The 57,671-nt window shown below is 55.4% G+C and carries 53 protein-coding genes and 4 tRNA genes (2 of these 57 running past the window's edge); 15 read left to right on the forward strand and 42 right to left on the reverse strand.

Translation table 11 applies throughout. The features are described from left to right. Positions 1–497 carry the 5' portion of an aspartate-semialdehyde dehydrogenase gene (asd, locus tag FAZ14_RS16565; protein WP_016942913.1) on the reverse strand. 604 nt of this gene lie to the left of the window's left edge, so only the first 497 of its 1,101 coding nucleotides appear in the window; its start codon is at positions 495–497; its stop codon lies off the left edge, out of view. A 199-nt stretch (positions 498–696) separates the two neighbouring features. Between asd and FAZ14_RS16570 the strand changes: the two genes are divergently transcribed. Beyond that, positions 697–1,290 carry a YhgN family NAAT transporter gene (locus FAZ14_RS16570; protein WP_016942912.1) on the forward strand — a complete coding sequence of 198 codons (594 nt, stop codon included), beginning with the start codon at positions 697–699 and terminating at the stop codon, positions 1,288–1,290. 99 nt (positions 1,291–1,389) lie between these two features. Here the strand turns inward: FAZ14_RS16570 and gntT are convergent, their stop codons facing one another. Further along, a complete protein-coding gene (gene gntT / locus FAZ14_RS16575) occupies positions 1,390–2,706 on the reverse strand; it encodes a gluconate transporter (RefSeq protein WP_016942911.1) in 1,317 nt (438 codons plus the stop codon). A 56-nt stretch (positions 2,707–2,762) separates the two neighbouring features. Here gntT and FAZ14_RS16580 point away from each other — a divergent pair, with 56 nt between their 5' ends. Together FAZ14_RS16580 and FAZ14_RS16585 are read left to right on the forward strand one after the other, a co-directional pair. Further along, entirely contained in the window at positions 2,763–2,906 is a 144-nt protein-coding gene (locus FAZ14_RS16580) for a hypothetical protein (protein ID WP_153508891.1), read from the forward strand. A gap of 107 nt (positions 2,907–3,013) precedes the next feature. After that, the gene (locus tag FAZ14_RS16585) at positions 3,014–3,532 is read left to right on the forward strand and encodes a gluconokinase (RefSeq protein WP_016942910.1); all 519 of its coding nucleotides are present in this window, start codon (positions 3,014–3,016) and stop codon (positions 3,530–3,532) included. Between the two features lie 8 nt (positions 3,533–3,540). On the opposite strand, the gene gntR is transcribed toward FAZ14_RS16585, so the two are convergent. Beyond that, entirely contained in the window at positions 3,541–4,539 is a 999-nt protein-coding gene (gene gntR, locus FAZ14_RS16590; protein ID WP_016942909.1) for a gluconate operon transcriptional repressor GntR, read from the reverse strand. 536 nt (positions 4,540–5,075) lie between these two features. Here gntR and FAZ14_RS16595 point away from each other — a divergent pair. After that, positions 5,076–5,498 carry a hypothetical protein gene (locus tag FAZ14_RS16595; protein ID WP_016942908.1) on the forward strand — a complete coding sequence of 141 codons (423 nt, stop codon included), beginning with the start codon at positions 5,076–5,078 and terminating at the stop codon, positions 5,496–5,498. A gap of 104 nt (positions 5,499–5,602) precedes the next feature. Here the strand turns inward: FAZ14_RS16595 and FAZ14_RS16600 are convergent, their stop codons facing one another. The 4 genes from FAZ14_RS16600 to glpA all read right to left on the reverse strand — a co-directional run bounded on the left by FAZ14_RS16600 (position 5,603) and on the right by glpA (position 10,975). Further along, the gene (locus FAZ14_RS16600) at positions 5,603–6,301 is read right to left on the reverse strand and encodes a pirin family protein (protein WP_153508892.1); all 699 of its coding nucleotides are present in this window, start codon (positions 6,299–6,301) and stop codon (positions 5,603–5,605) included. A 591-nt stretch (positions 6,302–6,892) separates the two neighbouring features. Further along, on the reverse strand, positions 6,893–8,095 hold the full coding sequence (gene glpC, locus FAZ14_RS16605; protein WP_016942906.1) for an anaerobic glycerol-3-phosphate dehydrogenase subunit GlpC: 1,203 nt from the start codon (positions 8,093–8,095) through the stop codon (positions 6,893–6,895). After that, positions 8,092–9,342, reverse strand: a complete 1,251-nt coding sequence (gene glpB, locus FAZ14_RS16610) for a glycerol-3-phosphate dehydrogenase subunit GlpB (protein WP_153508893.1) — start codon at positions 9,340–9,342, stop codon at positions 8,092–8,094. The genes glpC and glpB overlap by 4 nt, the downstream gene beginning before the upstream one ends. Beyond that, positions 9,332–10,975, reverse strand: a complete 1,644-nt coding sequence (gene glpA, locus FAZ14_RS16615) for an anaerobic glycerol-3-phosphate dehydrogenase subunit A (protein ID WP_153508894.1) — start codon at positions 10,973–10,975, stop codon at positions 9,332–9,334. Before glpA ends, glpB begins: the two co-directional genes overlap by 11 nt. 300 nt (positions 10,976–11,275) lie before the next feature. Here glpA and glpT point away from each other — a divergent pair, with 300 nt between their 5' ends. Further along, positions 11,276–12,625, forward strand: coding sequence for a glycerol-3-phosphate transporter (gene glpT / locus FAZ14_RS16620; RefSeq protein WP_038909231.1), 1,350 nt, complete (start codon positions 11,276–11,278; stop codon positions 12,623–12,625). Between the two features lie 186 nt (positions 12,626–12,811). After that, the gene (gene glpQ / locus FAZ14_RS16625) at positions 12,812–13,900 is read left to right on the forward strand and encodes a glycerophosphodiester phosphodiesterase (protein WP_038925404.1); all 1,089 of its coding nucleotides are present in this window, start codon (positions 12,812–12,814) and stop codon (positions 13,898–13,900) included. Here the strand turns inward: glpQ and yigL are convergent. After that, complete coding sequence (gene yigL, locus FAZ14_RS16630; protein WP_153508920.1) at positions 13,879–14,688, reverse strand: sugar/pyridoxal phosphate phosphatase YigL; 810 nt, start codon at positions 14,686–14,688, stop codon at positions 13,879–13,881. The genes glpQ and yigL overlap by 22 nt on opposite strands. Before the next feature lie 52 nt (positions 14,689–14,740). Next, a complete protein-coding gene (gene pldB / locus FAZ14_RS16635) occupies positions 14,741–15,733 on the reverse strand; it encodes a lysophospholipase L2 (protein ID WP_153508895.1) in 993 nt (330 codons plus the stop codon). A 113-nt stretch (positions 15,734–15,846) separates the two neighbouring features. Here pldB and rhtB point away from each other — a divergent pair, with 113 nt between their 5' ends. Then, a complete protein-coding gene (rhtB, locus tag FAZ14_RS16640) occupies positions 15,847–16,467 on the forward strand; it encodes a homoserine/homoserine lactone efflux protein (protein ID WP_038905907.1) in 621 nt (206 codons plus the stop codon). 59 nt (positions 16,468–16,526) lie between these two features. On the opposite strand, the gene rhtC is transcribed toward rhtB, so the two are convergent. From rhtC to pldA, 3 genes are all read right to left on the reverse strand, one after another. Continuing rightward, on the reverse strand, positions 16,527–17,150 hold the full coding sequence (gene rhtC, locus FAZ14_RS16645; protein ID WP_153508896.1) for a threonine export protein RhtC: 624 nt from the start codon (positions 17,148–17,150) through the stop codon (positions 16,527–16,529). 95 nt (positions 17,151–17,245) lie between these two features. Continuing rightward, on the reverse strand, positions 17,246–19,090 hold the full coding sequence (gene recQ / locus FAZ14_RS16650; protein WP_038925455.1) for an ATP-dependent DNA helicase RecQ: 1,845 nt from the start codon (positions 19,088–19,090) through the stop codon (positions 17,246–17,248). Between the two features lie 183 nt (positions 19,091–19,273). Then, positions 19,274–20,143 carry a phospholipase A gene (gene pldA, locus FAZ14_RS16655; protein ID WP_029456522.1) on the reverse strand — a complete coding sequence of 290 codons (870 nt, stop codon included), beginning with the start codon at positions 20,141–20,143 and terminating at the stop codon, positions 19,274–19,276. A gap of 224 nt (positions 20,144–20,367) precedes the next feature. On the opposite strand from pldA, the gene FAZ14_RS16660 reads away from it, so the two are divergent. Both FAZ14_RS16660 and rarD read left to right on the forward strand, forming a co-directional pair. Then, the gene (locus FAZ14_RS16660; protein ID WP_023640956.1) at positions 20,368–20,838 is read left to right on the forward strand and encodes a thioesterase family protein; all 471 of its coding nucleotides are present in this window, start codon (positions 20,368–20,370) and stop codon (positions 20,836–20,838) included. A gap of 102 nt (positions 20,839–20,940) precedes the next feature. After that, the gene (gene rarD / locus FAZ14_RS16665; RefSeq protein WP_016942894.1) at positions 20,941–21,864 is read left to right on the forward strand and encodes an EamA family transporter RarD; all 924 of its coding nucleotides are present in this window, start codon (positions 20,941–20,943) and stop codon (positions 21,862–21,864) included. Here the strand turns inward: rarD and FAZ14_RS16670 are convergent. From FAZ14_RS16670 to lptM, 8 genes are all read right to left on the reverse strand, one after another. Continuing rightward, positions 21,820–22,878 carry an AbrB family transcriptional regulator gene (locus tag FAZ14_RS16670; RefSeq protein ID WP_016942893.1) on the reverse strand — a complete coding sequence of 353 codons (1,059 nt, stop codon included), beginning with the start codon at positions 22,876–22,878 and terminating at the stop codon, positions 21,820–21,822. The genes rarD and FAZ14_RS16670 overlap by 45 nt on opposite strands. Before the next feature lie 177 nt (positions 22,879–23,055). Then, positions 23,056–24,006 carry a magnesium/cobalt transporter CorA gene (gene corA / locus FAZ14_RS16675; protein WP_016942892.1) on the reverse strand — a complete coding sequence of 317 codons (951 nt, stop codon included), beginning with the start codon at positions 24,004–24,006 and terminating at the stop codon, positions 23,056–23,058. Between the two features lie 371 nt (positions 24,007–24,377). Then, positions 24,378–26,540 carry a DNA helicase II gene (uvrD, locus tag FAZ14_RS16680; protein WP_023640959.1) on the reverse strand — a complete coding sequence of 721 codons (2,163 nt, stop codon included), beginning with the start codon at positions 26,538–26,540 and terminating at the stop codon, positions 24,378–24,380. An 86-nt stretch (positions 26,541–26,626) separates the two neighbouring features. Continuing rightward, entirely contained in the window at positions 26,627–27,343 is a 717-nt protein-coding gene (gene yigB / locus FAZ14_RS16685) for a 5-amino-6-(5-phospho-D-ribitylamino)uracil phosphatase YigB (RefSeq protein ID WP_038925400.1), read from the reverse strand. Next, positions 27,343–28,251, reverse strand: coding sequence for a tyrosine recombinase XerC (gene xerC, locus FAZ14_RS16690; protein WP_016942889.1), 909 nt, complete (start codon positions 28,249–28,251; stop codon positions 27,343–27,345). Before xerC ends, yigB begins: the two co-directional genes overlap by 1 nt. Then, on the reverse strand, positions 28,248–28,949 hold the full coding sequence (locus FAZ14_RS16695; RefSeq protein WP_153508897.1) for a DUF484 domain-containing protein: 702 nt from the start codon (positions 28,947–28,949) through the stop codon (positions 28,248–28,250). The genes xerC and FAZ14_RS16695 overlap by 4 nt, the downstream gene beginning before the upstream one ends. Next, on the reverse strand, positions 28,946–29,770 hold the full coding sequence (dapF, locus tag FAZ14_RS16700; RefSeq protein ID WP_016942887.1) for a diaminopimelate epimerase: 825 nt from the start codon (positions 29,768–29,770) through the stop codon (positions 28,946–28,948). Before dapF ends, FAZ14_RS16695 begins: the two co-directional genes overlap by 4 nt. 88 nt (positions 29,771–29,858) lie before the next feature. Beyond that, positions 29,859–30,026 carry an LPS translocon maturation chaperone LptM gene (gene lptM, locus FAZ14_RS16705; RefSeq protein WP_020477063.1) on the reverse strand — a complete coding sequence of 56 codons (168 nt, stop codon included), beginning with the start codon at positions 30,024–30,026 and terminating at the stop codon, positions 29,859–29,861. 77 nt (positions 30,027–30,103) lie between these two features. On the opposite strand from lptM, the gene cyaY reads away from it, so the two are divergent. After that, the gene (gene cyaY / locus FAZ14_RS16710) at positions 30,104–30,424 is read left to right on the forward strand and encodes an iron donor protein CyaY (RefSeq protein WP_016942886.1); all 321 of its coding nucleotides are present in this window, start codon (positions 30,104–30,106) and stop codon (positions 30,422–30,424) included. A gap of 106 nt (positions 30,425–30,530) precedes the next feature. Here cyaY and FAZ14_RS16715 read toward each other — a convergent pair whose 3' ends face one another. Beyond that, entirely contained in the window at positions 30,531–33,089 is a 2,559-nt protein-coding gene (locus FAZ14_RS16715; RefSeq protein WP_016942885.1) for a class I adenylate cyclase, read from the reverse strand. Between the two features lie 328 nt (positions 33,090–33,417). On the opposite strand from FAZ14_RS16715, the gene hemC reads away from it, so the two are divergent. From hemC to hemY, 4 genes are all read left to right on the forward strand, one after another. Further along, positions 33,418–34,356 (forward strand): hydroxymethylbilane synthase, encoded by a 939-nt coding sequence (gene hemC, locus FAZ14_RS16720; RefSeq protein ID WP_153508898.1) that lies wholly within the window; start codon positions 33,418–33,420, stop codon positions 34,354–34,356. Then, positions 34,353–35,093 (forward strand): uroporphyrinogen-III synthase, encoded by a 741-nt coding sequence (hemD, locus tag FAZ14_RS16725; RefSeq protein WP_153508899.1) that lies wholly within the window; start codon positions 34,353–34,355, stop codon positions 35,091–35,093. Before hemC ends, hemD begins: the two co-directional genes overlap by 4 nt. A 124-nt stretch (positions 35,094–35,217) precedes the next feature. Continuing rightward, positions 35,218–36,345, forward strand: a complete 1,128-nt coding sequence (gene hemX, locus FAZ14_RS16730) for a uroporphyrinogen-III C-methyltransferase (RefSeq protein ID WP_153508900.1) — start codon at positions 35,218–35,220, stop codon at positions 36,343–36,345. Positions 36,346–36,347: 2 nt separating this feature from the next. Next, positions 36,348–37,544 (forward strand): protoheme IX biogenesis protein HemY, encoded by a 1,197-nt coding sequence (gene hemY, locus FAZ14_RS16735; RefSeq protein ID WP_153508901.1) that lies wholly within the window; start codon positions 36,348–36,350, stop codon positions 37,542–37,544. A gap of 709 nt (positions 37,545–38,253) precedes the next feature. Here hemY and FAZ14_RS16740 read toward each other — a convergent pair. From FAZ14_RS16740 to FAZ14_RS16775, 8 genes are all read right to left on the reverse strand, one after another. Continuing rightward, positions 38,254–39,414 carry a M20 peptidase aminoacylase family protein gene (locus FAZ14_RS16740; protein WP_153508902.1) on the reverse strand — a complete coding sequence of 387 codons (1,161 nt, stop codon included), beginning with the start codon at positions 39,412–39,414 and terminating at the stop codon, positions 38,254–38,256. A 66-nt stretch (positions 39,415–39,480) separates the two neighbouring features. Further along, positions 39,481–40,242 carry an amino acid ABC transporter ATP-binding protein gene (locus FAZ14_RS16745; protein ID WP_016942879.1) on the reverse strand — a complete coding sequence of 254 codons (762 nt, stop codon included), beginning with the start codon at positions 40,240–40,242 and terminating at the stop codon, positions 39,481–39,483. A gap of 9 nt (positions 40,243–40,251) precedes the next feature. Then, positions 40,252–40,923 (reverse strand): amino acid ABC transporter permease, encoded by a 672-nt coding sequence (locus FAZ14_RS16750; RefSeq protein WP_016942878.1) that lies wholly within the window; start codon positions 40,921–40,923, stop codon positions 40,252–40,254. 72 nt (positions 40,924–40,995) lie between these two features. Beyond that, entirely contained in the window at positions 40,996–41,775 is a 780-nt protein-coding gene (locus FAZ14_RS16755; protein WP_016942877.1) for an amino acid ABC transporter substrate-binding protein, read from the reverse strand. Between the two features lie 13 nt (positions 41,776–41,788). Continuing rightward, positions 41,789–42,313, reverse strand: a complete 525-nt coding sequence (locus FAZ14_RS16760; protein WP_016942876.1) for a GNAT family N-acetyltransferase — start codon at positions 42,311–42,313, stop codon at positions 41,789–41,791. Positions 42,314–42,324: 11 nt separating this feature from the next. Further along, positions 42,325–43,689 carry an adenylosuccinate lyase gene (purB, locus tag FAZ14_RS16765; protein WP_016942875.1) on the reverse strand — a complete coding sequence of 455 codons (1,365 nt, stop codon included), beginning with the start codon at positions 43,687–43,689 and terminating at the stop codon, positions 42,325–42,327. Positions 43,690–44,047: 358 nt separating this feature from the next. After that, complete coding sequence (locus FAZ14_RS16770; RefSeq protein WP_038905926.1) at positions 44,048–44,386, reverse strand: nuclear transport factor 2 family protein; 339 nt, start codon at positions 44,384–44,386, stop codon at positions 44,048–44,050. Positions 44,387–44,464: 78 nt separating this feature from the next. Beyond that, positions 44,465–45,538: an iron-containing alcohol dehydrogenase family protein gene (locus tag FAZ14_RS16775; RefSeq protein WP_153508903.1), complete on the reverse strand. Its 1,074-nt coding sequence runs from the start codon at positions 45,536–45,538 to the stop codon at positions 44,465–44,467. 297 nt (positions 45,539–45,835) lie between these two features. On the opposite strand from FAZ14_RS16775, the gene FAZ14_RS16780 reads away from it, so the two are divergent. Further along, positions 45,836–46,645, forward strand: coding sequence for an amino acid ABC transporter substrate-binding protein (locus FAZ14_RS16780; RefSeq protein WP_153508904.1), 810 nt, complete (start codon positions 45,836–45,838; stop codon positions 46,643–46,645). 100 nt (positions 46,646–46,745) lie between these two features. Here FAZ14_RS16780 and FAZ14_RS16785 read toward each other — a convergent pair. The 13 genes from FAZ14_RS16785 to wecB all read right to left on the reverse strand — a co-directional run. Continuing rightward, positions 46,746–46,822, reverse strand: a tRNA-Pro gene (locus FAZ14_RS16785). A 37-nt stretch (positions 46,823–46,859) separates the two neighbouring features. After that, positions 46,860–46,945 (reverse strand) — tRNA-Leu (locus tag FAZ14_RS16790). A gap of 19 nt (positions 46,946–46,964) precedes the next feature. Beyond that, positions 46,965–47,040: transfer RNA gene (locus FAZ14_RS16795), tRNA-His, on the reverse strand. An 82-nt stretch (positions 47,041–47,122) separates the two neighbouring features. Then, positions 47,123–47,199: transfer RNA gene (locus FAZ14_RS16800), tRNA-Arg, on the reverse strand. A gap of 147 nt (positions 47,200–47,346) precedes the next feature. Next, positions 47,347–48,741: a bifunctional threonine/serine APC transporter ThrP gene (thrP, locus tag FAZ14_RS16805; RefSeq protein ID WP_153508905.1), complete on the reverse strand. Its 1,395-nt coding sequence runs from the start codon at positions 48,739–48,741 to the stop codon at positions 47,347–47,349. 288 nt (positions 48,742–49,029) lie between these two features. Then, positions 49,030–49,764 (reverse strand): lipopolysaccharide N-acetylmannosaminouronosyltransferase, encoded by a 735-nt coding sequence (gene wecG / locus FAZ14_RS16810; RefSeq protein WP_153508906.1) that lies wholly within the window; start codon positions 49,762–49,764, stop codon positions 49,030–49,032. After that, a complete protein-coding gene (gene wzyE / locus FAZ14_RS16815; RefSeq protein ID WP_153508907.1) occupies positions 49,757–51,100 on the reverse strand; it encodes an ECA oligosaccharide polymerase in 1,344 nt (447 codons plus the stop codon). Before wzyE ends, wecG begins: the two co-directional genes overlap by 8 nt. Further along, on the reverse strand, positions 51,093–52,178 hold the full coding sequence (locus FAZ14_RS16820) for a TDP-N-acetylfucosamine:lipid II N-acetylfucosaminyltransferase (RefSeq protein ID WP_153508908.1): 1,086 nt from the start codon (positions 52,176–52,178) through the stop codon (positions 51,093–51,095). Before FAZ14_RS16820 ends, wzyE begins: the two co-directional genes overlap by 8 nt. Beyond that, the gene (gene wzxE / locus FAZ14_RS16825) at positions 52,175–53,425 is read right to left on the reverse strand and encodes a lipid III flippase WzxE (protein ID WP_153508909.1); all 1,251 of its coding nucleotides are present in this window, start codon (positions 53,423–53,425) and stop codon (positions 52,175–52,177) included. The genes FAZ14_RS16820 and wzxE overlap by 4 nt, the downstream gene beginning before the upstream one ends. Then, positions 53,425–54,555 carry a dTDP-4-amino-4,6-dideoxygalactose transaminase gene (rffA, locus tag FAZ14_RS16830; RefSeq protein WP_016942866.1) on the reverse strand — a complete coding sequence of 377 codons (1,131 nt, stop codon included), beginning with the start codon at positions 54,553–54,555 and terminating at the stop codon, positions 53,425–53,427. Before rffA ends, wzxE begins: the two co-directional genes overlap by 1 nt. A 34-nt stretch (positions 54,556–54,589) precedes the next feature. Further along, a complete protein-coding gene (gene rffC, locus FAZ14_RS16835; protein WP_016942865.1) occupies positions 54,590–55,294 on the reverse strand; it encodes a dTDP-4-amino-4,6-dideoxy-D-galactose acyltransferase in 705 nt (234 codons plus the stop codon). 51 nt (positions 55,295–55,345) lie between these two features. Continuing rightward, positions 55,346–56,608, reverse strand: a complete 1,263-nt coding sequence (gene wecC / locus FAZ14_RS16840) for a UDP-N-acetyl-D-mannosamine dehydrogenase (RefSeq protein ID WP_153508910.1) — start codon at positions 56,606–56,608, stop codon at positions 55,346–55,348. Next, a protein-coding gene (gene wecB / locus FAZ14_RS16845; RefSeq protein ID WP_153508911.1) for a non-hydrolyzing UDP-N-acetylglucosamine 2-epimerase crosses the window boundary here: on the reverse strand, positions 56,605–57,671 show its 3' portion. The gene runs 64 nt beyond the window's last position; 1,067 of the gene's 1,131 nt are visible here — the last part of the coding sequence; its start codon lies beyond the right edge, outside the window; its stop codon occupies positions 56,605–56,607. Before wecB ends, wecC begins: the two co-directional genes overlap by 4 nt.

Genomic DNA, 57,671 nt, shown 5'->3' on the forward strand with positions numbered 1-57,671 from the left:
CCGGACGCCGCCTGATAGGTGGCAACAGATGCCCACTCCACCAGATCGTTGGCGAACAGGCCGCCCAACGACATCAGCATCAGGCTGACGGTACAGTTACCACCGACAAACGTTTTGATACCTTTATCCAGACCAGACTGGATAACACCGTGGTTAACCGGGTCCAGAATAATAATCGCATCATCTTTCATGCGCAGAGAAGATGCGGCGTCGATCCAGTACCCTTGCCAGCCACTTTCACGCAGCTTTGGGTAGATTTCATTGGTATAATCGCCGCCCTGACAGGTGATGATAATATCCAGCGCGCGCAGCGCGTCGAGATTGTAGGCATCCTGCAGGACACCCTGCTGGCCGCCCAACGCCGGTGCTGGCTGACCGTGCTGTGACGTAGAAAAGAATACCGGGCGGATTAAATCAAAATCGCGTTCTTCCACCATGCGCTGCATGAGTACCGAACCGACCATTCCGCGCCAGCCAACAAAACCAACATTTTTCATGGTAACCGTCCTGCCTGGGGGTGACAAAAAGCAATCCGACTGCCATTTCAGGCAGGGAGCATAGTTTTAAGTGATGTCTGTCAACCTTACAAAATGTATCAGAAGTCGCAAGTGAATTTATTCGATGACTCAGACGTTTTCAGCAGCAGGCCTAATGTGCCTGCCAGAAGACGGGTGATGAAAGGAGCTTACCGCCACCATGACTGAAATGATCTCGGCAACCGTCCTGTTGCTGTTAATTATGGATCCACTCGGCAACCTGCCGGTGTTTATGTCTGTTCTGAAACACCTGGATCCCAAACGGCGACGTGTGGTGTTGATTCGGGAGATGATCATCGCTCTGGGGGTGATGCTGGTGTTCCTGTTCGCGGGCGAGAAGATTCTGGCCGTACTGAATCTGCGTACAGAAACCGTGTCGATTTCCGGCGGTATCGTGTTGTTTTTGATTGCCATCCGCATGATTTTCCCAACGCAGGAAGGCTTTACCAGCGGCTTGCCCGCCGGTGATGAGCCGTTTCTGGTGCCGTTGGCGATTCCGATGGTGGCCGGACCATCGATTCTGGCTGCACTGATGCTGCTCTCCCACCAGTACCCGAATCAATTGCCGCATCTGACACTGGCGCTGCTTATTGCCTGGGCCATTACGGTGGTCGTGCTGCTGTTATCGAACCTGTTCCTGCGATTGTTGGGCGACAAAGGCGTCAATGCGCTGGAACGGCTGATGGGGCTGGTACTGGTCATGCTCTCCACCCAGATGTTCCTGGACGGTATTCGGGCCTACCTGAAACTCTAGCATCGGGACGCTGTCGCCTCAGGCTGTTCTCTCAGTCTCCCACACCAGGCGGAGACTGAGAAAGAGGGGTTATCCCCGGCTCATCTTAATCACACGCAATCACACCACATAGCTCAGCAGCAGGGTGCCGACCAGGCCACACACCGCGATAATGGTTTCCAGCGCTGACCATGACTTCAGCGTTTCCGGAATGCTCAGGTTGAAATACTCCTTGAACAGCCAGAAACCGGGGTCGTTGACGTGAGAGAAAATTACGCTGCCGGAACCGACCGCAATCACCATCAATTCCGGGCTGACGCCGCTGGTGGCGATAATCGGTGCCACAATCCCGCCCGCGGTCAGCGCGGCCACGGTGGCAGACCCTAATGCCAGACGTAGCACGGCGGCGATAAGCCAACCCAGCAGCAACGGCGACACGCTACTACCGTGCATCATCCCGGCGATGTACTTGTCTACACCGCTGTCTACCAGCACCTGTTTAAACGCGCCGCCGCCGCCAAGGATCAGCAACATCATGGCGATGATTTTAATCGAGTCGGTAATGGTGCCCATCACCTCATCCATGCTGCGACCACGGTTCAGGCCGAAGGTAAAAATCGCGATCAGCACCGCAATCAGGGTCGCCATCACCGGGTCGCCGAAGAACTCGGCATACGGCAACAATGCATGTCCCTTCGGTAATATCATTTCCGCCACGGCGCGCAGCGCCATCAGGATAACCGGCACCAGTGCAGTCATTACGCTGACGGCAAAGCCCGGCATTTCCTCTTCGGTGAACTGTTTCGGGTTATACAGCCCTTCCGGGATCGGCTTATCGATCTTTTTCAGAAAACGGGCGTAAACCGGCCCCGCCAGAATCACCGTCGGGATCCCCAGCAGCGTACCATAGAGCAGGGTTTTGCCCATGTCGGCATGGAATAGCGAGGCAATCGCTGTTGGCCCTGGATGCGGCGGCAGAAAACCGTGGGTGACGGATAACGCCGCCGCCATTGGCACACCGGCATACAGCAACGGAATACGGGCGGAGGCCACAATGCTGAACACCAGCGGCAACAGCAGCACAAACCCCACTTCATAGAACAGCGCGAAACCAACGGTAAACCCGGTCAGTACAATCGCCCACTGGATATGTTTACGACCAAAGCGCTGAATCAGCGTGGTGGCAATCCGCTGTGCACCGCCGCAGTCCGCCAGCAATTTCCCCAACATAGCGCCAAATCCCATGATCAGCGCCAGGCTGCCCAGTGTACCGCCCACCCCGTTTTTGATGGAGGTCATCACTTTTTGCACCGGCATTCCCTGCATGACGCCCACAGCCAGTGCAACCAGAATCAGTGCGATAAAACCATTCAGTTTAAAGCGGATCATCAGCACCAACAGCAGTGCGACACCCACAGCGACAATCACGAGTGGCATAACTCTCTCCGGCAACCCCTGCCTGCGCGAGCCGGGCAACGACAGGGGATTTTCTTATGTTTTGCGAAGGCTCCCGGTGTGACATTGGTACCTTCGCTACAGTAGTGGTGTACCTGCGTTGTGACAGGCATGCGTCGTTGCATCCCGTCGGGAGCGCATCCACCCAATGTGATGGCTGCCATGCGGTGACTATCGCGTGACAACTATCACACTGCACGATGTTACCGGTATCATGATACCGGTAACATGTTAAAATACGAAACCTGCGCGACGCATTTAATTTACAGTTTGGGATAGAGATCAAATTATGTCAGGACAAAGTATTATTCTGATGGGGGTTTCCGGCAGCGGGAAATCCAGCGTGGGAGCCCAGTTGGCACAAGCCATTCACGCCAAGTTTATTGATGGCGACGATCTGCATCCCAAGGCCAATATCCAGAAAATGGCCAGCGGCCAGCCGCTCAATGACGATGACCGCGCCCCCTGGCTGGAGCGCCTGAACGATGCCGCCTACAGTCTGCTACATAAAAATGAAACCGGCATTATCGTCTGCTCCGCCTTGAAAAGGCGCTACCGCGATCGGCTACGGGATGGCAACGACGGCATAGTCTTTCTCTACCTGAAAGGCAGTTTTGACGTCATTTTGCAGCGCCATCAGGCACGCGCCGGCCATTTCATGCCGACGGGTCTGCTGCAAAGTCAATTTGATGCACTGGAAGAGCCGGACGAAACCGAAGCCGATGTCATCACCGTGGATATCAACGGCCCAATGGACCAGGTGGTAGCGCGGTGTGTCGAGGCATTGCGCGCTCGCCTGCCACGCTGACCCCGGCCCTAGACGCTTTCTCCCACTTGTACGGTAAAGCCGACGTCCACACGGGTCGTCGGCAAGGTTTCGCCGTGCAGGCGCGCCAGCAGCTGTGCCGCACCGATCTCGCCAATGCGCTTACGCGGTGTCAGTATGCTGGTGAGCCGTGGCACCGTGGTTTGTCCAATATCGTGGCCGTGGAAACCGGCAATCCCCATCTGTTCGGGAACGCGTAACCCCTGCCGCTGGCATTCGAACATGGCACCAATCGCCAGGTCATCATTGGTACAGAACAGGCTATCGAGCTGTGGGTATTCCGCCTGCGCACGACGCAACAGCTCGCCGCCCAGCGTATAAGACGAGGGGCTTTCACTCATCACGCTGTAGCTGGCAAGCCCGGCCTCCGCCATCGCTTGTTCGTAACCCCGCTGCTTTAATAACGTGCGTTCATCCTGACGTGCGCCGAGGTACACCACGCGGCGGCGACCACGCGCAATCATATAACGCGTCATCTGGCGTGCGGCATCCACATTATCAAACCCCACCGCCATATCGAGGCAGGGAGATACCGAGTCCATCAGCTCCACCACCGGGATCCCGGCCACCGCAATCATCTGACGGGTACGCGCCGTATGGTTGCGCTCAGCAAGAATCAGCCCGTCGATGTTATAAGCCAGCAGCGACATCAAACGCCGTTCTTCCACTTCCGGCTGGTAGCCGTAATGGGCCAGCATGGTTTGATAGCCTTGCGATTCGGCCACTTTTTCAATGCCACGCAGCACTTCGGCAAATACCTGGTTAGTGAGCGATGGTAGCAACACGCCGATGGCCCGGCTGGTAGAATTAGCGAGAATATGCGGCGTTCGGTTGGGAATGTAACCCAATTCATCCAGTACAGCGGCGATTTTGCCTCGCAACGCTTCAGAGACCTGCTCCGGGTTACGCAAATAGCGGCTGACCGTCATTTTAGTCACCCCAACCCGGTCGGCGACATCCTGCAATACCGGTCTTTTTTTCTTTATCATCCGTTGACATCCCCGCGACTCAAAACGCCGATTGTACTAAAGAAATGGTTAGCAGAATATCTATCTGAACACCGATGATAACAACTGTATGACGGTATCCCGAAACCAACTTAGTTATATTATTCCTTTATCATTAATTAATTTTGCAATAAATAGACACACCAATAAATTAATTGGTTTTTAATGAAGCAACACGGTCATAAATGATTTTTTATTATAAGCCGTTTCACATGCGACTATTGTATTCTTGCCGGAATGGCACCCATCATTACATGCCATAAAAAATGTCGGGATACAGAAATTTGGCTTTCTCTCAGTGAAAGCGAATAAACCTGAATAGATACTCTCAATAAGTCGAGTTGCAGGACAACACGCTCGCGTGTTGCACCGCGCAATGCATTGCGCCCTTGCAGGGCGAGTAATACGGCCAACGCTGCTGTAACACCAACACACCGACAACGTGAAGTATGACGGGTATTGAGGCTGATCAATCTGGCTGCCACTGGCAGCATTAATAACGCTCTGGAGACAATAATATGACTGGCATTTCTCAACTTGGAACGCACGTTCCCACCGTAGGATTAAGTCCGAAAATTACGGTCACCAAATCTGAAGAAACGGGCGGATATAATATCAATATAGATTCCATATCAGTTAACCCGGATATTACGCCTGAAAGCGGCGAGGAAGCCATGCGTAGATTTCAGGCGCATATTGAGGCACAAAAAGCAGGTACCGAGCCGCCTCAGTCTGCCCTGGTGACCATTTCAGAAGGCAAGCCCGTCACCGTGACCTACGGCGACTTGTCAAAACAAGTCACCAGTACCGATAATCCGGTCACGACCACAGCAGGTCGCGTCGTTTATACGCCAGGCACCTCCAACGAGGGCATTACCATCCAGTCGACGCCGGTGACAACCAGCAGTGAAGCGGATACTTCAACAACGCAGCCATCGTAAGTCGTGTCATCAAAACAATCACCACCTCCCGAGGAGGTGGTTTAAAGCTGACAAATAAAGGCGAGCCCAGTGGACTCGCCTTTACTGACATGCGCCGGTTACTGTTACTTTACCTTCGGCAAATCAAACAGCAGGATTTCGCTGTCTTCGCTGGCGCGCACGGTAATAGAATCCTCATCCCAGATAGCCAGCGCATCGCTGGTGGTCGCCTGCTGACCGTTGATCTCAATCGTGCCTCGCACCACCTGAATCCATAACACACGGCCCTGTTGAGTCTGGTAGGACGACGCTTCCTGCGCCTTCAGCGCCCAGCGCCACAACGTCATGTCCTGAAATACTTTCAGCGATCCGTCGCGGGCATCCGGTGACAGCACCAGTTGGCGACCTTGCGGCGCATCGAAACGGCGCTGCTCATAACGCGGCGTCAGGCCGGTTTTTTCCGGAATCACCCAAATCTGGTACAAATGCAGCAGTTTGTCCTGGCTGGCGTTGTACTCGGAGTGGCGGATCCCGGTGCCAGCGCTCATTATTTGGAACTCACCCGCCGGGATCTGTTCCTTGTTGCCCATACTGTCCTGATGTTCCACGGTGCCTTCCAGCACATAGGTGAGAATTTCCATATCCCGGTGTGGGTGGGTTCCAAAACCCTGCCCACCTTCGATATAGTCTTCATTGATCACCCGCAGTGCGGAAAACCCCATAAAATCCGGATCGTAGTAATCGGCAAACGAAAACGTGTGCCAGCTATCCAGCCAGCCGTGGTTAGCATGGCAGCGATCTTGTGCTTTGCGTAAATAAATCATGTTGCGCTCCTCGAATGTTTTTTTCAGTCTAGCGACCAGCCGGGAATAAGAAAGCCTAAAAAACTCACCGCTCTATTCAAAAAATTTCCGGGAGAAATTTTTGATATCGCAACGCGATAGCCCATAGGGTGGCGGCCAGGGATGGCAGCAACAGCGTTAACAGGAACAACATTTGGAAATCAGATTCCAAAAAATCCAGAATAAAAAAAAGCCAGCACCCGAGCTGGCTAAGTAATACTGGAAGCAATGTGAGCAATGTCGTGCCTTCACAGCAAAACCGCGATGAGTCACAGAGATGGATTCATTAGGCTTTCCCGGAACGCATGGCAATAATAATCATTATCATTTGCATCTGTAAAGCGATTTTTTGTTCAATTTAAAGAAAATGTTCGCCGGGCAGCCTGTTCCGGCTGACGTGCTGGTTATTCCTGCCAGTATCCCAAAAATTTATTTTTCAGAATCAAGTGGTTGATGTTTAACCATTGAAAAAAGAAGGGAAATAGCGCGGAGTGCCCTCCCGGAGCCAATAACCGGGAAGGCGAGGTTCGACATGAGCGCTTTGCGCGGGCAGTACTTTACGTGAGCCGTGCTTTACGCGGGCAGCGCTCTGGCCAGCAAGCTGAAGGGGTGTTCGCAGGCTTTACTGGTCGACATTTCAATCTGCCATTTGCAGGTCTCACAATCGGTAATCACCAGATCAGCACCACTGGCTTCGATCTGTCGGAACAACGGCGCGCCAATCCCCTGCGCGGTGTCATAGTTTTCCTTTTTAAAACCGTAAGTTCCGGCGATACCGCAGCACTGAGAATCCAGTACCTGCAACTCCAGCCCCGGAATGCGTCGCAGTAATTCCAGGGTATACGCTGTCCACCCCATTCGTTCCAGATGACAGGGGGTGTGATACACCACCCGCAGCGGCAACGGTTGCAACGGCAATGTTCGACCTTGATCCAGCAAGCGATAAAGGTGGCGAGTCGCCAGCTCTATGCCATCACGCACGTGATGGTTGTCCACCCCCAACAGGTGGGGGTATTCATCGCGTAGCGTAAAGGTACAACTGGACGATGTTGCAATAACCGGCAGACCGCGATTGTTGATAGCCTCATCCAGCGAAGCCAGATTGAAGTTCGCTTGCTTGCGGGCTTTATCGAGAAAACGGTTGGCGATAAGCGCCACACCGCAGCACTTCTCTTTGGTGAGCAACTGAACTCCGACGCCCATCGCGTTAAACACACGGATCAGGTCACGGCCCAGTTGTGGATGATTGTAGTTAACGTAGCACCCGTGGAAATAAGCCACTTGTTCGGCAAACTGCAACTGCTGTGCCGCCTGCTGGCGGTACCAACTGCGGAAAGTACCGTGGGAATAGCGCGGCAACTGGCGGCGATGGTCAATTTTCAGCGCTTTATCCAGCAACTGACGCATGGGTTTCAGCCCGGTCAGCGTATTCACCAGTGGCGCAAACGGCGTCGCGACAGACCCCATCAAATCCGTGTGGCTGAGGATGGCGTCACGCAACGTCGGACGATGCTGGCTATGGCTGGCTTTGGCACGCTGGATGATGTCGCCAATTTTGACATCCGATGGGCACGCCACCTCGCAGCGTTTGCAGTTGGTGCAGTACTTCAACGCCTCGTCAAATAATGCCGGGTCTTTACGCCGTAACCGCTCACCATCTGGCCCTGCCTGTTTTGGCCCGGGGTAGAACGGATTGACGCGTGCGACCGGGCAGGCAGTAGTACAAACGGTACATTTGATGCAATTCTCAAAACTGGTGTCAGACCGGCTCATCATCGGTTCTCCCTTGTGATCATCTCGGCAGCGTATAGCGCGCTCAGCAGTGAAACCCCGCCGCCACACCCCTGCCGTAACGGGTCATACCCCCGCAATACCGAGCCAATCGCATACAAACGGTGTTGGGTGTGGCCGTCGATAGCCGGGTGTAACTGCTCGTCCGCGATGACCCCAAATTGCAGATAAGGCTGAGCAGCAAACAGGTTGGACTGACTCCAGTCCTCGTGGGTCGGCAGGAAATCGACATCCAGGCCAAACACCGGCTCCACCACCCGATCGCGTTCCGCCACCAGACCGTTGCTGAAAAAACTCCCGCTTGCCAGTACCACGTGCTCGGCACGCAGCGGCACTTCGCCGTGGCTGCGGGTATACAAAGCGACTCCCGCTTCGCGCACTTGCGCTGACAACACTTTATCTCCCGGCATCAGCGTTCCGCCGGTCTGGCGAAAACGCCCCAGTAGCGCCTGATGCAAGCGCATGCCCGGCAACGAAGGGGGTAACGTTGTCAGCAGTCCGACCGGTTTACCCAATGCAGCATTCAATTGCCCCTGAGCTTCCAGCCCAAGACAGGCAGGCAATATAACGGCATCATTGCCGCTCGCCCGCGTCATCAGCTCTTCCGCCAGCGCCGCGATACCGGCCGGAGTATCCAGCACACGAGCGATAGCCAGTGAACGGAACTCACTGGCGTTCTGCCGCTGCGCATCCAGCAGCGGTAAGCGCAAATCATCGGCGCGTGCCGCAATCCCCTGTGCCTGCAATTCTCCGGCAACCAGTCGGGACTGAAAATCCATAAACCCTTCAATGCCAGCAACCAACGGCTGCCGCCACGCGGGTGACCCCGACAAGCCACGCGTAACGCTATCTGACGGGCTTAACCAGCAGGGGTGCCATTTGCCCAACGGGGTCAGGCGCTGATGGTTGCCGCCACTATCGCCGCGCAACCACAAACCACAGCGTGCCAGCAAGGCTTCGGCATCCGCGGCCAGCTGGCTGACTCGTGCTTTGCCCATCAGGGTATAAGGGTGGTAGGGTGCCTGCGCGGCCAGTTCATCCAGCGCGGTCAGCGGCTGCCCGACCGCAGTGCCGTCTGGCAATGTCGCCAGCAGATCCAGTGCGCCGGAGGCGAAGGTCAACGCACTCTGCCCGACACTGATCACAGCACAGCGCTTGCCCTGCTCTTGCAGGCGAATGCCACAGGTTAACCCCGCCAGCCCACCGCCAATGATCACCACGTCATAATGCATCGTCGTTCTCCTGCTCCGGGCGTTCGGTCAGTCCGCACAAGCCCTGATAAATCCAACTGGTAAATTCGCTTTCCCGCAACGTGTTTCCCCAGGCGATGGGCCGCATGCCCTTCCAGCGCTCGTTAAGGAACTGGCTCAATTGCGACACCGCCTGTTGCGGCGTGGATTGCCCCAGTCGGCACAACAGGCCAGCGGCGCGGCAGGCACACAACTCCCCCTGACATGTTCCCATGCCGACGCGGGTACGTCGGCGCAGGTCAGTCAGGTTGTTCACCTGTAGCGACTCAACCGCGTAACGCACCTCGCCTGCCGTCACCGCTTCACATTCGCACACCAGACTGCTATCCACCCGATGACCGGAGACCAGCGGCGCGGCACGATGCCCGTGGCGGTAAATCGCCGAACCACGCAGCGGTGCTGAAAGCGACGAGGTGGCCTGCGGTTTGTCAGGTTCCGTGGTTTCCGACCCCGGCAACGGGCGAGACGCCGTCGTACATTCGGCGCGGTGGCCGAGTTTTTCGCAGACTTTGTTGGTTACCCATTCCGCCATCAGCCGGTAGGTCATCAGCTTGCCGCCAGTGATGGTCACAAAGCCTTCCAGCCCGTCACGGCTGGCATGGTCGAGCAACACGATGCCGCGGCTGACGCTGCGCCCGGAGGGGTCGTTATCACTCGCCACCAGTGGTCGCACCCCGGCGTAAGCACGTAAAATACGGGTCTGTGCCAGTTGCGGTGCCAGCATGCTGCCTTCGCGAATCAGCGTATCCACTTCCTCTGGCGTCACCGTCATGTGGTCAATCTGGTCGTAGTCGATGCGGGTCGAGGTGGTACCAATCAGCGAGATAGTGTCACCGGGTACCAGAATGTCGGCGTCAGCCGGTGGACGGCAGCGATTAATCACCCGGTTATTGATGCGGTGCCCCAAAATCAGCAACGCGCCTTTGGCGGGGAACATACGCACATTCAGGTCGGCATATTCGGCGATACGTTGCCCCCAAATGCCGCCCGCATTCACCACCACTTGTGCATAAATTTCACTGGCCACCTGACGTTTATGGTCGAAAACGCGCACGCCAACGACACGATCGCCCTGACGGAGTAACCCAATGACCTCGTGGTAGGTCAGCACTTCCGCACCGTGTTCACAGGCATCGATCATATTGGCGGCGGTTAACCGGAAGGGGTCAACCGTACCGTCCGGCACGCGCACAGCACCGATCAATGCCGGATTCGCAGCGGGCTCCAGCCGCAAAGCTTCCTGCGGGTCGATGGCCTGCGCCCGAATACCTGCGCGCTGACAAGCGGCGATAAACCGGGTTTGATAGTCGATATCATCCTGCGGCAAGGTCAGAAACAGCCCATCGGTCGGCTCAATACAGTGACGGGCGATGCGCCGCAGAATCTGGTTTTCCTCAATACATTCACGAGCAGACTCCGCATCGGTAACCGCATAGCGCGCACCGCTGTGCAGCAATCCATGATTGCGTCCAGTGGCACCAGTGGCGATGTCATGCCGTTCCAGCAACAGACAGCGCAACCCGCGCAACGCGCAGTCGCGGGCTGTTCCCGCCCCCGTGGCACCGCCGCCGATAATCACTACATCCGTTTCTCGCTGCAAACCGTTGTTTGCCATTGCCGTTTTACCTCAGTCCGGATCATGCCTGTCTGTAGTGGGACATAAATCAACGCCACAATGATTGATAAAGAACAAAAACACTCAAAAAACGAAAATAAAACCCGGAGACAACCGCAGATATGTGATTCAAATCACCCAAAAATGGAAAATCATTATTTCATTTGTGTTACTTAAAGCTCAAAATAGCGCCCTCCGTCATAAAAGTGTAACAATTTCGTACTGACTCACATTGACGATGGCGCGCATTCGCTACGCTGACGAGCGTTATAGAAAATAACTATCGGGGATCGTTTATTTATGCTGAGTATTTTCAAGCCTGCGGCACATCGCCCGCGCGTGGCGGAACATCAGGTAGACCCGCTCTACCGCCGGTTACGCTGGCAGATTTTTCTGGGGATCTTTTTTGGCTACGCCGCCTACTATCTGGTCAGAAAGAACTTCGCGCTGGCGATGCCCTATCTGGTCGAACAGGGTTTTTCCAAAGGTGATCTCGGGTTTGCCCTGTCCGGTATCTCCATCGCCTACGGGTTTTCCAAATTTATTATGGGGTCGGTATCAGACCGCTCCAATCCGCGAGTCTTTCTGCCTGCCGGTCTGATTCTGGCTGCCGCGGTCATGCTGTTTATGGGCTTCGTGCCGTGGGCGACATCCAGCATCATGGTGATGTTTGTGCTGTTGTTCGTCTGTGGCTGGTTCCAGGGCATGGGCTGGCCGCCGTGTGGCCGTACTATGGTGCACTGGTGGTCACAGAAAGAGCGTGGCGGCATCGTGTCTATCTGGAACTGCGCCCATAACGTGGGTGGCGGCATCCCGCCGTTACTGTTCCTGCTGGGGATGGCCTGGTTCAACGACTGGAAAGCCGCACTCTATATGCCGGCCTTCGCCGCCATTCTGGTCGCGCTGTTCGCTTTCGCCATGATGCGTGACACCCCGCAATCCTGCGGTCTGCCGCCGATCGAAGAATACAAAAACGATTACCCGGTAGATTACAGCGAGAAAGATGAACAGGAGCTGACCGCGAAAGAAATCTTCATGCAGTATGTGTTCCCCAACAAACTGTTGTGGTACATCGCTTTCGCCAACGTGTTCGTCTACCTGCTGCGTTACGGCATTCTCGACTGGTCGCCAACCTACCTTAAAGAAGTAAAGCACTTCGCACTGGATAAATCGTCCATCGCTTACTTCCTGTACGAATACGCCGGTATTCCAGGCACCTTGTTGTGCGGCTGGATGTCCGACAAAGTGTTCAAGGGTAACCGTGGCGCGACCGGGGTGTTCTTCATGACACTGGTGACCATCGCCACCGTGGTGTACTGGCTGAACCCGGCCGGCAACCCCAACGTGGATATGATCTGCATGATCGTCATCGGCTTCCTGATTTACGGCCCGGTGATGCTGATTGGCCTGCACGCGCTGGAACTGGCACCGAAGAAAGCCGCCGGTACCGCCGCGGGCTTCACCGGCCTGTTCGGTTATCTGGGCGGTTCGGTCGCTGCCAGCGCCATCGTCGGCTACACCGTCGATTTCTTTGGCTGGAACGGCGGCTTCCTGGTCATGATCGGCGGTAGTGTGCTGGCGGTACTGCTGCTGGTGCTGACTATGATCAACGAGACCAAACACAAAGCAGAACTGGCGAAACGCGCCTGATTCTGTCATCACGCCATGGTTTACTCACTGAAACCTCATTGACGGTGAAACCATGAGCCTTCTCCCCGCCGGGTCGAACGGGCCCGGCGGGGGGTTATCAACACGCATTCATATGAAACAACCTGCTCATGTGAAACGCAGCAACACACACAGCTTATCTTTCTTCCACTGAAAAAGGACGCTGACATGATTCCTCTGTTCAAACCGTTATTGGCCGGTGTCGCACTGGCGATATCCCTCGGTGCACTGGCGCAAACCGGCGATAAAATCGTGATTGCTCACCGGGGGGCCAGCGGTTACCTGCCGGAACACACCTTGCCCGCCAAAGCGATGGCGTATGCACAGGGTGCGGACTATCTGGAGCAGGATCTGGTGATGACCAAAGATAATGCGCTGGTGGTGTTGCACGATCACTACCTTGACCGGGTGACCGACGTAGCCAGCCGCTTCCCCGACCGGGCTCGCGCCGACGGCCGCTACTACGCCATCGATTTTACGCTGGCAGAAATCCGCTCGCTTAAATTCACCGAAGGGTTTGACCTGAAAGACGGCAAACCGGTGCAGAGCTACCCCAACCGTTTCCCAATGGGTAAATCGGATTTTCGTGTTCACACCTTTCAGGACGAAATCGAGTTTATTCAGGGGCTGAACCACTCGACCGGCAAAAACATCGGGATTTATCCAGAGATCAAAGCACCGTGGTTTCACCGTCAGGAAGGAAAGGATATTTCACGCGCAGTACTGGAGGTGCTGAAGCAGTACGGCTACACCCAAAAAAGCGATCGGGTTTATCTGCAATGCTTTGACGCCAACGAGCTACAGCGCATCAAAACGGAACTGGAGCCCGCGCTGGGGATGAACCTGAAGCTGGTGCAACTGATCGCCGAAACGCGCTGGCAGGAAACCCAACAGCAACAACCGGACGGGCGCTGGGTCAACTATAACTACGACTGGATGCTCAAGCCGGGTGCCATGCAAAAAATCGCCCGTTATGCCGATGGCGTTGGTCCCGACTATCACATGTTGCTAAGCGGTGACACGGGCAAGGTCGCCATCAGCCCGCTGGTCAAAGAGGCGCACGCCAGCGGCATGGTGGTACATCCTTATACTGTGCGCGCCGACCGGCTGCCGAAATACGCAAGCGACGTCAACGCACTCTACGCCCTGCTTTACCGGCAAGCCGATGTCGATGGCCTGTTCACCGACTTCCCGGACAAGGCCGTCGCGTTCTTGCATAACGAGCAACCGGTGACTCAGGCTCCATCACCGAGATAAAGACGACGCAGATACCGAGGCACCGCCTGTTCGATGTTGGTGCCGATCACTTCGTTATCCGGCAGCATGTCTTTCAGTCGCTGGTGGGCATTGTTCATGATGCAGCCCTTGCCCGCCATCGACAGCATTTCATAATCATTCATGCCATCGCCGAAGGCGATACAGTCCTTGATGGTGTGACCGAGAATTTTAGCGACCTGTTCCAGCGCATGGCCTTTGGAAACGCCGCCCGCCATCACTTCCAGACAGCTCAGGGTGGAGAAACTGACATTCACCCGATCGCCCCAGCGAGCGTTAAGCGCTTCTTCCAGCGGCAGCAGTTTGTCGTGATCCTCACAGGTGAAGAACACCTTGCCGACACCGTCCGTACCCAGTGTATCCGGGTCGAACAGTTTGTAGCGGAACACCGTCTCGGTAAAAAAGCGCTCTTCCTCAGGACGAGAGCGGCACAGAAACCACTCATCATCGCGATAAACATGGGTCATGATTTCCGAGTGGTGATACACCATGCCATACAGCTCCTGGGCGATGTCGCGGTCCAGATTATGGCTGAAAATCAGCTCACCGTCGGTGTTATGCACCCGAGCGCCATTCGACGTAATCATGTAAGCGCTAATCGCCAGATTATCGCGAAGCTGCGCCACATCCATATGGTGGCGACCGGTGGCAAACACAAAATGAATCCCCTGTTCCGTCATCAGACGCAGGGTTTCCCTGGCATAGGGTGACAGGGTGTGATCGGGTGACAGTAGTGTGCCATCCAGATCGGAAGCAACAATCGGGTACATACGTTGGAATTCAACCTCCGCTGGTGCCGGGCGGCCGGGCCGCACAGACGTATTAATCATAATCGCTGAAATGTTGCAAAATCTGCCCGAAGGCATCGGCCCGCATCGCATCCTTTTCCGACAGAATGTCGTGACGGGCACCGCGAACGACGTAAGGACGGCCTCCCACACACGGGTGACCGGCTGCCGCCAGCGCCTGACAAAAGGCATCCTGGCTGCGGTTATCCACCACCTGCTCCTCTTGCGCCTGCAACAGCAGTAACGGTGTGGTGATGGCGGGTGCTTGTTGCAGTAACTGTTCTTCTACCAGTAACGCTTCCCGTACCCAATGATAGGTCGGGCCGCCGATGCGTAAATCCGGGTCATCGGCATAAAAACGGACATGACGGCGATAGCGCTCACGGCTGTGCGTTAGCTCGTTAGTCATAAACGGCAACGGCCGCCACGGACTGGTGCCAATCGCATAGTAATCCCTGATCCCCGGTCGACGTTCAGCCCACTCCAGAATGCGCCAGGCAAGCCAGCGTGGCATCGGCAACAGGATGCCGCACATCGGCGCGCACAACGCCACCGCATCAAACGCCTGTGGCTGACGCGTCAGGAACTGCGCCAGAATCGCGCCCCCCATCGAATGGGCCAGCGCAAACCGCCGGGTATACTCACCCGGCGCGACCTGTTGCTGCCACAGCGTCGCTACGTCGTCCACATAATCGCTAAAGCGGTTAACATGCCCACGATGGCCGTCTCTTAGCAACCGACCGGAACGCCCCTGACCACGGTGGTCCATCATCAGAACGTCATAGCCGCACAGGAACAGGTCATAGGCCACCTCGGCGTATTTTACATAGCTGTCGGTACGGCCGGGCAATACCACCACCAAATGGCGATGCAACGATGAGGTAAAACGCACGAAACGTACAGGCACGTCATCCACCCCGATGAACATACCCTCCTGACGCTGTCGCCAGAAATCCAGCAAGGGACCAGTAACAAATGCGGCGTACTGCCACTCTCTGGTCAGCAGGCATTCCGGATACGGATTCATCAGGCTCTCCCGAGGTCAATCATGCCGAGCAGTTTGATTTTTGTGAGCGGTAGCACAAAGACAGGCGTTAGCGTATTGTGGCATAAAAAAACGCAATCAGGGAGCATTCACCCATGACCCAAGACTGGTGGCTAACCTACCTTCTCACCACGCTTATTTTAAGTCTGTCGCCCGGTTCCGGCGCTATCAACACCATGAGCACCAGCATCAGCCACGGCTACCGGGGTGCGGTTGCCTCTATCGCCGGGCTGCAACTGGGTCTGACTATTCACATCGTGCTGGTGGGGATTGGTCTTGGGGCGCTGTTATCGCAGTCGGTACTGGCATTTGATGCCCTGAAATGGCTCGGTGCCGCTTACCTGATCTGGCTGGGTATTCAACAATGGCGTAGCGCCGGGTCGCTGGATTTGCAGACGCTGGCAAACAGTATGCCGCGCCGCCGACTGTTTAAACGGGCGATCCTGGTCAACCTGACCAACCCGAAAAGCATCGTGTTTCTGGCAGCACTGTTCCCCCAGTTTATTATTCCGCACCAGCCCCAGGCGATGCAGTATCTGGTGCTGGGCGTCACCACCGTGGTCGTGGATGTGGTCGTGATGATTGGTTATGCCACACTGGCGCGGCGCATCGCACGGTGGCTGAAAGGCCCGCGCCAGCTCAAGCAGCTCAACCGCACCTTTGGCTCACTGTTCATTCTGGTCGGCGCGCTGCTGGCTACAGCGCGTAAAGCCTGAATCCGGTATTACCCGACTCGCCGCGCATGCCGCGGCGAGTTTCGCCCCGTAAGTTCGTATCAACGCGACATAATCAGATGGATGCCAAAGCCGGTAAACAGCGCGCCCGCCAGACCATCCACCCATTTCGCCAGCCGCTGATAACCACGACGCATGACTGGCAAGGCAAACACCAGTGCTACCACGCTAAACCACAACAAGGTTTCCAGTGAAATGAGCGTGAACAGCCCCCAGCGTGCCGCCGCCCCCACATCATCACCGACAAACAGCGAAAACACACTACCGAAATAAATCAGTGCTTTAGGGTTAGACAAGTTGGTTAACAGCCCGCGCATAAAGGTCTTACCCCGCTGCGGCAATACCACCTCGACGGTGCCATCCTCCGGATGAGCACGCTGACGCAACGCCGAGCGCAGCAGTTGCCAGCCCATCCAGCACAGATACACACCGCCGCCGACGGTGACAATGCGGTGCAGCCACGCCATGCGCTCCAGTAACAGGTGCAACCCCAGCAAGGCGATAGCGGCCCACACCAGTACGCCCAGCGTAATCCCCAGCACGCCCATCAGCGCTTCGCGACGAGAACGACTCATCGCCGTCTGGGAAACAAAAAAGAAATCCGGCCCTGGGCTCATCAGTGCAATCAAATGCACCAACGCCACCGTGAGAAACAACATCAACATGAGCAATCCTTTTTTCAGAGACAGAAAACGTTCAGATGCAGAAAAAGGCGATGCCCCCGGCAAATAACGCTGCCGACAGGCAAAACCGACACATATCAGTCGTCGCCGCTATCGAGATGATCTCGAATCAACGTCATAAAGGGGGCGCCAAATCGCTCCAGTTTCCGCTGACCGACGCCATTGACCGCCAGCAACTCACTGGCGGTCACCGGCAACAGTTCAGCCATTTCCAACAGCGTGGCATCACTAAACACCACGTATGGCGGAATATTGTCTTCATCCGCAATGGATTTACGCAATTTACGCAGCTTGGCAAACAGCTTGCGGTCGTAATTGCCGCCGTAGCTCTTCTGACTGGCACGCGGTTTACTCAAGCTGGCAACACGCGGCACCGCCAGTTGCAACGGCACTTCGCCGCGCAGTACCGGCCGCGCAGACTCGGTCAGTTGCAGTGCGGAATGATGGGCAATGTTTTGCGCCAGCAAACCCAGATGAATCAACTGACGCAAAATACTGACCCACTGCTCCTGGGTTTTGTCCTTACCCAGGCCATACACCGGCAACTTGTCGTGACCGAATTCGCGGATGCGCTGATTATTGGCACCACGCAGCACTTCAGCGATGTAGCCAATCCCAAAGCGTTGCCCCACGCGGTAAACACAGGACAAGGCTTTCTGCGCGTCCACCAGTCCGTCATAACGCCGTGGCGGATCAAGGCAAATATCGCAGTTGCCGCACGGCTGCTGGCGGTTTTCGCCAAAGTAATTGAGCAGCACCAGACGACGGCAGGTTTGCGCTTCGGCAAACGCGCCCATCGCATTCAGCTTGTGCCGTTCAATATCCAGTTGCATCCCCGCCGGTTTCTCTTCCAGACAACGACGCAACCAGGCCATATCCGCCGGGTCATAAAACAGCGCCGCTTCGGCGGGCAACCCATCGCGCCCCGCTCGGCCGGTTTCCTGATAATAGGACTCGATATTACGTGGGATATCGAAATGCACCACAAAACGGACGTTCGGTTTATTGATCCCCATCCCGAATGCAACGGTCGCCACCACCACCTGCAGGTCGTCGCGCAAAAACGCCTCCTGCACTTGTGCGCGGCGCTCGTTCTCCAGCCCGGCGTGATAGGCTCCAACACTCAGCCCACGGTTTTGCAACCGGGCGCACAGGTCTTCGACTTTCGCACGACTGTTGCAATACACGATGCCGCTCTTACCGCGCTGCCCATGTATAAACAGCCACAGTTGGTCGAGCGGTTTGAATTTTTCCACCAGCGTGTAACGGATATTGGGGCGGTCAAAACTGCTGATATTGACCAGCGGATCGCGTAAATCCAGCAACCGCGCAATATCCTGACGGGTGGTGTCGTCAGCAGTCGCGGTCAGCGCCACAATCGGCAGAGTGGGGCACTGCTGCTTAATCTGCCCCAGTGCGCGGTATTCGGGGCGGAAGTCATGCCCCCACTGGGAAATACAGTGCGCTTCGTCAATGGCGATAAGTGACGTATTCCAGTGCACCAGTTGGTCCAGAAAACCGTCGGTCGAGAGGCGTTCCGGCGCAATGTACAACAGCTTCAGCTCACCACAACGACAGGCGTTAAACACCGCCTGCTGCTGTTCACGACTCTGGGTCGAATTGAGGCACGCCGCCGCCACGCCGTAAGCCTGCAATTGATCGACCTGATCTTTCATCAGGGAAATCAACGGCGATACCACCAGCGTCAGCCCATCCAGCACCAGCGCCGGGATCTGATAACACAGGGACTTCCCCCCGCCGGTCGGCATGATCACCAGGCAATCGCGCCCGTTGATGGCGGCATTGATAATGTCCTGCTGGCCCGGCCGGAATTGCTGGTAGCCGAAGGTTTCGCGCAGTACCTGCATCGCCAGCATTTCTTTACTCAATACGTCCGCATTCAATACGTCTGCCGTAGACACGCCTTCACCGTTACTCACTGCCCTGAAAAAAGTTAGTCACTGCTTTGGGAAAAACACAGGCTGGAAAACAAGCCGGGAAAAACAAACCGCCGCTATTTTCAGCGCCACCTGCTAAAACTGCAACGTTTGTTGCCGGGTTTTCTGTAACGGCCCGCAGCAATACCCGCAAGCAGAGCGCAATAACTACAACATGTCATTGAGCGTCACACCAATGCCGTAGCGGGTCTGGCGGTGGTTGTAATCGATCAGCGACTCGCCGTAACCACTGAATACCTTGGTATAAAAACGCACATGGTCGGTGATCGGATAACTCCAGCCTATCTCGCCGCTGCCGTAACCGCTGTTCCAGTTATAACGCCCTTCAGCACTAAAAACGCTATCGCCCCAGCGGTAGCCGACACGCACCCGGTAATGGCCCATGTAGCGGGTGATGTCCGGGTTATCATCTTCACTGTCGTGCAAGCGAATCCAGGGTTTCACATCAACCTGCCAGTTGCCATTTTGCGCCATCAGGCGAGCATAGACCCGGTTCCAGCTCCGCGAGGTCGGGTCGGCACGCCCATTCGACTGATGATTAAATCCCCATTCCACATCGCGCAGCGTCCAGCCGGCAAAGCGATAATCGGTCGCCCAGCCAAGAAACAATTGCGGTTCGTAGTTGGTTTCACGAAACGGAGAAGACTCACTTTTATTGGACATCTGCCACCAGGAACGCTGGGTATAGGATGCGCCCAACAGTGAGTTATCACCGGCGATGCCACGCCACAGCGGAAAACCCAGGCTTATCTGAAAGTTCACTTCATCTTTGCGGGCGTGATCAGCCCAGCTGTAACTCTCAATCGCCTGCTTATTGATATCGCTGGTGTAGGTATAAAGCAGGTAGTTGCTTTCATACGGGTAGAGAATAAACGGCGTATCATGCTGTTGCAGCAGACCAGCGATAATACTGCCCGGTACGGCTGGTGCATCATGAATTTCCTGAACGTGAGCCCCTTGCGCCTGCGCCGTCGCCGCCAGCATCAGCGCAACCGCTACCCCGCCTGATTTATACATGTACGTCATCTCCCAAAGGATCGTGATAGATAAGTGGCCCAAATAGCGAACTGAAGTCGCGGCGGATAGTGTACACAGCGCATCCGGTTTACGCAGTTATCCTGTTCTTATCACTACCACCAGTAGCAAGAAACCATAACGCCGCCTAAAATAACAACTCATTAACCAATAAAAACATAAAAATTAACCACCCTACCGGCGTTATCGTTATTAAGGACTCTCACATGCCTACTACACCGCTCACTCAGGATAGGATACGTCAGCGTGTCAGCGATATTTTTATCTATCAGATGCCGTTCAATCAGGAACTGGGCCTCACGCTGGACGCCTTTTCACCGGACTCGGTGACACTGCGTTTTAACCATCAGAACAAGCTGGTGGGTAACGCGTTGCAGCAGATCCTGCACGGTGGCGTGATCGCCGCCGGTCTGGATGTGGCTGCAGGGCTGGTGTGTGTGGGCAGCGCGTTATTGCGCCATGACACCCTGAGCGAACAGGAATTACAACATCGGCTCTCACGCATGGGAACCATCGACCTGCGGGTGGATTACCTGCGGCCTGGTCGCGGCGAACACTTTACCCTGACCAGCCATTTGCTACGTGGCGGAAACAAAATCGCCGTCGCGCGGGCCGAGCTGCACAATGAAAAACACTCGCATATCGCCAGTGCCATCGCCACCTACATCGTGGGCTAACACGCACCGTGGCAGAGGACTTATCAGCGCACGGTAACAAGACACCCGCGTTGTGCTCCGGTACACTGGATTTTTCATTCGCGGGTGACTGGTTTCTTATCAATGAGCATGCCACAACACCGCCAGGGGGTTCTGTTCGCCCTTGGTGCCTATATCCTCTGGGGGATTGCCCCCATTTATTTCAAACAACTCAGGCAAGTACCGGCTAATGAAATTCTGGGCCACCGGATTATCTGGTCATTCTTTTTCATGCTGTTGCTGCTGACCCTGTGCCGTAACTGGGGTGCGGTGCGTAATGCCTGCCGTCAGCCGCGTCAGCTATTGCTGCTGGCGATCACCGCCATACTGGTCGCCTGTAACTGGCTGACGTATATCTGGGCGGTCAACCATAACCACATGCTGGAAGCGAGTTTGGGCTATTTCATCAACCCATTGGTCAGCGTGCTACTGGGAATGCTATTTCTTGGCGAACGTTTTCGTCCGACACAATGGCTGGCGATGCTGCTGGCGGTGTGTGGGGTACTGGTACAGTTGTGGGTGCTCGGCTCACTGCCAGTGATTGCACTCACCCTGGCCTTCAGCTTCGGCGTTTACGGCTTATTGCGTAAAAAGATCGCCATCGACGGCCAGACCGGGATGCTGTTTGAAACGCTGTGGCTGTTGCCTGCGGCACTGGTTTATCTGGAATGGCTGGCCGATTCACCCACCAGCCAATTCAGTCAAAACCCGTTATCGCTCAATCTGCTGTTGATGGCGTCAGGCGTGGTGACTACGGTGCCGCTGCTGCTATTTACCGCCGCTGCCGTACGCCTGCGGTTGTCTACACTGGGCTTTTTTCAGTATCTGGCACCGACGCTGACCTTCCTGCTGGCGATACTGGTCTACGGTGAAACCATCACACCAGACAGGCTGGTCACCTTTGCGTTCATCTGGCTGGCACTCGGCGTGTTTACGCTCGATGCGCTCTATACGCAGCGGCGGCTACGCCGCACCAGCCTCCGCGTGACGCGAGATGTAACGCGATAAGATCGGGCTGAAAATCAGGGTAGTGAACAGGCGCATCGTCTGCAGCGCCATCACAAACGCGATATCCACCCGGCTGCCAGCGGCAATAATGGCGATAGAATCCAGCCCGCCGGGGCTGGTTGCCAGATAGGCGGTCAGCATATCCACCGATAGCAGATGCATCAGCATCAGCGCCATCCCACCACACAGCAACATGAGCGTGATAATCGAAAGCATCATTTTTGGCAGGGTACGCAGCGCCAGCAAAAACACTGGCCGGGTAAATGACAGCCCAACACTCCAGCCAATCAAGGCATAAGCCACCGCCAGTAACCATTCCGGTGTTTGCAATGTCATGATGCCGGAAGAATGTAATAGTGACCCGACGATCATAGGCACCAACAGTTGGCCGGAAGGAATACGCAACAATCGGCCCACCCAGGCACAACTAAACGCCATCGCCAGCGTACCGGGGAAACGCCAGTCCAGCGTGGGGAACCAAACCAGTAACGCATTATTGGCTTCGGCACCCGGCCCGAGACTGGCTCGCGCCACAAACGCCGCCGACGCGGTCACCATCAATACCCGCAGGTACTGCATGAACGCCACCAGACGAACATCCGCGCCAAAGTCACTCGCCATCGCCACCATGGCTGATGCACCACCCGGTGATGCGCCCCAGGTGCCGGTCGTTCCCGGCAGTTCGCTGTAACGCATCAACAGCCAACCGGACAAGCCGCTGGCAATCAGTGTCGATAACAGAATGAAGACCACCAACGGCCACTCTTTCATCAGCGGCGTCAGGATAGACAGGGAAAGACTTTGCGCGACCAGACAGCCCAGCACGGCATTACTGGCATAAAAGAAGGTACGGGGGATACGAATGGCCGCACCGTTCAGGCCCATGACCACACCGACCAGCATCGGCCCGAGCAACAGTGCCGCCGGAACATGATAAAACTGTAAACCCAATCCCAACACCAACGATACTGCCAGCAGCATGAACCATTGTGTCGATGCGGAAAACTTCTCCATGCACAGTACCTGTTACAGCATCAAAACAAGAGCGGTTATTTTACCCTGCCAGCCCAAGTGACGGGCATCTATCGGTGCTAAATCTGTCCGTTATCAATAATTATCAATCAAAGCGTAGCAGAGACTCGTCAGCCTTGCGGCCAACGAGTCATCTATCGGGAGAAAAGGGGAGAGGCGTTAGAGCCAGTTACGGCGTTTGAAGTACAGGTAAGGAGCCAGACCAGCCAGCAGCATCAGCACCAGTGCACCGGGATAGCCGTAGGCCCACTTCAGTTCCGGCATGAATTCGAAGTTCATCCCATAACTGGACGCGACCAGTGTTGGCGGCAGGAATACCACCGAGACCACCGAGAAGATTTTGATGATGCGGTTCTGTTCGATGTTGATAAACCCCATCGCGGCCTGCATCAGGAAGTTGACCTTCTGAAACAGCGATTCGTTATGCGGCAACAGCGACTCGATATCTCGCAGAATTTCGCGCGCCTGTTCTAATTGACCACTTGGCAGGCGGGCCCGACGCACCAAAAAGTTGAGCGCCCGCTGGGTATCCATCAGACACAGGCGCACTTTCCAGCCCACATCCTCCAGCTCCGCCAGCGTCGACAGCGCGTCGTCATATTCATCACCCTGACGACCGTCCATGATCACCCGGCTCAGAGATTCCAGGTCGCTGTAGATATTTTCAATTTCATCCGCCAGCTGTTCTATCTTGGTTTCAAACAGATCAAGCAGCAGTTCGTATGCGTTGCCATCGATCAACGTTTGCGCACGGGCGCGCATGCGGTAAAGACGGAAAGCAGGCAACTCGCGCTCACGTAACGTATACAGGCGGCCATCACGAATGGTAAACGCCACCGTGGAGTTACCGGCGTGATCGTCCGTGTCTTCAAAAAAGAAAAAGGAGTGAATATGCAGCCCATCCTCATCTTCGAAAAAACGGGCTGATGCTTCGATGTCTTCCAGTTCCGGTCGGGTCGCCAGGCTTTGTCCCAGCTGACTCTGCACGCATTCTCGCTCTTCTGCATCCGGCTCGACCAAATCCACCCATAACGAGGTAGTCAGGTCGTCGCTTTCATCCAGTTCCAGGCGAGTTAAACGGCAGTTATCGAGTTTAAATGCGCTCAGCATAAGCCATGCTCCCAAAATGTAACAAAGAGGGACAAAACGCGATTGAAACACAGAAACTGGGTGGGAAACGTCACCATCAGGTTTCAGGCCGTGAGACGGTGCTGACTCGATGCGACAAACGGTGCCGCTGATAACCTTAAAGGCTATCAGCACAGGGAAGATAGCCTTAGAAGTTATACCTAATCAGTAGGTTATTGAGCCAGTATCGACTGGGTGTGTCCAAGGCGTGGGTCCTCCGGGAATAATGATGGGCGCATGTTACGCTGAGATGAAAAAGACTGTCAACAGACAATCAGATGATTAGTCTGTGTCCACCCGCCACATCCGATGAGCACAGACTGAACACCATACGCCCTCATCCCTCGACGACGCTATACCGCCTCCAGACGGGCATAAGCAGCCACCAGCCACTTGATACCCTGGCCCACAAAAGCGACCTGGATACGGCAATGCTCACCACTGCCTTCTACATTAACAATGGTACCTTCGCCGAACTTGGCGTGGCGCACCCGCTGCCCCAGCTTATAGCCGGTGTCGCTCTGGCTGATTGGCGTCCCCAGGCGCTGATGATTGACCGGGCGCGAGACACTGGCGCGCAGCCGCACCTCTTCCACACATTCAGGCGGCAACTCGCCAATAAAGCGTGACGGACGGTGGTAGGTCTCCTTACCGTATAACCGGCGGCTTTCGGCGTAAGTCAGCGTCAGTTTCTGCATGGCCCGCGTCACGCCGACATACGCCAGCCGACGCTCTTCTTCCAGACGACCGCCTTCGTCCAATGACATCTGACTGGGGAACATCCCCTCTTCCATACCGACGACAAACACCTGCGGGAACTCCAGCCCTTTGGCAGAGTGCAATGTCATTAATTGCACCGCGTCCTGATAGGCATCCGCCTGCCCCTCGCCCGCTTCCAGCGCCGCGTGAGACAAAAACGCCTGTAGTGGCAGCAAATCCTGATCTTCATCCTGATAGCTGAATTGCCGGGTCGCCGTCACCAGTTCTTCCAGGTTCTCTACCCTCGCCTGACCTTTTTCGCCTTTCTCCTGCTCGTACATGCTCCACAAGCCGGAATCACGAATCACCCGGTCGGTCTGCACATGCAAGGGTAAGTCAGCGGTATCGCTGGCAAGCGCATCCACCAGTTCCAGAAAACGCTGTAATGCTGCCGCCGCACGCCCGGCCAGCACCTTTTCCTGTAACAACGCACGCGTGGCCTGCCACAGCGTCAACTGACGGTCGCGGGCGGTCTGGCGCACCACATCCAAAGTGCGATCGCCGATACCACGCGTCGGGGTGTTGACCACACGCTCAAAAGCGGCGTCATCGTTGCGGTTGGTCATCAAGCGCAAATAAGACAACGCGTCTTTGATTTCCTGTCGTTCGAAGAAGCGCATACCGCCATAAATCCGGTACGGCAGGCTTTGCTGCAACAACGCCTCCTCCAGTACACGGGATTGGGCGTTGCTGCGGTACAAAATAGCGCATTCGCTGAGCGCACCACCCGCTTCCTGCCACACCTTGATGCGGTTGACCACAAACCGTGCTTCATCCAGTTCGTTAAAGGCGCAGTAGAGCGAAATCGGCTCGCCTTCAATACCGTCGGTCCACAGGTTTTTACCCAGTCGATCGCCGTTGTGGGCAATCAACGCGTTGGCGGCGTTAAGAATATTGGCGGTGGAACGGTAATTCTGCTCCAGACGGATGGTCGCCACGTCGTTGAAGTCACGCAGGAAATGCTGGATGTTCTCCACCTGTGCCCCACGCCAGCCGTAGATTGACTGGTCGTCGTCGCCGACGATCATCACTTTGGCGCTATCGCCAGCCAACAGGCGGATCCAGGCATACTGGATGCGGTTGGTATCCTGAAACTCATCCACCAGAATGTTGTTAAAGCGATCGCGATAATGCTGAAGAATATGCGGTTTGTTGAGCCACAACTCATGGGCACGCAACAGCAGTTCGGCGAAATCCACCAGCCCTGCACGATCACAGGCTTCCTGATAAGCCTGATAGATGCGCAACCAGGTCTGCTCCACTGGATTGCCGTAGCTATCGATATGCTGTGGCCGCAGGCCTTCGTCTTTTTTGCCGTTGATGTACCACATCGCCTGACGGGGTGGCCATTGTTTCTCGTCCAGATTCAACGCTTTAATCAGTCGCTTGAGCAACCGCAGCTGATCTTCGCTGTCCAGAATCTGGAAATCCTGCGGTAACCCGGCATCCAGATGGTGCGCGCGCAGTAAGCGATGTGCCAGACCGTGGAAAGTACCGATCCACATTCCACCCTGGCTGGTGCCGAGCAGTTGATCGATACGGTGGCGCATTTCCGCCGCCGCCTTGTTGGTAAAGGTCACCGCCATGATCGAATACGGCGAGCAGTTCTCCACCGTCAGCAACCAGGCGATACGGTGCACCAGTACGCGGGTTTTGCCACTGCCTGCGCCAGCCAGTACCAGCATATTGCTGCGCGGCGCCGCCACGGCGTCACGCTGTTTATCATTCAGACTGTCGAGCAGGTCAGAAACGTCCATAGGCGTCGGTTATCCGTCAAAAGGGAACCCGGCCTCCGGATCGGAGACAAATTCCACTGATTATATATACAGTAAAAATAGCAGAATTATAGCAACGTGGTCAGCGATGCCAAACTGAAAATTTCCACATGCGGCAACAGTCGGGAATCGTGAATCTGCATCAGGTTGCCGTCACGCAGGTTAATCCAGCAGGATTGCACGCCGCTGCGGATCGCTCCTGCTACGTCGGTGGTCAGATCATCCCCCACATGTAGCAGGTTGTGCAACGGTAAATTCAGCCGCCCGGCGGCGAGCTGATACATATCATGGGACGGTTTGGAGCGGCCATCCGGGCCGGCACGCAGAATAAACTGAAAATAGTCGCCAAGGCCGCAGGCATGGGGATCCGCATTGCCGTTAGTGATCGCCACCAGTGGCCAACGCTGCCCCAACGCACGTAGTGTGTCGTGGGTTTCCTGCGGCACCGTAATGTCACTGCGCCAGCGGGCAAACTCCGCCATGACCTCATCCGCACCGGTTTTGGCCTCGTTTGGCGACATGCCCACCCGGGTCATCGCCAGGTGTACGGAACGCCAGCGCCAGTGGGTCACATCGTGATAAATCTCTGGCTCTTGCGCCAGCAGTTCCTGGCGCAAGAGCCGCAACCCTTCGCTGGTGAACGCCTGTAACCCGGGGTGGTAGTTCTGCAAAAACCGCAACGACTCCTGTTCCGTACGCCGGATAACGTCATGGTTATCGTACAGGGTATCGTCCAAATCGAATGTCATGGCATCAATCCGATCGAGCGGGCGATAAAAATACATCAGGATTTACCTCGTTTGGCGCGTGGGTGCGCGGCATCGTACACCGATGCCAGATGCTGAAAGTCCAGATGGGTATAGATCTGGGTGGTGGAGAGGTTAGCATGGCCCAACAATTCCTGCACAGCGCGCAGGTCACCACTGGATTCCAGCATATGGGTAGCAAATGAATGCCGCAGTTTATGCGGATGAACATGGCTGTTCACCCCCTGTTTGACGCCCCATTCGGCAAAACGTTTTTGCACGTTGCGCATCGAAATACGCTTACCCAGGCTGGAGACAAACACCGCGTCATCCTCTGGCGCATAAATCTCGCGGATAGCCAGCCAGTGTGTCAACCAGGTTACCGCCGTCGCGCCGATAGGCAATTTACGCTCTTTGCTGCCTTTTCCCATCACCCATACTTCGCCGCTCTCCAGATTGACGTGTCCGCAATCCAGCCCAACCAGCTCCGCCAGACGCAGCCCGGCACCGTACATCACTTCCAGCATGGCGCGGTCACGCACCGCCAGCGGATCATTGAGATCGATATCCAGCAGGCGGTCCATTTCATCCACATCCATGTTTTTGGGCAGATGCCGCCCGGCTTTCGGTGCGGGCACACCGCGGGCAGGGTTGGCCTTGAGCTCGCCACGGCCCACCAGCCAGTCAAGAAAGCTACGTAACGCAGACAACCGTTGTGCCAGACTGGCCGCATTCAGGCCATCACGCTTGCTGCGGGCAACCACGGCGCGGACTCCCGCCGCATCCAGCGATGACCAGTCCGTCACGCCGGATGCCGACAGCATCTCGATAATTACCTGTAACTGATGGGCGTAGCTGCGTTGTGTCAGCGGACTCAGTTGTCGTTCAACCCGCAGGTAACGCAGAAAGGCGTCTGCCGGGGCTGACAAGGGGGTATCGGGGTTCATAGGCGTTCAATCCATCGCTCCAGCAACACTGGCACGATCGTCGCCAGATGTTGCAGCAGCTCGGTACCCATGCCGTCCTGATAATGGTGGCTGTCACGGCTGCTGAAAATCAACAGCCCCAGGTCGCCCTGTTTTCCCATCAGCGACAGCGCGACCGAACCGACATGGCGCGCCTGCGGTAACAGGAGCAGCAGTTCAGGGCCGTTGAGGGTACCAAGGTAGTGATGTCGTTCGCCCAACCGCTGGATGCGCAAAGGCTCAAAAAGTGTCCGGTTAAGGGCCAGATGAGTAAAATCGGAAGGCGCGCCGATACGCCAGCGATCGGTAAACAGCCGGATAGCCGCCCCCGCTAACCCCAATTGGCGCGCCCAACGGTGCAACCGGTCTAGCAGGTCCTGCAAAGAGTCGGCAGTCGATAGTGCCATCTGCAACGCTAGCAACTGACTGAACAGTGCTTCGTTGCGGGTCGCCTGCTCCATCAGCAAGGCGATCTCCTCTTCCAGAAATTGGATGCGGTTACGCTGACGGGCCAGTTGCCACTCCACCAGCGATACGCTGCCCCGTACCGGGTGTGGAATGCGCAGGCTCTCAACCTGGTGAGCATGACGAATGAAAAAGTCAGGGTGCTGGTGCAGATGCTGTAACACCAGTTCGTCAGTCAACGCCTGACGTTCAGCCTGCTCTTCCACATTTTTCATAGATGAATAAATCCATCATAAACATGGGTTGCCGGGCCGGTCATAAACAACGGATGACCGGGGCCGTCCCAGTGAATGTCCAGTTCACCGCCAGGCAGCTGGACTTTGACATCCGCTGCCAGCAGCCCCTGTTGGATGCCGACCGCCACGGCGGCACAGGCACCGCTACCGCAGGCTTGCGTTTCCCCCGCACCGCGCTCAAAGACACGCAACCGGATAAGATGGGGATTGACCACCTGCATAAAGCCGACATTGGCGCGCTCAGGAAAACGCTCATGGTTTTCCAGCAACGGGCCTTGTTCCTCTACCGGCGCGGTATCCACATTATCCACCTGAAGTACGCAATGCGGATTACCCATCGACACCACACCGCACAACACCGTGTGTTCAGCGGCGCGCAAAATATAGGTTTTTTCCGGCTTGGTCGCCCGAAACGGCACCTGTTGCGGTTCAAAGTTGGGCTCGCCCATATTGACCCGCACCAGTTCATCTTCCGTCACCGACAGTACCATGCGACCGTTATGCGTACTGACGTTGATCTCACGTTTACTGGTCAACCCTTTCAGGCGGACAAAACGTGCAAAACAGCGCGCGCCATTACCGCACTGCGCCACTTCACTGCCATCGGCGTTGAAGATGCGATAGTGAAAATCCAGCTCAGGATCGTAAGGCGGTTCGACGATCAATAGTTGATCGAACCCCACTCCGCAATGCCGATCCGATAAACGACGGATCAGATCCGGTGAAAAGTAGACATTCTGCGTCACGGCATCGACAACCATGAAATCATTGCCCAGACCGTGCATTTTGGAGAACTGCATTTCCTGACCCCGCTGCGTTAAACGGGCGCGGCAGCCATACTGTCGCAACCCGTGAGATTACCCTCAATCACCCTGCGTATTACGGCGGCTATTGCTGCCGGGCGGATGATGCTTGCGGAGCCTGGGTGTTTTGTTGCTGCGTTTTTTTAACCGGTGCTGGCTGCTCCGGCGGAAAATAAAGCGGGCCTTTTAAACCACAACCCGCCAGCGACAACACCAGCAATGCCAGTGCGCCCTGACGAAAAAAAGTTTTCATTTCGTTAAAACCTGTCATTCGGATACCTATGCTCTCTATAATCGCAGGTGGATCATGAAAATCAATAGGAATCGAATATGAACGATAGCGAGTTTCATCAATTGGCCGACGCGCTGATGCTGAAAGTAGAAGAAACGCTGGATCAGTTTGATGGCGATGCGGATATCGATTACGAAACCAATGGTGGCGTGATGACCCTGAGTTTTGAAAACGGCAGCAAGATTGTGATTAACCGGCAAGAGCCGATGCATCAGGTCTGGCTGGCGACCAAAGGCGGCGGCTACCACTTCGATTATCAGAACAACCGTTGGATTTGCGACCGCAGTGGCAGCGATTTCATGACGTTGCTGGCGCAGGCGTGCTCAGAACAGAGCGGCGAAACGATTGATTTCGACTAACTCCGGGCAGGTCGTCACCGACACTAAAATGGGGCGCATTCGCGCCCCATTTTATTCGCTCTGTCAGTTCCCCCCGAATGCCCTACGCGGCATTGCCCACGTGGTACTACAGCATCTGCAAGCGCTGGTTCAACACCAGATTCTTCTTTTCCTCAGATGACGGCGTCACGCACAAATGCGACAAGGCGCTGCTACGGAACGGGATCACCTGTGTGCGGCCATCCAGTTGAACAATCTGGTAGAACTGCGGCAGGTTGAAATTGATGAAGCTGGAGCCGTAGGTAAAGCGATCATGTGATGAGGAATAGAAGCGGCTGACGTCACGCACCAACTCCTCTTTGCTGCCTTCACAGTGATGATAGACTTCCACCCGGTTCGACTCATCCAAAATATAGATATTGAAACCCTGGTTATCAGACTGATCTTCAAAGAAGAATTGGATAATACCTTCACTGGCGACACCATCCACCACCGGTGGCAGATGAATATGGTTGGTTTCGACCTGAACAGGCAGCCCCTGTAGCTTGTTGTTGGAAATCGCGCCGTAAAACTCCACCGCATTTTCCAGTTTCTGCGCCGACACGCTCAGGCGTTCGAAGAACAACCCCCAGGTTTCGCCCGCGACCTTGACCGCCTTGAAACGGCCCGGTTCCTGACGCGTGCTGGATAAGCGCAGTTCAATGCACTCGGACACCAGTTGCTGCACACGGGTACGGATAAGCCCGCGTAAATGCTGGCTATAACAGAAGACTTCCAGCGACTCCGGCAGCGCAGCGTCCTGATGCATTTTGCCAAGAATGGTTTTCAGCGCTTCCAGCATCGCCTGCTCACCGCTGAAGTGCAGGGTCCGCACTTCATTCCAGGAATTGCGGTACAGCAAGTCAATGCTGCCGACCAGACATTGCTGCTGCTGACCGAAGCTAAAGACATCCAACTGGCGGAAATCGAAATGCACCACCTGATTGCGGAATGTCGCCGTCGGGTCATGTTCCAGGTTGACGATAATCGCCAGATGGCGAATTTCACACGGGCTGTACAGCGCTTTCGGCGTGGGTGCCGCTACCCGCAACGGGAAATGGCTGGACACATCCGAAACCAGTTCCTGCAGCCGGGCGATGTCGCACAGTTCATGGCCTTTAATGTGCAGACGCGTAGACGATGTCAGCAGGCCGTTAAAGTACGCCCAGGCCACCAGCTTGTTGAGATAGCGGTTATATTCCAGCGGCTGATGGCTGATGATGGCGTCCATCGACGGCGCCTGATTGTACAGATACCAGCCAGAGCGATTGGCACGCCCGGCAGGCACATAAATAAAGGTCAGATTCGGTTCCGACAGGTCAGGCGAAATCTGCGGATTCACCAGTGTCACCTTACCCGGCAAGGCTTCAAACGCCGCGTACAGCTTACGGGTCAGTACGCCGATATCCTGCGGACTGGCACTGACGCTCAGGTTGTTGCGGCGGGCGAAACGGATCAGGTTGCGATAGCTTTGCATCATGGCATCGAGCAATTCGTTGTGCGCTTCGCGCACCTGCCCAATTTTCCAGTTCGCCCGGTTGTCTAACATCACCAGCCGCTCATCGCTCCATCCCCATGCCTGCACCAGCTGTGTCAGGATCTGGCGACGCCAGGCGGTACACGCGCGCTCACGGGAGAGCTTTTCGCACACTTTAAGATAGAAACAGCGACGCACCAGGTCCAGCCGGGTCTGATCATCAATCGCCGTCAGATACTGGGTCACACGCTCCAGCATCATGCAATACGGATCCAGCCCGAAAGACACGATCTCGCCGTTATGCAAACGCGATTTGATCTCGCTCGACAGCAAACGGGTATTGGGATATTCCCAGGAGTAGGCTTCCAGCAGCAGCGTTTTCAGCACCGCTTTGTAAGGCGAATCAATGCTCTTATACAACTGCCACAAGCTGGCGCCAAAGTATTCTTCCGCCGACAGTGCGCTCAGGCCGCCGAGATCCAGCCATTCGTTTGGTGCCAGCGCGCCACGGGCATACAAAGACAGCACATACTCATCGTAGTGCTCCTCTTCTTCTACCGGCACCATGTTCCACAGGATGCGCTTGCCCGCCATGCGCACCGCCGTGCGATAAAACTCATCCAACAACAAAATGTGTTGGGTAGAACCGCAGTCTTCGCCACCCAGGCTACCGCTCTCGTTGTGGCGGAAACGGTTTTCATCCATCAGGAAGAAACTGACATCCACCCCCTGACCTGCCGCCCATTTTTCCAACAACAGGCATTTTTGCTGTAACCGCTGGCGCTCTTCGCTATCCAGCCAGGATTGGTGGCACACCCAAATATCGAGATCGGAACTGCAACTCTGCCCGATGGACGAAGTGCTGCCCATCGAATAGACACCGGTGATCGGCAATTCGCCTTTGCGATCCGGCACGGACAACTCACCCCAGCGTAACTCCACGCTATCGAGGTAGTGTTGCTGTTTTTCATCGGGGAAGAAAAGACAAATGCCGTGCGGAACCTTGCCTTCCAGATAGCCAGGCATCAACGGATGATGATGATGTAATAAAACTGGCAAAAGACTGTAAACCTGCTTAAAAGCCGGTTTCATTGCTTCCAGAGCACGATCCACACGCAGTTGGTTGATCGCATCCAGTCTTTGCTTCAGTGTCTCGATGTAGAAGTACAAGACGTTTCGCCTGCTTATCCCAGTGCCTATAAAGAAGCCGTTGTTTTCCAGACTGCCCTGGATAGATATTGGAAGAATGGTGGGCAGTGTATTGCTGGAAACGTGATCAATTTAACACCTTGCTGAAAGGGCGTAAAGAAACTAAAGAAAGTCGGATTTGTTTATTGATGCTTCAGCATTGCACATATTATCGCCGCTTTTGCCACGTGCGGCTATCTCCGGCAAGGGTTTTCTCTCTCCCCACTCTCGTCATTGCGAGGGCCGGGCAACTGACACCGGCTTGCCTTCAATGGTACGATGGAAAAAAAGGATCAATACGGTATTAAGCATGGTAGACACTATTCTCAGGATCGCCACCCGACAGAGCCCGCTGGCACTATGGCAGGCCCACTTTGTGCAGCAACGGCTGGAAGCCTGTCATCCCGGTTTACGGGTGGAACTGGTTCCGATGGTCACCCGCGGCGATGTCCTGCTGGATACACCACTGGCCAAGGTGGGGGGCAAAGGATTATTCGTCAAGGAACTGGAACTGGCATTGCTGGAAAACCGTGCTGATATCGCGGTACATTCGATGAAAGATGTCCCCGTCGAGTTCCCAGAAGGGTTAGGTCTGGTGACCATTTGCGAGCGTGACGACCCGCGCGACGCCTTTGTCTCCAACCACTATGCCACGCTGGATGAGCTACCTGAAGGCGCCTGCGTCGGTACCTCCAGCCTGCGTCGTCAGTGCCAGTTGCGCGCCCATCGCCCGGATCTGGTTGTCCGCGACCTGCGTGGCAACGTCGGCACCCGGTTATCCAAGCTGGATAACGGTGACTACGATGCGATCATTCTGGCCGTCGCAGGGCTTAAACGCCTTGGTCTGGCAAACCGTATCCGTACCGCCCTCAGCCCGGAACAGTCGTTACCGGCGGTCGGTCAGGGTGCGGTAGGTGTGGAATGCCGACTGGACGACGCCCGTACCCGCGCGCTGCTGGCACCGCTTAACCATGATGATACCGCCACACGGGTGCTGGCCGAGCGCGCCATGAACACCCGGCTGGAAGGCGGATGTCAGGTGCCTATCGGCAGCTATGCCGAACTACAGGACGACACGCTGTATCTGCGAGCGTTGGTGGGAGCACCAGACGGTAGCCGCATTATTTACGCTGAACGCCGTGGCCCGCGTCAGGATGCCGAAGCGCTGGGTATCGACCTGGCAGATGAGCTGCTCGAACGCGGCGCGCGCGACATTCTGCAATCGGTTTATGGAGGAGCCTCGTCATGACGATTCTGGTTACCCGTCCCTCTCCTGCGGGTGAGCAGCTGGTAGCCCGTTTAAGAATGGCTGGCTTGCAAGCCTACCATAGCCCGTTAATTGAATTTTCTCCGGGCAGCGAATTATCACAATTGCCCACCCTGCTACAGGCGCTGCGCCCCGGCGATTTGGTTTTCGCCCTGTCGCAGCAGGTGGTGGAATACGCCGATCCAGCGCTATCCCGTGCCGGAATGGGCTGGCCTGAGTCACTTACCTACTTCGCCGTAGGGCGCTCCACCGGACTGGCGCTGCATACCGTCAGCGGCTTAGCGGTGCACTACCCGCCGGAACGCGCGACCAGCGAAACCCTATTGCAGTCCCCGGCGTTACAGCACGTCACGGGTAAGCAGGCGTTGTTACTGCGCGGCAACGGCGGACGAGAATTGTTGGGCGACACATTGCAGCAGCGCGGGGCGCACGTGCGTTACTGCGAATGTTATCAACGTAACCCGGTGGTCTACGACGGCGCAGAACAATGCCAGCGCTGGCAACGCCTGAGCATCAACACACTGGTGATCACCAGTGGAGAAATGTTGCAGCAGTTCTATACCCTGGTACCTGACTATTACCGAACGACCTGGCTGCTTGATTGTCGGGTCGTGGTAGTTAGCGAACGCCTGGCTGGCGTGGCCCATGAGTTGGGCTGGCGCGATATTCGGATCGCCGATAACGCAGATAACGATGCATTGATGCGCGCGCTACAGTGATACCGAATAGCTAGTGATACCAAATAGCTACAGCGATACCGAATAGACTGTTACGCTGCGGTCGTCACGCAGCGAAAGAAGAACCCGGACACTTACCATTACCCTGATCATAGGATGTACTCATATGACGGAACACATTACCTCCTCAACGCCCTCCGAAGAGGTGGTCGAACGGGCTGAACCCTCCTCGCCGCAAACATCGCCGAAAACGCCCGGCGCACCACGCCACGGTCTGGTGCTGGGTGCTATCGCCATCGTGGTATCGCTGGCGCTAAGCGGCGGTGTGTACTATTACACCCATCAGCAGATGGTCCGCCAGAATGTCATGCTCAGCCAACTGCAAGGCCAGATTGCGGCGCTGCAAAAACAACAATCACAAGCGCAGCAACAATGGCAGCAGACGCTGGACCAACAGGCGAAAACCCTAAGTGCCGATGAACAACGGCTGGCGACGTTGACGCGACAAGCCGGCGAAATGCAGGAAAAACTGGCGACACTCAATAACAGCGACTCGAAAACCTGGTTGCTGGCGCAGGCTGATTTCCTGGTAAAACAGGCAGGCCGTAAACTGTGGAGCGATAAAGACGTCACCACCGCCGGTGCCTTACTGAAGAGCGCGGATGCCAGCCTGGCCGACATGAACGATCCGAGTTTGCTGGAAGTACGACGCGCCATTACCCATGACATCAGCATGTTGGCGGGTGTCAGTCAGGTGGATTTCGACGGTATCATCCTGAAAGTGAATCAACTGGCCGATCAGGTAGACAACCTGCGTCTGGCGGATACCGATACCGATGAAGCGCCGATGGAAGAAAACGACTCCACCTTGTCGGCCTCAGTGAGTGAATGGCGGCAAAACCTGAGCAAGAGCTGGCACAATTTCCTGTCGGATTTCATCACCATCCGCCGCCGTGACGACAGCGCTGAACCGCTGCTGGCACCGAATCAGGATGTCTATCTGCGTGAAAATATCCGCTCTCGCCTGTTAATCGCCGCACAAGCGGTGCCGCGCCATCAGAATGAAACCTACCGTCAATCGCTCGAAACCGCCGCGACCTGGGTGCGCGCCTACTTTGACGAAAACGATCCGACCACCAAAGCGTTTCTCGACCAGTTGGATGCGCTAAGCCAACAGTCGGTAGCGATGGACGTGCCGAACGAACTGCAAAGCCAGCCACTGCTGGATAAACTGATGCAAACCCGGGTTCGCAACCTGCTGGCGCAGCCGTCCGCCACCCCACAGGAGGGCTGATTATGCTGAAGGTACTGCTGCTATTTGTGGTGCTGCTGGCGGGCATCGTGGTCGGGCCAATGCTGGCGGGTCATCAGGGTTACGTACTGATCCAAACCGACAATTACAACATTGAAACCAGCGTCACCGGGTTGGTGATTATGCTGGTCCTGTTTCTGCTGGCCTTTCTGGCGGTGGAATGGCTACTGCGGCGAGTATTCCGCACCGGGGCGCGCACACGCGGCTGGTTCATCGGACGCAAACGCACCCGGGCACGCCAGCAAACTAAAGCCGCGTTGCTGAAACTGACCGAAGGCGACTATCTGCAGGTAGAAAAACTGCTCACCCGTAACGCCGATCACGCCGAGCAACCAGTGGTGAATTACCTGCTGGCGGCAGAAGCCGCCCAGCAACGCGGCGATGAATTCCGTACCCGTCAGTATCTTGAGCGGGCGGCGGAAATCGCCGACGGCGACCAGTTGCCGGTCGATATCACCCGCGTTCGCATTCAACTGGCACGTAACGAAGACCACGCCGCTCGTCATGGCGTCGATCGTCTGCTGGAAGTGGCACCACGCCACCCGGAAGTGTTGCGTCTGGCGGAACAGGCGTTTTTGCGTACCCACGCCTACAGCGCCTTGTTGGATATTCTGCCTGCCATGCGTAAAACCCGGCTGCATGATGAACCCTCGCTGGATGAATTGCAGCAGCGCGCCACCATCGGTCTGATGGATCAGGCAATGTCGGAAGGCGGCAGCGAAGGGTTGAAACAGTGGTGGAAAAACCAGCCGCGTAAAGCCCGCCAGTCACTGGCGATGCAGGTGGCAATGGCTGAACGCCTGATCGTGTGTGATGACCCGGCGACCGCACAAGACATCATTATTGACGGGCTCAAGCAGCAGTTTGACTACCGACTGGTGCAGTTGATCCCCCGGCTCAATAGTGGTCAACCGGAGCCACTGGAGAAACTACTGCGTCAGCGTCTGAAACAGCACAATAACGATGCATTGTTACACAGCACGCTGGGGCAATTGCTGATGAAGCATGGCGAATGGCAACAGGCCAGCGATGCTTTCTCCGCCGCACTGGCACTGCGACCAGACGCTTATGACTACGCCTGGTGTGCTGATGCCTTTGACCGACTCAAACGCCCTGAAGACGCTGCCCGCATGCGGCGCGACGGCCTGCTGCTGACGTTACAGACATCTCACGACGCCTGAAGCCCCCCACACCGGCGCGACCCCGCGCCGGTTTCGTTTCGCCTATTTTCTTCCACTCGGCTTTCTTCCCCACTTTTCTGATAACCGATTGATTTAGCAAAATAACGGCGAAAAAAAACGCTTGCCGACCAGCGACAAGCGTGCAATAAAAATCAGGTCTGAAAGACAACTTTAAGGTGCCCCACTCAACATTACGTCCAACCGCGATGAAACAGCACTTCATCAATAACCGGACGTCAGGCACCGTAAATGGCTCTGCGTCATTCCCAGGTTTATGAAGCCGAAGCAAACATAGAAGGTGGAATGAGCATCTACGCCTCTAATTAAGCATGAATGATGCCAACTTTTCAAATCTCACCAGATAAAAATCATTACTCATTGATAAATAAAACATTAAAAGTAGTGAGCCACCAAACACCAAAATGATTAACGTGCTGAAAAATCAAGCATTCTGGATCAGAACTGTCGTTAAACAGAGACACCACAAGCACTGACTTTTATACTCTTTAAAATTCAAATGGTTACATGTCTCTCATTGGCGACACCGCAACCCCCATTCTGTCGCTAAAAAACCACAACCGATACCGGACAGGGATAGCCCAAAAACAATCACCACCTCCCGAGGAGGTGGTTTAACACTGACAACAAAACGGCCACGGTAACCGTGGCCGCTGTCATCAATAAGGATAAGACGGGAATAACGACGGAATCAGGCTGTCTGCGACAACTGTTCCAGACTCTGCTTCGCCAGTTGATACAGATAGTGTGCGGTAGGAAACAGCGCCCGGTCATCCACCCTGAATTTCGGGTGGTGCAGCGCGTAAGGGCCACCCGACCCGACCATCATGAAGGTGCCCGGCAGTTTCTGCTGGTAGAACGCAAAGTCCTCACCGATCGGGCTGGCATCAACACGGCGGGCCTCAAACCCTTCGGCATCGGCCACCTGCAACGCAAAATCTACCCAGTGCGGCGTGTTCACCACCGATGGTGGCCCCGCGTGCCAGATAAATTCGATTTCAGCACCGAAGGTGCTGGCGATACCGGCGACAATCTGACGAAAACGCTGTTCTATCAAGTCACGAGCCGCCTGACTGAACGTACGCACAGTACCTTCCACATAGGCGGTATCAGGGATCACGTTCCAGGTGCTGCCGCTGTGTACCTGGGTAATCGACACCACCGCATTGTTGTCTGACGGTACGGTACGACTGATGATCGTTTGCACCGCGGAAATCAGTTGCCCCAGAATAATGATCGGATCATTGCCTTCATGCGGTTTGGCGGCATGGCAGCCCTTGGCGGCAATCTTGATTTCGAAACGGTCGACCCCGGCAGTCAGTGCACCGTCTTTACCACCAATCACGCCGACCGGTAACGTTGGGTCGTTATGAATACCAAAAATGGCACTGGCACCGTCAAGCGCGCCAACAGCAATCACTTCCGGCGCACCCAATCCGGTTTCTTCCGCAGCCTGAAACAGAATACGCACGGTACCTTTCAGCTCCGGCTCAATACGCTTTAGCAGGATCGCCGCACCCAGCGCTGCCGATGAGTGAAAATCGTGCCCACAGGCGTGCATCACCCCAGCATTTTTTGAGCTGAACTCAACGCCGGACTCTTCTTCAATCGGCAGGGCATCAATATCGGAACGCACAACGACCAGTGGACCCTCTTGCAGGCCACCCACTTCCGCTACCAGACCGGTTTTCAACGGCAACTCAAGGATGCGAATGTCTTCTTTTTCCAGTACAGCACGGATTTTTTTCGTCGTTTCAAACTCTTGATTGGACAATTCCGGATGCTGATGCAGTTCATGCCGAAACGCCTGAATAAACTGCGCCAACGGCGCATGCTGCGCATGTTCTTTCATGTCGGGTGACTCCTCTTCTTCTGCCCCGTCATCATGGGGCGTGCCCGCAGGTGAATAGGTTATCGATCAGATGTCGAACTCTGAAGGTTCCTGAATCGTAGTGAGTTGCCGCAGGAAGCGACGGGTCTGCGGATTATCGGAGAAACTGATCACCTTCTCCGCCGGGCCTTGTTCAACGATGTGCCCGTCAGCCATAAAGATCACCCGGTCTGCCACGTCTTTAGCAAACTGCATCTCATGGGTCACGATCACCATAGTGGTGTTCTGCCCTGCCAGTTTTTGGATAACCTGTAGCACCTCATGTACCCGTTCCGGGTCAAGCGCCGAGGTCGGCTCGTCAAACAGAATCGCCTTCGGATCTACCGCCAACGCACGGGCGATACTAACACGCTGCTGCTGACCGCCAGAGAGCGTCACCGGGTATTGATGCGCTTGTGGCAACAGCCCGACCATTTCCAGCAGTGACAGCCCTATTTCGTCTGCCTGCTTTTTCGCTATCTTCTTCACCACGATCAGCGCTTCGGTGATGTTCTCCAGCGCGGTCTTGTTTTTGAACAGGTTGTAGTTCTGGAATACCATTGCCGTCTGACGCCGGAGCGCATACGCGTCCTTGCTGCTATAGCGGCGGGTATCCAGCGATTGCTCGCCAATAGTAATCACACCAGACTCGGGCTTTTCCAGCAAATTCAGGCATCGCAGCAGGGTGGATTTCCCTGAACCGGAAGGCCCGATGATCGCGACCACTTCGCCCTCGGCGATATCCAGACTGATATTGTCCAGCACGACCTGGTCACCAAAACGTTTAGTCAGGTTTTTTACGCTAATCATATCGGCTCCTTAACGCTGCCGTGAGTGGCTGAGCTTTTTCTCCAACTGAGATTGCAGCCAGGAGTAGACCACGATGAGCATCCAGTAAATCAGTCCCACCACCAGGAAGGTTTCGAAGAAACGCAGCGACTCGGCGGCGATCATCTTGCCTTCGGCAAACAGCTCCGACACACCAAGCGCAAAGGCCACCGAGGTGTCTTTAATCAGTGAAATAAAGGTGTTGCCGGTCGCCGGTAGTGCATTGAGCATCGCCTGCGGCAGCACAATACGGCGGTAAATCTGTACTTTGTTCATTCCCACCGACAGACCGGCTTCGGTTTGACCGAAATCCACCGACGCCAGCGCCGCACGGAAAATTTCCGCCATGTACGCGGAGTTCTTCAGGCTGAATCCGATAATGGCCGCTGTCATGGCTGATAAACCATTCAATGATGGAAACAGCTGGGGCAGGCCGAAATAGATAATGAACAGCTGAACCAGCGACGGGATGCCGCGAAACAGCGAAATATAGAGTTCCACCAGTTTTGAGACCACCATAAAGCGGCTCTCACGAACCAGTGCCAGCATCAAGCCTAAAACGATGGCAACCAGCATCGACACCACCGCCAGCAGCAGCGTGGTGGGCAAGTACATCAGTACCTGGGGAAAGACCTTCAACAGGTAGGAAAGATCGATATTCATGAGCCATACCATTACAGCGAACGCCAGCCCGCAATCGAGCTGGCGCCGCAGAAGTTAAGTGAGCCAGCGAGGTTATTTGCCCGCCGTGATGTCCTCACCGAAGTATTTAACCGACAGGGCTTTCAGGCGGCCGTCGTTGCGCATTTTGGTCAACTCGTCATCGAACTTCTTGCGCAGTTCGTCACCCTTCTGATCTTTATGGAACGGGAAGCCGACCTGCTCGACCACCAGCGGCTCGCCCACCATCTTGAACGGCAGGTTACGCTTGTTGATTTCCGCCAGCAGGATGGGACGGGAGTTGATGTAACCTTCAACACGCTTAGCCAGCGCATCACTCATCGCGCCATCGCGGGTTTCATAGGTGCGAATCGTCACGCTGCCGTCGGCAAAGGCCTTTTTCAGGTTGTTGACATGGTTGGAACCCAGCACACCTGCCACGGTTTTCCCTTTCAGGTCATCCAGCGTATTGATGTTGGTATTGTCTTTGTGCGTAACAATCTGGCTGCCGTAATAGCTATAAGGCGTGGAGAAGTTGTACTTATCCTGACGTGCCGGGGTAATCGCCACTACGTTAGCAATCGTGTCCAGCTTACTGGCTTCCAGTTGCCCCATCAGGCCGCTGAAATCCGCCGTCACCCACTCTACTTTGTAGTTCAGATCTTTAGCGATGGTTTCCGCGACTTCTACGTCAAACCCCACCAGCTTGTTGTCCTGCTTGAAGGAGCTCGGGTAACTCTGCCCGGTGGCACCGATACGCAACACTTTTTCGTTACTGTTCTGAGAATCGCAGCCAGCTACCAGAATAGCGGCCGACAAGGCTAAAACAGGGAGGATAATTTTTTTCATTGTCATTGGATAACGCCTCTTAGGAGTGTTTCTTTTCCCAGTGGTGATAAAGGTCCTGATCCAGGACTTTTCGCATATAAATCGTGAGGTGTCCTTTCCCTAAATCTGCCTGGCCGACTTCCTGAAAGCCATACTTCCGGTACATATCCAGCAACCAGGGATGTTGCTTAGCGGTACCCAGCGTTACGGCAGGCGCTTTTAACTGATCTTTCAACACCGCCTGTTCCAGCCAGTCCAGCATCTGTTTACCCAGTCCTTGCTGCTTGAAGTCAGGGTGGGTCGCTAACCAGCCGATATGCGGTAAACCATAAGGACCGGGATTCGGCCCCCACGGATAACGAAGGGTGACGGACGCCGCCAGACGACCGTCTTTTTCCATCACATACACGCCGTTGCTGCGTAGATGGCGGCGCACCATGTCAATGTCCGCATAGGCGGCGTCAAACTTGATGCCCAGCTCACGCACCGGCGCGTAAGCGGCCAACGCCAACGCCAGAAACTCGTCATCATCGGCAAGCGTCGCCTGACGAAATACGGTACTCATGGCACCTCCCGTCATTCGGCCAGCAAGCCGGTGTTATCGGCGTACTGGATCACCTCATCCACTTTCTGCGGGGCGCTGCCCACGTAATTCGCCGGGTCCAGCCAGGTATCAATCGTCCCGGCCGTCAGGTGCTGCGACAGTACCGGGTGTTCCAGCAGTAACGCTTTAAATTCACGGTTTTGCTCAAACGCCGCCATAGAGCATTCGTACACCAGATGATGGGCCGTTTGCTTACCGAGCAGTTTGCCGATTTCAAACATCACCTTTTCCGAGAGCAGCAGGCCATTTTGCAAATCCAGATTGGCACGCATCTGTTTTTCATTCACCGACATACCGCGCAGGATACCGAGCGCGTTTTGCAGTTGTGCCGACAGATAGATGTTGATTTCCGGCAGGGCTATCCACTCCGCACGCCAGCTCATGGCGTCACGCTCGTGTTCAACCTTCATTGACTCGTGGATCAGCGCGGCACTCTTGAACAGTGGTGCCGTCAGGCTGGCCAGCCCTTCCAGCGCGGCCGGATTACGTTTGTGCGGCATGGTGGTAGAACCGATCTTCCCTTCGGAGAAAGGCTCTTCGATTTCGTTGATTTCGGTACGCATCAGGTTATATAGCTCGTTGCCGATTTTACCGAGCGTACCGCTGATCAGCACCGCCACCGACGCGTATTCCGAGAAACGGTCGCGGGCAGACTGCCAGCCAATATTGGGGGTATTCAGGCCCAGACGGGCAAGGGTATGGCGCTCGATTTCCGGCCCCAACTCGCCAAAAGAGGCGTAGGTACCGATAGCACCGTTAATGTTACCGACCAGCACGCGCTCACGAATTTCATTCAGGCGTTGCAGGTGACGGACGAATTCGTCCAGCCATACCGCCAGCTTGAAGCCGAAAGTGGTTGGCATGGCCTGCATGCCGTGGGTACGGCCGGTCATCAACGTATGCTGGTGCTTCTTCGCCAGCCGTTTCAATTCGATAGCGACCAGACGAGTATCGCGCACTACGATGTCGAATGCCTGACGCAATTGCAGCACCGTGGCGGTATCTACGATGTCCTGCGTAGTCACGCCGTAATGAATGTACTCACCCGCCTCGCCGCACTGCTTTTGGATAGCCGTGATCGTCGGCATCAGAGAGTGTTTCATACGCACCGCATCCTGAGCTATTTCTTCAATATTCAGGGCGCTGGCGTCGGCGTGGGCAGCAATGGTGTCGGCCGCATCTTGCGGAATGACACCCAGCTCGCCCTCTGCCAGTGCTAACGCAATTTCCACGTCAACCTGGCGGGTCAGCCGGTTTTGCTCTGACCATACGGCGCGCATTTCTGGTGTGCCAAAGTTATTTCCAATAAGAAGAAAATCAATCAGATGTGATGCCATAACTCACTCGTTTACATTGTAATAATGGGGGAAAGAGAGGCGGGTCGAGACGACGCTGTCATTTGTCGAAAACTATATCACTGGCAATATTCGCGCCTATATACGCGATCGATCTAACATATTCTTTATTGTTTTATGATTTCCTTGGTGATTATTTGCCTTGCAATAAATCGTCTTAAGAACAAATCAGATGGGTGGAGAGCAGGACGGGTGCGCGTTGCAACATAACGATATGTTCGCCATCGTCATTCATTGGCTCACCAGAGCGGAGCATGACACCCGCATAAACACACCGAGAGGCGTGATTCTGCGGGGATAGTGACAAAAATGATGATGACAAAAACAACAACAAAAATAGCTACGACGCAAAATAGAACCATGCGGTCGTAATCAAACCATCGCTAACTTCAAACACGGCGATACTTTCGAGCGCATCAGGACCCAGGCCGTAAATCTTTTCATGATCAAAAACCTGATTACCCAGCACAGTACGAGAAACCAGTTCAGCACGCAGCGCGGGGTTATTAAAACGGTGGTCGCGATAAAACGCCTCCAGTGCCGCTTTTCCTACCATGGATGGGCTTTCCGATGGCATACGGTACGCCCGGAAATGCTCGTGGAAACAGGCAGAAAAGGCGGCTAAATCATGGGCGTTATAAGCGGCAAACTGTTTTTCGACCGGTTCGACGATTGACATGCTCAACTCCATTTAAATGCAAATTTAATGAATAAAAATTCACACAAAGAGATACAGCAGTCAGGTACAAAATGCAAATCAGACGCGGTACTGCGTCGCAAGCACAGCGTGCCGAATCGCCTCTGGTGTGAGCGAAAATGGCAGCAACACGGCACTGTCTTTGGGGAATTTAAATGTTTCAGACAACGTCTCTGCCAGTTCGGCATAGCGTGCCTCCGCTACCGGCAAATGCGCAGGAGCATTATAACGCTGTAAGTGTGCCTGCAAATCGGGTTCAACCGAGCCGTCACCACGCGCCAGCAGGGACTGTACACGTAATCCGAATCCTACTTTCTCGCCGTGTAGCCAGTCATGCAGCTCAGGAACGTGTGTCATACGATTATGAATCGCGTGGGCTACGCCAGGTGATGGTGAATCATCACGCATACTGTTAGCCAGGCCCGCCAAGGCAATATTGGCATCGATCACCTTTTGTAATGCCCGCGTGACACGCTGCTCTGCATTGTCATGCAAAGCCTGTTCTCCCCATTGTTCAAAGGTGTCCTTCGCCAGCGCCGCTGCCTGTATTTTAAGGTTCAACGCCAGATTATCGCTGTTTTTCGCCAGATAGGGTTGAAATTCATACCATTTGGCAAGGGCATCCACGATCCCGGCCTTCAGGTAGCGCACATCGCTACGGGCAATCACATCGCTGTCCACCAGCACCATTTCGGGCATACGCTGTAATACCAGTGTTCCCTGATGCCCGCCCTGCTCATCATACAAAATACTGATAGGAGACCAGGCAGCACAGGTGGCAGCAATCGTCGGCAGCGTCGCAACCTGACCGTTGTCCAACCCATCAGCAACCGCTTTGGCGCAGTCCATTACTCGGCCACCACCAACACCCAACACAAAATGAACGCCCTGTTGGGCAATTTGATGCCGATGGTATGCGATAGCATCGCGCGTGCATTCACCTTCCAACAGATGCACAACAAACTGTATATCAGCCTTCGCCAAACTCTCGGACAGCGAGCTTCGCACGGCATCCCAGGCACGCGGGCTGGTTAATACAGCGATGCGATGCGAAAACGGCGCAATGAGCTCACCAATGCGTGACAGTAAACCTGACTGATGGTGATAGACCCCGGGGGATTTTATGGCAAACACAGTAATTCCTTGATGTCCCTATGCTGTACCAACCCATAAGCACAGCTTGCAGAACATAATAGTAAAATGCTGCCTGTACGGTGTAACCGTTCAAATAATGATAAGATATAACGTGATGGTATAAATTTCCCTTTATTTTTAATGATATAGTATTCCCCACAACCAACGATTCATCACCGCTGTTACTCCTTATCCCGCTTTTTTCGTCTGTCATTCCCCCAGAGTTGATGAGTACGTTGCGACATATATCGCTATCAGACCTGATCCAAACCAGGAATATTCATACAGGAATTCATAATGAGAACCCGACTGACTCGCTACCTCAGCGCCGCGCTATTCCCTGCCCTTGCAGCCGTGATGTTGAACGGCTGTGATAACAACACGAGTACACAGACACAGAACAACGTGCTACGCGTGGGCACCACAGGGCAAAGTTACCCGGGTTCTTATAAAGAGAACGGCACGTTAGTGGGTTATGATGTGGAAGTGGCAGAAACCATCGCTCACAAACTGGGTTATCAGATAGCCTGGACCACCGCTGATTTCAGCGGATTGATGGGCCAGTTGGAAGCAGGAAAACTGGATACGGTCGCCAATAATTTTGTGAAAACAACCGAGCGCCAGAAAAAGTACGACTTCACCAACACGTATCTCAACTACGCATCGCAAATCGTCACCAGCATTAACAGCAAAGATATTCAATCTCTGGACGACCTTAAAGGTAAAACGGTGTCTGGCGTGCTGGGGTCTACCCATGTCACCAATCTGCGCAACGCGTTCCCCAATAATGACATCACCATTCGCACCTACGAAACTCGCGATGGTGCGATGAGTGATGTTATCAATAACCGTGTTCAGGGCTACGTCAACTCACGCCCTATCCTGCTGGCAGAAATTAACAAACGTCACTTGCCGCTAAAACTGGTCGGTAACCCCATATCCAACGAACAAGTCTCCTTCCCGTTTGCCAAGACACCGGAAGGTAATAAATTACTGGCGGAATTTAACCAACAGCTGCAGGAACTGCGTCAGAATGGTCAGCTAAAAGCGTTGGCAGAGAAATATTTCGGTAGCGATAAGGTGCTGGAAAGCAGTAAAGCGGAATAAGTGACTTATCACCTCGACCACAACGTTTTTTATAGCATTCTCCGTGTTAAAAACGAAAAAAAACGGCAGTCCGTCTGGACTACCGTTTCTTCAGAATAAGTGGTCGGCGAGAGAGGATTCGAACCTCCGACCCACTGGTCCCAAACCAGTTGCGCTACCAAGCTGCGCTACTCGCCGATCATGGTCTAACACGGTACTGCTATTTTCGTTCGTGTGGTGCGAAGAGAGGGACTTGAACCCTCACGTCCTGAGGACACTAACACCTGAAGCTAGCGCGTCTACCAATTCCGCCACCTTCGCGCGTCACAAACTTAAAATTTGGGGTGGCTAATGGGACTCGAACCCACGACAACTGGAATCACAATCCAGGGCTCTACCAACTGAGCTATAGCCACCATATACCACTGCTTTACTACGTATTCCGGTACTCGATTTACGGGGTAATAAGTACCTCCGCAGCTCCCGCGCCCAATCTAATGGCGCGCCCGACAGGATTCGAACCTGAGACCTCTGCCTCCGGAGGGCAGCGCTCTATCCAGCTGAGCTACGGGCGCGTAGCGCCGTTGCGGGTGGGGATAGTACGGATTTAATAGGGGGCTGTCCAGTGCTTTTTTCACAGAAATGATGCGTTTGCTTATGCTTTGCTCATTTACGGTCAAAACCCGGTTCAATCCACCGTCACCACCCGTTGTTCGCTGCGATTACTCCGCTTCTGCCTGCATTTGCGGCTGTTTTTTACCCAGTCCCAACACAACGTAAAGCACACTGACCGCCGCCAGGAAAATACCACCGACCACCAGCGACATCCGCGTGTCTTCGTTAATGTACATCCCAACCAGCACACAGAGAAGGAATGCCATCGTCAGGTAATTCACCCACGGGAACAAAATAGACTTAAACGGATGACCAGCGATCGCCGCCTGATGCTGCTGACGGAAACGCAACTGGCTAATCAGCACCACAAACCAAGGGATCATACCCGGCAGTACGCTGGCGCTATAGACATACACGAACACTTTTTCCGGGTTAGGGATAATGTAATTCAGCGCAGACCCCGCTATCAGACACAGAATCGACACCAGCACCCCAACAGCAGGCACACCACCTGCGGTTACCCGCCCTAACGCCGCCGGTAACTGACGGTTGTTAGACAGCGAATACAGCATACGCCCACAGCTATACATACCGCTGTTGCAACCAGACAACGCTGCGGTCAGCACCACAAAGTTGATAATACCCGCGGCAGCGGTAATGCCGATCTTGGCGAAGGTCAGCACAAACGGGCTACCGGATGTGCCGATTTCATTCCACGGGAAAATCGTGACGATCACGAAAATGGCACCGACATAGAAAATCAGGATACGCCACAGGATGTTATTGATAGCCCGTTTCAGCGTCACCTGCGGATTACGCGCTTCGCCAGCGGTAATCCCGACCAGCTCAACCCCCTGATAGGACGCCACCACCAGACAGAGTGCAAACAACACGCCTTTCCAGCCGCCAGCCAGGAAGCCGCCGTGTTCGGTCAGATTAGTCAATCCGATAGACTGACCGTGGTTGCCAATCCCAAAGAAAATAATCCCGACACCCACCACTATCATCACCACAATGGTGGTTATCTTGATCATCGAGAACCAGAACTCGAGCTCACCATACAGCCGCACCGCCGCCAGATTCGCGGCTGCCACCAGCGCCACCGCGCCGATCGCCGGTATCCACTGCGGTAACGTCGGGAACCAGTACTGCACGTAGACGCCCACAGCGGTAATTTCGGAAATCCCCACCGCCATCCACATAAACCAGTATCCCCAGGCCGTAAGATAGCCAAAGAACGGATGCAGGTAATTATGCGCATAAACCGCAAACGAACCGGTTACCGGTTCCAGAAACAACATCTCGCCCATCGAGCGCATGATGAAAAATACAAACACGCCCGCCACGATATAGGCCAGCAGCACGGACGGCCCAGCCCATTTCAGGGCGCTTGCCGCCCCCATGAACAATCCCACACCGATGGTGCCACCCAGCGCGATAAGCTCGATATGCCGCGCTTCCAGCCCACGGTGGAGCTTGCCCTGTTTTTCTGTATTTGCCATATAACCTCTGTCTTCAATAGATCCTTTTTACGCCGGTATCAAAAGCGTTATTGTTTTATACCCGCCATGCTTTAAAGGGGATACCGACACGCTCCCGGCAAGGCACGACAGTCTCCCGACCGGAAAAACGGCCGAGAAGATACCGCAATGCAAACCGGATTCCTACCTTTCCTGTACCCAGACATGATGAAATAAACAGCGCGGCCAGACCTTGATCGCAACGATAAAGCTGGGAAAAAGTGGGATGACTCACAGAAAACGCCAGACTAATACCGCGATAAGCCGCGTCTACAGTCTACCGCTGATATGCCAGGCCAGATAGCGCAACAGCTTGAGCTGACGGCGAAAGCGGCTGGGTTGCGTCAATAAACGATACAACCACTCCACCCCATGGCGTTGCCACACCAGCGGGGCTCGTTTGACCAGACCGGTAAACACATCATAAGTGCCGCCGACGCCCATATAGAGGGGCGCGGGGTATAACTGGCGGCAATCGCGTATCAGTAATTCCTGGCGGGGAGAACCCAGTGCTACCGTCACCAGTTGGGCACCACTATCACGCACACGTTCCAGTACTGCCTGTCGCTGCTGCGGCGCAAAATAGCCATCCTGCGTACCCACGATGTTAACTTGCCACTGCTCTCGCAACTTGCGCTCGGTTGCAGCCAACACCGACGGCTTTCCTCCCAGCAAAAATACCGGTGTTCCCAACTCACCGGCACGCTGCATCAGTGCCTCCCAGAGATCGGCACCGGCGATACGTTCCACCTGCGCCTGCGGATACTTGCGGCGAATAGAACGCACCACGCTGATACCATCAGCATAGTTACAATGCCCTTCCTGCAACATCAGCTCACGCAAAGTCGCCTCGCGATCCGCCGCCAGTACCTTCTCGGCATTAATGGCAATCAGCGTGCCTGCTTGCGGTGAATCACCCGCAAACAGAATCGAGACACACTGCGCCTTATCCCGAAACCCATGCACCGGGATGCCGCGAATAACATAGTGCGGCACATCATTCATTCCACGACTCCTTCAAACAGGGGCGACTCACCACCACACCGGCACGCAGCAGCAGCCAATACAGCAACCTGGCAACAAACAGGCAGGCGACAAAAATCAGGCAGAAAAATACCAACCGCGAGACAAAGGCATCAACCCCCTCACGCACCAGCACAATCAGATTAAACACCGCGCCAAAACAAAATGCCTGCGATACGGCGGACAGATAGCGATTTTCGGCCTGTCTGCCGTAATGGTAGAGACGGTCCAATCCCTTGATGAGCAGACCGATGGCGACGGCACCTGGCGGGATCAGCAGTGGCCCTCCCATGATCAACAAGGAGCCGAGCAGCGTCGGTGATATCGCCAGACCGGCGTGGTAATTCAGCACTTCCCAGGTGAAATAGTTGGCACTGTTCAACACCAGAGCCGGTCGCTCCGGCCACAACCAGGTAGGAATAAAAACATAAAAATCCCGCACGATGGGGGCCAGCCCCTGCAAGGTAATCTCGTCGAGGTGCTGCCACAATGTGGCCAGATTTTCCCAGGGTGAGAAGGTGTCACGCGTCAGATACAAAAAGGTGTAAAACGCCTCGTCACCGTGCACATCCAGCCCGTAGCGTTTCAGTGCCAGCCAAAACATCGCCACTATCCCGCTACCGCCTGCGGCTATCAGCACCCACACCGTAATCCAGCCACGTTGCAGGCCGATAAACAAAAACAGAGCGAAGGCAATAATGATATTGGCGCGGGTCCCACCCACCAGCAGGTAGGTCAGCCCACCAAATGTCACCGTCGCCAACAGAAAAATCAGCCAGGCGCGTCGGGTCTGGTGCAGGAAATACCACATCAGCATGGCGGGAATAAAAAAATAGAAGAAGCGTTTCAGGGCGACGCCGATAACATCGCGCGAGAAAATCTGGCTATACGAACTGAGTTTGAACAGCAGCAGGCCATTGTTGGCAAAGAACACAGCAGCGGTTGATAACGCGACCAGCGCCAGCAGCCCACTGGTCAACCCCACCTCCAGACGTGTCATGGTTAACGGCGAAGGACGAGATACCGGCGAAGCAGGCCACAGCCGGGTTTTATAACTGACATAATAAATGGCATAAAACGCTGTCGCAGACAGTTGCGCCTGCAATAAATTCAGCGGTGACGCCGTTTCCACACCGAAGCGAAACGCCAGCACGGCCGTCAACGGAAAGCCAAAATAGAACGTCAGTAAGTACAGCAGTGAAAACAACACATTGAAGTTAAATCGCCAGCGGCGGAACTCTCGCCCACAGAGCCAAAGCACCATACCACCGCCTCCCAGCCAGACCAGCCACAGCCCGAAAAACGCCCACTCAGTCATGGCTGTCCCCCGCGGCTAACGCCAGCGCCTGTCGCCACCCCTGTTCATAACCAGGGCTGAAAAATGCAATCTGGCGGGTATCCACCCGTTTTAGCTGTTCGCGCGCCTCGCGCACGCGGGCCTCGCTCAGCGGTTCATCATCCAGCAATACCGGCAGGTGCTGCTCCGCTAAATCCTGCCGAAATGGATTATGACGGCTGATAACAAACGGCACCCCCAGTTGGATGAGCAAACACAGGGTGCCAATCCCCTGCTGACGATGAAACAGAAAGTAGCCCAGACTGCAGGTTTTCAGTAGCGCCAGATACTCATCAAACGCCAGTGATTCACGCAGCACCCGGCAACGGTCTGCACCGAACAGCCCCACCCCATGCTGTTCGACCTGCTCAATCCAGCGATGATTTCCGGCCGGATACCCCATCGGTACGATCACTCGCACCTGCGAGCCAAACTGGCGATGAATAGCATCAAGCGCCGCCAGATGACGGTTACTGCGGTCACCAGAATTACCGACCAGAATGGTCAGCGGCGTACCGGGCTCGTTCTCATGCGCCAGCGCAACCTGTTGACCCATCCGGGTGGGGAAATAGAGCAGTGACGTCGCCGCAGCCGGATCACGCTGTCGAAAATAGTCGATATCACCGCGTGTGGCGAACACCCGGGCGACCCGCCGTTGCGCCAGCCGCCGCAGGCGGTAAAACCAGCGATAATGCCAGCCCTGGGCCTCTTCATACATATCCGCCCCCCAGATATGCCAGTAGGCTTGCGCCGGGCGGATAGCGCCGAACAGCAACGCCAGCCACACCCACGGGTTAAACTGGCCGTGAAAAAAGAAACGGACGGAGCTCTCTGCCCGCGCCTGCGCAACCACCGCTCGCGCCAGCGCTTTCTGGCTGGAAAACCGGGTGATATGCAACATGGGGTAATCAGACTCAGAGAGTGCCTTCGTCGACACCACCATAAACCGGTGGGACTGGTGCAATGGCAACGACGGTGCGAGCGTATCATTAAAGAAACGCAGCACCGTGTGGTTATGGTGGGGAATATCCGCCCCCAGGACATGAATAAGTGTGGTCATGCACGCCTGCAATACAGCATGAAAACGCCGCAACACAACAAAAAATAGAGCGCATAGGTTGCCAGATACGCCTGTGCGGCACCCAACGCGCCATGCAATGGAATCAGCCAGCGGGCAAACCCGGTCAACAACAAAAACTGACTAAGTTCAGCCAGCACATAAAACCGCAGCGACGCTCTGGCCACCACCAGATACCCAAAGACGTAAGCACCCACTTTCAAAACATCGCCCGCCAGTTGCCATGCAAACAGGCTACGCATGGTCGAAAATGCCCCCGAGAACAGGATGTGAATCGCCACATCACGCATCAACCAGATAACCACCGCCACGAATACCGCGACTGGCAGTACAAATCGCAAGGTACTAAAAATCTCATGCCGGACGGCGTGTTTATCCTGCAAACGCGCCAGCGTCGGCAACAGATAAACGCTAAAGGATGCGGTAATAAACTGCAGCCAGGCATCGGAAATGGTCGTCATCCCCTGCCATAGCCCGACCTCCTGCCAGGTGTAATGAGCGGCCAGCAGGTTTCGCATCATCACATAGCCTACCGGCATCGTCACCGCAGTTATCAACGTCATTAAGCTAAACCGGGTTAACTGACCGGCCAGCGGCCACGACCAGCATGGAGTAAGTGCTCGCAAACATAATGGCGTGCGCCGAAGTAACAACAGCAATGTGGGTAAACAGGCTAATGCCGGTACCAACGCCAGTCCGACCAACGCCCCGGTATAGGCCCCCAGCCAGAAACTTATGCCGTAGGCGACCACACCCAGCAGGCTACCCGCTATCACCGCCAGCGCGTTGCCTGGCGCATCCTGATACCCTTTCAGTATTGCCAGCAGCAGGCTGGCCAGCGCGATCCCCAGTTGCAGACAAGCCAGTGCACGAATGACCGGCTGGTAGGTGTCATCACCAAACAACAGGCGCGATAGCGGCGTAGACAGCAACCATAGCGACAACGCCAGCAACAATGAGAACCCCATCGACAGCGATACCGCCGTTCCCAGCAGCGGGCTGGCGCGGTCATGCTCAGGCGGCGCGGCAGCTACCGCACGGGTCACGCCGTTGACAATCCCCGCGCCCGCCATCACCCCCAGCACGGTAATCAACTGCCGGTAGTTACCGGCAAGTCCGACGCCTTCCGGGCCAAATGCCACCGCCAGCAGTTTGATAATCACCAACCCGGTGCCGATTTTGACCAGCGTGGAAGCCGCCGTCCACAACGATGCTCGTGCCAGTGACATCAGGAAAAGAAACTCAGCGCGGCATGGATGACAGTGTGCTGATCCGCATCAGACAAGTTGTAGAACAGCGGCAAACGCACCAGCCGTTCGCTTTCTCGCGTCGTATATCGATCGTCACCGACAAAGCGGCCAAACTGACGCCCTGCCGGGCTGGAGTGCAACGGAATGTAATGGAAGACCGCCAGTATGTCCGCGGCTTTCATATGGCTGATGAACGCCGAACGCTCCGCTTCATCCCGCAGGCGCAGAAAAAACAGATGGCCGTTGTGGCGGCACGCTGGCGGGATCACCGGCAATGTCACACGGCCTGATGCCGCCAGCGGCGCGAACGCATGGGCATAGCGCTGCCATAACAACACACGACGCTCATGGATGCGCTGTGCTGCCTCCAACTGCCCCCACAGGTACGCCGCCTGAATCTCCGCCATCAGATAGCTGGAGCCGATATCGCGCCAGGTGTACTTATCCGCCTGACCACGAAAGAATTGGCTGCGGTTGGTGCCTTTCTCACGGATGATCTCGGCACGTGCCGACAGTTCAGGATCATTAATCAGCGTCGCCCCACCTTCACCACCGGCGGTGTAATTCTTGGTTTCATGGAAACTAAAGCAACCGATATGGCCGATAGCGCCCAGTGGCCGGTCCTGATAGTGCGACATCATGCCCTGCGCGGCATCCTCCACCACAAACAATCCATACCGCTGCGCCAGCGCCATGATAGCGTTCATAGCGCAACCGACCCCCGCGTAATGCACCACAACGATAGCGCGTGTCTTCGTGGTGATCGCCGCTTCAAGGCCGTTTTCATCCAGATTGAGGGTATCCGCTCGGATATCGACAAACACAATGGTCGCACCACGCAACACAAACGCATTGGCGGTGGAAACGAAGGTATAGCTCGGCATGATGACTTCATCGCCGGGCTGAATATTCAGCAATAACGCCGCCATTTCCAGCGACGCGGTACAAGAAGGCGTCAACAGAACCTTGTCACTGCCGGAGTAGTCCTCCAGCCACTGCTGACAACGGTGGGTAAACGCGCCGTCGCCACTGAGCTTGCCGCTGCGCATCGCCGCCTGCATATACTCCAGTTCCGATCCCACCACTGGGGGGGCGTTAAAAGGAATCATCTCGTCACCCACGGGGTCTTCATCCGTCGAACCTTCATCGATAAAACCAGTAGGCGGTGCTCTCCACCCGTGCGCCACTGCGCAGATAGAGCCGTAATGCCGCCAGGTTGCTGGTCTGGGTCGCCACCGTCAACCGACGAATCCCGCGCTGCTGGCACCAGACCCGCGCGACCTGCATCAATCGCTGGCCAATCCCTTGCCCGGTCATGCCAGGCCAGGCGGATAACACGCCAATGCGCGCCGCAGTGGGTGATGTCTGGCGTAACGTCACAAAACCTTGTAACGGCCCGCCCTGCGCCCCCAGTACCAGACAAGCATCATCAAAGGTACCGTAGACCGCCTTTTCCACCCAACGGGCGTAAAAACGCCCGCAGTCATCCGGTCGATACCACGGCGAGCGAAAACGGCTCAGCACAAAACTTTTTGCCGCCGCCGCCCGCAACGACGGGATATCGCCGACGTCGGCATCGCGCACGCCCACGGCAAACACCGCGCGGGCGGCGGGGACGACCGGCATACTGAAATCGACCTCACCTTCTGCCAGCCGAAATCCCAGTTCTGACAGGGCATCGGCCGTCGGCAAATCACCTGCCGCCAGTTTCGCCTGGCATAGCTCATAGCGATCGAGATCAGCGGGCACTAACGGCGGTGCGATGTCGGTGAAACTTAAGCGCCCACAGATACGTTGGAAAAACTCACTTTCCCAAACCAACGGTTCAATTTCGGCACAAACAGGCATAGGCCACTCCGGTTAACGCAGACAGAATCAACAGAGGCCACCAAAGGCGTCTTACCGCCAGACGCCTTTGGTGTCCACCACCCAACGTTGCGCTACCTGCTCAGGGGCAATTGCCCTGAACTGCCGGTGATCAACCAGTAACACCAGCATATCCGCTTCCTTTAGCGCGCGATCGCTATCCACCAGCGCCGCTTTTCCCTGTAAACCCGGCGGTAACTGCCGGATATAAGGCTCAACCACCCAGGTTGGACCGACATGCCATTGTGCAATCTGCTCAGCAATCGCCAGTGCAGGGCTCTCGCGAAGGTCCTCCACATCCGGCTTAAACGCCAGCCCCAGACAGGCGATACACAGATCTCGGGCCGATTTCCCGCCCTGAACCAGCGCATCCGCCACCCTGATTTTGACCTGATCCACCACCCAACGCGGTTTGTCGTCATTCACTTCACGCGCGGTACGAATCAGGCGGGCCTGTTGTGGGTGCTGCGCCACGATAAACCAAGGGTCAACCGCGATACAGTGGCCGCCAACGCCCGGCCCTGGCTGCAAAATAGTGACCCGTGGGTGACGGTTGGCCAGTCGGATCAGCTCCCAGACATTGATCTGCTGCTCAGCACAAATCCGCGATAACTCATTGGCAAAGGCAATATTCACATCACGAAAGCTGTTTTCCGTCAGTTTGCACATCTCTGCGGTACGGGAGTCCGTCATCACACATTCTCCCTCAAGGAAAAGGCGATACAGATCGCTGGCTCGTGCCGAGCAACGCGGTGTCATCCCACCAATCACCCGCTCGTGACTGAGCAACTCCTCCATAATGCGGCCGGGCAATACCCGCTCAGGGCAATAAGCAATACGGATGTCCGACGCAACACCAGCCTGTTGAGGAAAACTCAGGTCCGGGCGTGCCTGCGCCAGCCACTCGGCCATGTGCTCCGTGGTGCCGACCGGCGAGGTGGACTCCAGAATCACCACATCCCCCGGCTTCAATACCGGTGCCAACGATAACGCCGCGGCTTGCACCAGCGACACATCGGGTTGATGGTCAGCCTTTAGCGGTGTCGGCACCGCGATGATAAACGCCTGCGCTGGCACCGGACGACTGCCAACCTGTAGATAGCCTTGCGCTACCGCCTGTTGCAGCGTCTGCGCCAGCCCCGGCTCCGCAATATGAGTATGGCCTTGCCTGACCGTCTCCACCACGTGCGGGTTCACATCCACGCCAAAAACAGACTGTTGTCGCGCCGCCAACACGGCGGCAGTCGGCAGGCCGATGTATCCCAGCCCCAGCACACAGATACGGTTAAAACTCATGCAGTCACCCGGTGTTGTTTCAAAACAGAAAGAATGCGCTGACTGGCTAACCCATCGCCGTAAGGGTTATGGGCATAGCTCATCGCCTGATACGCCGACGCATCCGTCAGCAGTCGGGAAACTTCACGGACAATCGTCGCGGTATCGGTGCCCACCAGCCGTACCGTACCCGCCGCCAACGCTTCCGGTCTCTCCGTGGTTTCACGCATCACCAGTACCGGTTTTCCGAGCGAAGGGGCTTCTTCCTGGATCCCGCCTGAATCGGTCAGGATCAGCCAGGCACGGTGCATCAAATAAACGAAAGGCAAATAGTCCTGCGGCGTTATCAGATGCACATTATCGATATCGCCCAGAATACGCTGGACCGGCTCCCGCACATGCGGGTTACGGTGCACCGGATATACAATCTGAATATCCGAATGATGGTGGGCAAGCGTCGCCAGCGCATGACAAATCCGCTCCATCCCCTCACCAAAGCTCTCGCGCCGATGGCTGGTGACCAGCACTATTTTTCGCTCCGGCGTGAGAAAAGCGTACTTCTCCTGCAACTGAGCACACAATGCCGCATCATGGAGGATGCGATCCCGTACCCAGAATAACGCGTCAATCACAGAATTCCCTGTCACCCAGATGCGTGAAGACGGCACGTGTTCACGTCGCAGGTTCTGCCGTGCGTTAGCCGTCGGCGCAAAGTGGTAGGTCGCCAGGCTACCCGTCAGCAGGCGATTCGCTTCTTCAGGCCATGGAGCAGACAATGTGCCGGTACGCAGCCCAGCCTCGACATGAGCGACCGGGATACGGTGATAAAACCCTGCCAGGCTGGCCATCAGCGTTGTAGTGGTATCACCGTGCACCAGCATCAGGTCGGGCTGGAGTTGGGTCAGTACCGGCCCTAATCCGGCAAGAATACGAGAGGAAATCTCCACCAGCCCCTGACCCGGCTGCATAATATTGAGATCATAGTCAGGCGTAATCTCAAACAGACGCAGTACCTGATCCAGCATGTCACGATGCTGCGCCGTCACGCAGACGTGGGATTCAAAGCAGGCATCCTGAGCCATCG

This window comes from Dickeya oryzae, from assembly GCF_009372235.1.
GTDB lineage: Bacteria > Pseudomonadota > Gammaproteobacteria > Enterobacterales > Enterobacteriaceae > Dickeya > Dickeya oryzae.

What these genes read in the sequence shown, in the direction of transcription:
- FAZ14_RS16570 (WP_016942912.1), top strand. Translation starts at nt 697, where the DNA reads ATGACTGAAATGATCTCGGCAACCGTCCTGTTGCTGTTAATTATGGAT.
- gntT (WP_016942911.1), bottom strand. Translation starts at nt 2,706, where the DNA reads ATGCCACTCGTGATTGTCGCTGTGGGTGTCGCACTGCTGTTGGTGCTG.
- FAZ14_RS16580 (WP_153508891.1), top strand. Translation starts at nt 2,763, where the DNA reads ATGTTTTGCGAAGGCTCCCGGTGTGACATTGGTACCTTCGCTACAGTA.
- FAZ14_RS16585 (WP_016942910.1), top strand. Translation starts at nt 3,014, where the DNA reads ATGTCAGGACAAAGTATTATTCTGATGGGGGTTTCCGGCAGCGGGAAA.
- gntR (WP_016942909.1), bottom strand. Translation starts at nt 4,539, where the DNA reads ATGATAAAGAAAAAAAGACCGGTATTGCAGGATGTCGCCGACCGGGTT.
- FAZ14_RS16595 (WP_016942908.1), top strand. Translation starts at nt 5,076, where the DNA reads ATGACTGGCATTTCTCAACTTGGAACGCACGTTCCCACCGTAGGATTA.
- FAZ14_RS16600 (WP_153508892.1), bottom strand. Translation starts at nt 6,301, where the DNA reads ATGATTTATTTACGCAAAGCACAAGATCGCTGCCATGCTAACCACGGC.
- glpC (WP_016942906.1), bottom strand. Translation starts at nt 8,095, where the DNA reads ATGATGAGCCGGTCTGACACCAGTTTTGAGAATTGCATCAAATGTACC.
- glpB (WP_153508893.1), bottom strand. Translation starts at nt 9,342, where the DNA reads ATGCATTATGACGTGGTGATCATTGGCGGTGGGCTGGCGGGGTTAACC.
- glpA (WP_153508894.1), bottom strand. Translation starts at nt 10,975, where the DNA reads ATGGCAAACAACGGTTTGCAGCGAGAAACGGATGTAGTGATTATCGGC.
- glpT (WP_038909231.1), top strand. Translation starts at nt 11,276, where the DNA reads ATGCTGAGTATTTTCAAGCCTGCGGCACATCGCCCGCGCGTGGCGGAA.
- glpQ (WP_038925404.1), top strand. Translation starts at nt 12,812, where the DNA reads ATGATTCCTCTGTTCAAACCGTTATTGGCCGGTGTCGCACTGGCGATA.
- yigL (WP_153508920.1), bottom strand. Translation starts at nt 14,688, where the DNA reads ATGTACCCGATTGTTGCTTCCGATCTGGATGGCACACTACTGTCACCC.
- pldB (WP_153508895.1), bottom strand. Translation starts at nt 15,733, where the DNA reads ATGAATCCGTATCCGGAATGCCTGCTGACCAGAGAGTGGCAGTACGCC.
- rhtB (WP_038905907.1), top strand. Translation starts at nt 15,847, where the DNA reads ATGACCCAAGACTGGTGGCTAACCTACCTTCTCACCACGCTTATTTTA.
- rhtC (WP_153508896.1), bottom strand. Translation starts at nt 17,150, where the DNA reads ATGTTGATGTTGTTTCTCACGGTGGCGTTGGTGCATTTGATTGCACTG.
- pldA (WP_029456522.1), bottom strand. Translation starts at nt 20,143, where the DNA reads ATGTATAAATCAGGCGGGGTAGCGGTTGCGCTGATGCTGGCGGCGACG.
- FAZ14_RS16660 (WP_023640956.1), top strand. Translation starts at nt 20,368, where the DNA reads ATGCCTACTACACCGCTCACTCAGGATAGGATACGTCAGCGTGTCAGC.
- rarD (WP_016942894.1), top strand. Translation starts at nt 20,941, where the DNA reads ATGAGCATGCCACAACACCGCCAGGGGGTTCTGTTCGCCCTTGGTGCC.
- FAZ14_RS16670 (WP_016942893.1), bottom strand. Translation starts at nt 22,878, where the DNA reads ATGGAGAAGTTTTCCGCATCGACACAATGGTTCATGCTGCTGGCAGTA.
- corA (WP_016942892.1), bottom strand. Translation starts at nt 24,006, where the DNA reads ATGCTGAGCGCATTTAAACTCGATAACTGCCGTTTAACTCGCCTGGAA.
- uvrD (WP_023640959.1), bottom strand. Translation starts at nt 26,540, where the DNA reads ATGGACGTTTCTGACCTGCTCGACAGTCTGAATGATAAACAGCGTGAC.
- yigB (WP_038925400.1), bottom strand. Translation starts at nt 27,343, where the DNA reads ATGTATTTTTATCGCCCGCTCGATCGGATTGATGCCATGACATTCGAT.
- xerC (WP_016942889.1), bottom strand. Translation starts at nt 28,251, where the DNA reads ATGAACCCCGATACCCCCTTGTCAGCCCCGGCAGACGCCTTTCTGCGT.
- FAZ14_RS16695 (WP_153508897.1), bottom strand. Translation starts at nt 28,949, where the DNA reads ATGAAAAATGTGGAAGAGCAGGCTGAACGTCAGGCGTTGACTGACGAA.
- dapF (WP_016942887.1), bottom strand. Translation starts at nt 29,770, where the DNA reads ATGCAGTTCTCCAAAATGCACGGTCTGGGCAATGATTTCATGGTTGTC.
- lptM (WP_020477063.1), bottom strand. Translation starts at nt 30,026, where the DNA reads ATGAAAACTTTTTTTCGTCAGGGCGCACTGGCATTGCTGGTGTTGTCG.
- cyaY (WP_016942886.1), top strand. Translation starts at nt 30,104, where the DNA reads ATGAACGATAGCGAGTTTCATCAATTGGCCGACGCGCTGATGCTGAAA.
- hemC (WP_153508898.1), top strand. Translation starts at nt 33,418, where the DNA reads ATGGTAGACACTATTCTCAGGATCGCCACCCGACAGAGCCCGCTGGCA.
- hemD (WP_153508899.1), top strand. Translation starts at nt 34,353, where the DNA reads ATGACGATTCTGGTTACCCGTCCCTCTCCTGCGGGTGAGCAGCTGGTA.
- hemX (WP_153508900.1), top strand. Translation starts at nt 35,218, where the DNA reads ATGACGGAACACATTACCTCCTCAACGCCCTCCGAAGAGGTGGTCGAA.
- hemY (WP_153508901.1), top strand. Translation starts at nt 36,348, where the DNA reads ATGCTGAAGGTACTGCTGCTATTTGTGGTGCTGCTGGCGGGCATCGTG.
- FAZ14_RS16740 (WP_153508902.1), bottom strand. Translation starts at nt 39,414, where the DNA reads ATGAAAGAACATGCGCAGCATGCGCCGTTGGCGCAGTTTATTCAGGCG.
- FAZ14_RS16745 (WP_016942879.1), bottom strand. Translation starts at nt 40,242, where the DNA reads ATGATTAGCGTAAAAAACCTGACTAAACGTTTTGGTGACCAGGTCGTG.
- FAZ14_RS16750 (WP_016942878.1), bottom strand. Translation starts at nt 40,923, where the DNA reads ATGAATATCGATCTTTCCTACCTGTTGAAGGTCTTTCCCCAGGTACTG.
- FAZ14_RS16755 (WP_016942877.1), bottom strand. Translation starts at nt 41,775, where the DNA reads ATGACAATGAAAAAAATTATCCTCCCTGTTTTAGCCTTGTCGGCCGCT.
- FAZ14_RS16760 (WP_016942876.1), bottom strand. Translation starts at nt 42,313, where the DNA reads ATGAGTACCGTATTTCGTCAGGCGACGCTTGCCGATGATGACGAGTTT.
- purB (WP_016942875.1), bottom strand. Translation starts at nt 43,689, where the DNA reads ATGGCATCACATCTGATTGATTTTCTTCTTATTGGAAATAACTTTGGC.
- FAZ14_RS16770 (WP_038905926.1), bottom strand. Translation starts at nt 44,386, where the DNA reads ATGTCAATCGTCGAACCGGTCGAAAAACAGTTTGCCGCTTATAACGCC.
- FAZ14_RS16780 (WP_153508904.1), top strand. Translation starts at nt 45,836, where the DNA reads ATGAGAACCCGACTGACTCGCTACCTCAGCGCCGCGCTATTCCCTGCC.
- thrP (WP_153508905.1), bottom strand. Translation starts at nt 48,741, where the DNA reads ATGGCAAATACAGAAAAACAGGGCAAGCTCCACCGTGGGCTGGAAGCG.
- wecG (WP_153508906.1), bottom strand. Translation starts at nt 49,764, where the DNA reads ATGAATGATGTGCCGCACTATGTTATTCGCGGCATCCCGGTGCATGGG.
- wzyE (WP_153508907.1), bottom strand. Translation starts at nt 51,100, where the DNA reads ATGACTGAGTGGGCGTTTTTCGGGCTGTGGCTGGTCTGGCTGGGAGGC.
- FAZ14_RS16820 (WP_153508908.1), bottom strand. Translation starts at nt 52,178, where the DNA reads ATGACCACACTTATTCATGTCCTGGGGGCGGATATTCCCCACCATAAC.
- wzxE (WP_153508909.1), bottom strand. Translation starts at nt 53,425, where the DNA reads ATGTCACTGGCACGAGCATCGTTGTGGACGGCGGCTTCCACGCTGGTC.
- rffA (WP_016942866.1), bottom strand. Translation starts at nt 54,555, where the DNA reads ATGATTCCTTTTAACGCCCCCCCAGTGGTGGGATCGGAACTGGAGTAT.
- rffC (WP_016942865.1), bottom strand. Translation starts at nt 55,294, where the DNA reads ATGCCTGTTTGTGCCGAAATTGAACCGTTGGTTTGGGAAAGTGAGTTT.
- wecC (WP_153508910.1), bottom strand. Translation starts at nt 56,608, where the DNA reads ATGAGTTTTAACCGTATCTGTGTGCTGGGGCTGGGATACATCGGCCTG.